Source organism: Microvirga splendida, assembly GCF_016427565.1.
Taxonomy (GTDB): domain Bacteria; phylum Pseudomonadota; class Alphaproteobacteria; order Rhizobiales; family Beijerinckiaceae; genus Microvirga; species Microvirga splendida.
In genome coordinates, this window is the sequence record NZ_JAELXT010000017.1 from 1 (window position 1) to 56,592 (window position 56,592).

The following is a 56,592-nucleotide window of genomic DNA, read 5'->3' on the forward strand; positions in this document are numbered from 1 at the left end:
GGCTGTCCGGCCGGCGCGTCCTTCGGCTTCTCATCAAAGCTCACGTCTGCGCTGGCCGGCACCGGCAGGTAATCCCGACCGTCCTCCGTCTTCTTCGGCACGGCGGAGTAGAAGGGTTTGCTGTCAGGGTCCCGATAATAGGCAATCGGGCCGGTCGCTGCGGGAGGAGAGCCGTTGCCTCCCAGGGAGAAGTCCAGCCAGTTCGGCAGCGCAATGCCGCCAGGCAGGGCGAAACTGCCTTGGCCCGCACGGAAGCCGAGCCACATGCCGGCTCCAAGGGCCAGCAGCACCAACGCAGCAACAAAAATGCGCCTGCGGCCCTGCCTGCCGTCTGCGGGTCTTTGCTCGTCCGGTCCAAGATCATGTAACTGCGTCATCTGATCCATCACGGCACCGCTTTGAGCACGAGTCGGTTTTGAACGGTGCCGACCTCACCCTGCACCTTCGCGGCCAGCGAGAGCTGCCATCCGCCTTCCATCGCGAGGTTGGTCTTGAACCGGTAGATCCCGGGCTCAGGCGACGGCATCGGCTCGATGGGTGCTGTCATCGTTGGCATGCCGTCGGGAGCCATATCGATCCGCCGCGCGAAAACCACCGCGTCCGGGACGGACGTTCCGGAGCGCTTGTTGACGAGGCGTACGTCCACCGTGGCTTCGCCCTGCTTCACCTCGTCTGGGACAAGCTCGAAGACATGATCCTTGAGCTCCGCGGTCGAGACGGGGGGTAGCGTGCCGGCGCTGGCGAGCCCAAACCGCGCCTTCGCCTCGGCCCAGGAAGTCGGGACCCAATCCGGGAGGATTAAACGATCAGGCAACGCCTGGATCACCGACCGGGGGATCCAGGCCGGCAAGGCCGACCGGTCCATCATCATGAGGCCGAGGACGGCGGTGCCAACAAGGGCAAGCCCCAGGAGCACGGCCGAAAGGGCGCGTCCTTTGGTGAGGAGAAACATCTGTCTGTAACCTAGTCATTCATGTTGAGGGCGTCGGAGGCGCTACGGAGGAACGCCTTTCAATGCGTGATCAAACCCCGTGATGCATCATCACGTGGCGACACCACCCGGCACGGGCGCCGGTGCGGTGGAGGACTAGGCTTTAGGAGGATGATCCGGAGGCGGTGCGGGCAGACTGTCGCCACGTTGCGCGAAATAAGGGGTGAGCTCCGCCGCGAGCGCAACGCGAACCACCACCCAGCCAGCCATCGGCATGCTCTGGGGACACTTCGCGATACAGAGCACCGCGAACGGGCAGGCTTTCATGTTGCTGCAATCAGGCGGCGACTGGTCGCAGCAGGACATGTCATCCGCCGTCGACGCAGTGGGTGCATCGAACCCAGCCCCAGCAGACGCGGCCGACGAACCACCAGCGACGACGAGGCTCACGACCGCCAGGATCGTCAGCAACCGGGAAAGGGCGACCCAAAGTGCCATGCCCAACACTTTCACATCAGGGCAGCTCAGGAAAGCCGCCTCGGATCACATGATTGATACCGCTTCGGGTTTCAAGGCCCATAATCACCTCCGCAGGGGACCGTCGCCTTGAGGCGACGGGGAAATGCGGCGGTGCCGCTTCCCTTGTCTTAGATAATTGACGGCTGTATAATCAACGGCATGTCGAGATACCGGCGCAACGCGGGCGCAACCTTCAGTCTCAAGTACCACTTGGTCTGGTGCCCAAAGTACCGCAGGCCCGTGCTTGTGCCGCCATGCGACACTCGCCTGAAGGAGATCATTGGGGAGGTGGCGGTGGAATCCGGGATGACGGTCCACACCCTCGAAGTCATGCCGGATCACGTCCACCTGTTCGTTGAGGCCGATCCGACGCTTGCCGTTGCTGAGATCGTCAATCGCTTCAAGGGACGGTCATCCCGCTTGATGCGACAGGAGTTCCCCGCCCTGCGGTCTCGCCTCCCGACCTTGTGGAGCCGTAGCTATTACGCTGGGAGCGTCGGGCACGTCAGCGCGGAGACTGTCCAAGCTTACATCGCCGCGCAGAAGGGTGTCTGAGCCGTGGCATTGCGATCCTACAAGTTCCGCATCCGCCCGAACCGGGCACAGAGCACCGCCTTGGCGGCAATGCTGCGGGACTTCTGTGGGCTCTACAATGCCTGTCTGCAACAGCGGATCGAAGCCTACCGCCGTCGCGGGATCAGCCTGCGCTACGTTCACCAAGCCTCCGAATTGAAGACTGTGCGGATGGTCGAACCCGATCTGGCGCGATGGTCTTTCTCCGCGTTGCAACAGGTCTTGCGCCGGGTCGATCAGACCTACGCCGCATTCTTCAAGCGCAAGCGCGGTTTCCCTCGCTTCCGCGCCAGTGCCCGCTATCACGCGGCAACGTTCCGCGTTGGCGACGGGCTGACGATCAAGAAGGACCGCCGCATCGGCATTGTCGGCGTGACTGGCGGGATTAAGGTCGTTTGGCACCGGAACCTGCCGGAAGACGCGGAACTCGGAAGCGCGATCCTCACGCGCCAGAACGGTCAGTGGTTCGTGGTATTCTCCATTGAGGCTGCGTTCGCGGAGACCTGCGGCACGGGATCAGTTGGGATTGACCTTGGGCTCAACAGCCTGATCGCGACAAGCGACGGTGAGACAATCCAGGCTCCGCGCTTCGCGCGCAAAGCGCAGGCCGCTCAACGCCGCCGTCAACGTGCCCTCGCCCGATGCAAGCGGGGATCGACGCGCAGGCTCAAGGCCAAGCACCGCCTCGCTGTCGGGTCAGCCAAGATCGCTGACCAGCGCCGTGACTTCGCCCACAAGCTGTCGCGGTCGCTCGTGACGCGCTACGGCGCGATTGCCTTTGAAGACCTCAACCTGACCGGGCTCAAGCGAGGGATGCTGGCCCGTTCCGTTCACGACGCCGCGTGGAGCCAACTCGTCCAATTCGTTCAGTACAAGGCTGCAAGTGCCGGTGCTGAAGTCGCTTTGGTCGATCCTCGTGGCACAAGTCAGACCTGTCCTGAGTGCGGGATGATCAAGGCCAAGGCCCTTTCCGAACGGGAGCATCGCTGCGAGTGCGGTGCTGTTCTCGACCGGGATGTTGCTGCGGCGGTGGTTGTGCATCTCAAGGCTTTTGGGCCGGGAACCGGCCTTCGGACGATAACCGGGCGGGTTGCCGCGTAGGTTGTCCGAGAAGCCGCTTCCTTTAAGGAGCGGAGTGTTCACTATGGGATGATGGCTAAGCCACTCGTTCCATGAGAGCTCACACTGGTCGTGCTGTCGGCTGCCTGACATGTTCGAGCGTGACTCTCTGGTCAACGAGCGCCGAACCTGAGAGCGTTGGGCCATGTTTGTCAGGCTGACGCCCGTGGCTGCAACGCCGTTTGAAAGCCTGCGACAGCACTATGGCTTTCGTCCCAACGGGACTGTCTGCTTCCGTCCAACGTCCACCTCCCCGGCCTTGGACAGCCTCGCTGCCCGTTTGACGGCCTCGGCCTTGCTTTGTGAACCGACGTTTGCAACCGAAAGGATGAACCGTTTGACAAGCTCACGCTGGAAATCTGCCTTGCGCTGCTCCTGTGCCGTTAAGCGAGGCTCGCGCTCCAAGGGAAGCGGCTGGGAGGATGCAACTTGCACCGATTGAGCTGGAAGTCCTACGGGATCTGCGGACCCTTGGTTGGCCAAGGGCGAGCCTATGGCGACAAGATGAACTCGGGCCCTCCGGCAATACTCGACCGAGCGGGGTGTCATCCGTTCCTCTCCGTGGCCAGCCCGGTACTTCATGAGCGCTCGGCACAGATCGCCACCTGTGAGCCGCCAGGCCTTGGCAAGGTACTCGACCCCGTAGCGAATATTGACCTGCGGATCGGCCAGGGCCTCCCCTGGGCCGGTGAAGCCAAGCATCGCTGCCGTGCCAGGACGGACCTGCATAAGTCCAAGCTCCCCGACCGTTCCGATGACGGATGGATTGTAGGAGCTTTCAACCATGACGACGGCATCCGCAACAGCTGTCGGCAACCCGCGGCGCTCGGCCTCCTGGGCGACCAGCGGCAGATAATAACCACGCCCTTTCGGTTGGACGGGCGGCAAGCCGACCAGAGTCTCCACCACATGCGGTTTTGGCAGCGAGAGAATAATCTTCTCAATGCGGTCGGCCTCGGACCGATCCTCGATCCGGTGGAGGGACGCGAGGGCGGGCTGTGCGGCAGCGGCCATCACCACGGCGGCAAGGCAGGCGGCAATGTGTAGCAGACGACCCACGGTATCCTCCGGCAGGGGTGTACGAGACGGTCATGCTGACCACGGAAGGCCGTGCTCGTCCAGGATGGCAACGCCTAGGCACGCTCATCCTCCGCAGGGAGCAGGTGTCGCACCGTCCAAGCCCGGTCCGGCGCACCGACACCACGCCGCACGCAACCTTCTGTGCAACGCATCTGTGATGGTCCGTCCGATTTTGCAAGACGGTGCGGAACACCACTCCTGCCGCACGGACGACATTGGCGTTCAGACTTCGTCCGCAGCAGCCACGAAGAAGTAGCAACCCTCGCGCTGGACGGCGGACCGCGCGGCTGTCACATTGAAGCCGCCTGGGCTGTTCCCGTGCTTGCCCAGCGTGCCGCGGAACCTCCAGCCTGCACCAATGAGGAAGTCTGGGATCGCGCCGCTCTTTGGAATCGCGCAGAACAGTCCGCGCGCAAAGCGGCATTCGAAGTAGATGTAGGCCTGGGCCGCGGTCGGACGTCTTGGCCTGTTGAGCATCCGGGGGCGCCCGGGGGGGCTGGCCAATCCAATCTTGTTACATCCATTACAGCCAGCCGCTGTCTTGGCGCGAGCGCGGGAGGCTGCCGGCTTATTTGTGCGGTGGTCATCGGTCTTGTCCGGCAATGCAGTGCTCCGGAGAACAGGCACGGTTCCATGGGCGAGGAACAATGCTCGTGATCTGGGTCCACCTAGACCCCGCGCTCCCGCCCTCAACGGTGAGGGCGGGTGGCGACAGCGCGTCAGCCCGGCTCAGGCGAACCGGAACGGCCCCAGGGCGGACAGCACGCTGACGGGTTGGGCGTGAACCCAGATCGCGAGCACGTCGTCGGGAGCGACACGGCCCGGACCGGTCGCACGATCAGACGATTCCGAAGGTTCGGGGAGGACGCTTCAGGCTGTCCGGATCGGCGCCGGAGCCCCATTGGCTCACCATGGCCAGCCTGGTGGCCGTGGCCGGAGCCGTCGCGGCGCCAGGACCAAAGGACGGCAGGGCCATGCCGCAAAAGGTGCCACAATGAGGGGGATCGTTGGGGCCGGCCCTGTCATGATCGGCTTCAAGGAGCGGGCAGGCGCAGATGTCCGATGCTCTGACACCGGCCGCGCCGTGGCCATTTCCGCCATCCGGCTGGGCCGACCCGTTGATGCGGGCGGCCGCCTCCCAGCTCTCAACGGAGGTGGCGCCATGGGCGTGCAGGCCTGCCATGACCCCGCCGTGCAGCACGAACGCGGTCACGGCTGTAAGCATGAGGCTTGCGACAAGACGGCGTAAGTGGCTCCACACAGGCTCCAGTGACTTGCTCCTATGACCGACCATCAACAGCATAAGGCTCCCGGCGGCCATCGCAAGCACCGTGACCAGGACCACACGGGGATTGGCGAACGGATCGAACCCCGAGCACCGCATCCCCTCGATCCGTGTGCTTTGCGACCGCTTGGAAGCGGGCTGGCCTGGCGCCGCGGTGCAGGGCATCGCCAGCCTGATCAGCCCTCGCCATCGATCAGCAGGTCGAGACCTGCCAGATCCAGCCGCAGCACCCCGCGGCCGACATCCTCGATCAAGTGGCGCCGACGCAGGTACCCGAACGCCCGGCTCACGGTTTCAATCTTGAGGCCCACGAAGTCGGCGATGTCGGATCTGGACATGGGCACAGTCACGATGTCACCCAGCCCAATATTCTGGTGCAGGAACCGCAGGAACAAGGCTAGGCGCTTCCGGGCGTCCTTTCGCCCAAGGAGGCCGACATGGTCGAGCGCCTCGCTTGCGCTGGCGCGCAGGACATTCGCCAGCTGGCGCCCGAGGAGCGGATTGCATTCGCCCAGACGCTGCAGCTTGCCGGCGTCGAATTCGAGCAGGACCACGGGCGAAACCGCCTCGGCCGTCAGGAACCGCTCGGCATGGGTAAGTCCGAAATAGGCCCCCGGAAACGCGAACCGGACGATCTGGCGGGCGCCGTCGGGGAAGAACGTGACGAGCCGCACCACACCCTCAAGGACGCGGAAGCAGCGGCTCTCAGTTGGACCACCCGCGAAGATGGCCTCATTCGGACCGACCGTCCGCCGGCCTCCCTGACGGATGAGGAAGGACCGGGACTCGTCCTCGGTCTCCAGGGTGCAGGGGAGATCCTCCAGGCGCCATGCCCTGGGATCCGGGCACAGGCACCCGACCGGTTCGGCCAGGGCGGTGTTGTTCAGTTCGGGACTCATAGCGGCGGCCCAGGACAGCGGAACGGCCGAAAGTGGCCAACTCCTCATGCATGAACCGAATTGGCCGCGATGGCATTGATCCGGATCAAGCGCCCGGCCGCCGTGCCGGCGGCTACTGCCTTGACCAGCCGACGTGGCGCATTTCGCCGTGGCCAAGCGCGGATGGGACCTGGTGATTGATCAGGATCAATGACGCCATACGGCTCAGCTGCGATGGTGCGACCGTAGCAGAGAGCCTCTGACGCCGCAGCGCGGCCATTTCATAGGAGAAACGATCATGCGCACTTCCTTCGCCCTCGCGGCCGCCGTGTCGGTGCTTGCTTTGGTGACCGTCCCACAGGTCGCGCACGCCGCCGAGCAGCGCGACCCCTCCCCGGCTCGTATCGTCGTTGCCATGGACAACATGGGCAATATGCAGCAGAGCCCGGCGGGAGGTGGCACGCCGGCCGGCCAAAGCTCTGGCGGCATGAGCATGTGCTGCGGCATGGGCGGAATGTCTGCGTCCGGGCAAGCCACGATGGCGCCAAGCGGCCAGGCAGGGTCTGGCGCAATGCCGTCAGGGCAGGCTGGTCAGATGGGCTCCGGCATGATGAACGACAACATGCGATCCATGCCGCAGGGCCAGATGGGCGGCATGCCACAGGGTGGGTCGGGGCAAGGCGGCGGCACGGGCATGATGGATGACAACATGATGCGCATGCAGCAAGGCCAGACCGGCATGGCTCCCATGGGTCAGGGCGGCATGATGATGGACAACATGCGCCGCATGCAGCCCAACCAGCAGGGCGGGATGGGCATGATGAACAACGACCCGATGCGCATGCCGCCGGCGCCGATGGGCGGTACGATGCCGGGGATGACCGCAGGCGGCGCGGACATGACGGACCGCATCGAGGGTCGGATTGCCTTTCTGAAGGCGGAGCTGAAGATCACTGACGCGCAAGCACCGGCCTGGAACCAGTTTGCCGAAGCCCTGCGCTCAAGCCGACAGCATCTGATCGAGGCCCGGCAGCTGCTGGCAGCCCCGGCAGCCGATGCGACCGCAGCCACGCGGCTGGAGCAGTACGAGCGCCATCTTGGCGCCCGGCTGGAGGCCCTCAAGGCAGCGCGGAGCTCCTTTGCCCAGCTCCATGCCGGACTTGACGAGCACCAGAAGCACGTGGCGGAAGAACTGGTCGTGCCGCTCCTGGCCACCTTCTGAGCGGCCTGTGTGGGTCCAGGCTTTGGTTCCCCGAGTTGAACCGGAGTGACGCGGCAGCGGCGGCGCCCCCTGGCGCCGCGGCGCTGTCGGTTTTGCTCCCGACCCAAATGCCCGCCGTGGCCAGCCGCGATGACTCCTCCGACGACCCGGGACAGCTCTCCGAAAGGACAATCAAGATCAGCTGGCAGTGACTTCATGGCACAGAGTTCTTCCTCCCACCACATGCACCAACGCCCCCTCACTGCACCTCTCGTCCTGATTGTCGCGGCAACCGCCTTCGTTGGCCTGTCCGCCCTTCAGGCGTCTGGCCAGTCGGCAGACGGCCATGCCGGGCACCACCCTGATGCTATGCCCGCCCCGAGCATGTCCGCCCCAGCCAGCCCGGCTGCCCCGCCGGGCAATCCGCCCACTGGCGTTCCGGGCAGCCCATCCGCCATGCCTGGAATGCCGTCCCAAGGCGGTGCCATGGGCGGGATGATGGGCGGCATGGGCGAGATGATGGGCGGGAGCCCGCAGAAGGAGTTCTATCCCTCCCTCATGGACCTGCCCACCCTGTCCCCCGAGCAGCGACACACCATCGAAGCTCAAGCGCGGGCACGGATAAGCGCAGGCACCGACGAGATCGCAATCGCCGGGAACGCCCTCCGCCATGCGAATGCCTCAGGAGATGCCGCCGGAGCGGAACAAGCCGCCCGGCGCCTGCGGGACGGCCTTAATCAAGTGGACAGCGGCACGGCGGCGCTCCGGGCGCTTATGGAGGGAAAGTCCCCGTCACAGATTGCCCAGGATTGGTTCAAAGGACAGCTTAATCTCTCCACCGCAATGCCTGTCCACGCGTCCGAGGGCCCCTTCGGCCTGTCCTGGCTCCACGTGATGACCATGGGCCTGGGATCGGCCTTTGCCATCGCCATGCTGGCGATCTATTTCGCGCGAATGCGCCGGGCGAACGCCCTCGTCGACCGCTTGTCGAGCGTCACCCTGGCTCCGATGATCCCTGCGACGCCTCCGTCCGCGGCGACCACCGCACCGCAGCCCTCCCTTCCCGGAGCAGCGCCAGCCGCAGTGGTCACATCGCCGGCGGCCACTCCCTCCGGTTCCTTGACCGCTGCGGCAGGACCGGTGCCTACGGGCACGCTAGGCCGTCCCGGACTGTGGAAAGGACAGCTTCGGGTGGCTGCCATCTTCGACGAGACACCGAACGTCAAGACGTTCCGGCTCAGGAGCCCGCAGGGCGGCCCCATTCCCTTCACCTTCGTCCCTGGCCATTTCCTCACCTACTCGGCTCAGATCGATGGCAAGCTCGTGAGGCGCTCTTATACCATCGCGTCTTCGGCCGCCCAGACGGCCTACGTCGAGACCACCATCAAGCGCGAGGAGCAGGGGCTCCTCTCACGATACATGCACGACAATGTCGCCGTCGGTGATCTGGTCGACGTAATGGGGCCATCGGGCGTGTTCACCTTCAGTGGGACGGAAGCCGAGAGCGTCGTGCTGATCGGGGGAGGGGTGGGCATCACGCCGCTCATGGCAGCGATCCGCTACCTCAACGACATCGCCTGGCCGGGCGAAATCTTCCTCGTCTATGGCGCGCGTTCGACGGCCGACTTCATCTTCCGTGATGAGCTTGAGCACCTTCAGCGCCGGCACCCCAATCTGCACGTGATCGCCACGATGGCACGCGCCGCCGGGACCTCATGGATGGGTCCGGAGGGGCCGATCACCAAGGAGCTCCTGGCGCAAGCGGTGCCCGAGATCGCCAAGCGGCGGGTTCATCTGTGCGGCCCCCCGGGCATGATGGAGGCTATGAAGAAGCTGCTGGCGGAGCTTGGGGTGCCCGGAGATCAGATCAAAACTGAAGCTTTCGGTCCTGCCAAAGGCGCCGTGCCCCCGCCCGGGGTGACGGTGACCGAGCCTATCCAACTGCAACCCGACGGGAGTGCCGGACCCGCCGCAGCGTTGCCGGCGGCGATTGGTCCGGCGACCGCCTCGATCCGCTTCGCCAAGTCGAACAAAGTCGTGCCGCTGCCGCCGGACCAGAGCGTCCTGGAGGTCGCGGAGGCCGCCGACGTGCCCATCGATTACTCCTGCCGGGTTGGAACTTGCGGCATCTGCAAGACCAGGCTCCTGGAGGGCCAGGTGACCATGGAAGTCGAGGAGGCCCTCACGCCTGAGGACAAGGCGCAGAACATCATTCTGGCGTGTCAGGCCAAGTCAATTGGCAACCTGGTGGTGGATGCCTGACATGAACGAGACCGAAAGGCTCACCGTCGGGGCCGGCCTCACATTGCTCCTGTTCCTGACGCCGGCATTCCTCCTTCACACCTCGCCACGGTTTCCGGGCAGTCTCGCCGGCAGCATACTTGGCATTGCAGCCGCCATCCTGATGCTGCTGCTGCTGGTCTATCCGCTTGCCAAGTACAGTACCTCGCTTAAGCCCCTCATCACGAAGATGGTGTCGGTGCGCTCGCTGTTGACCTTCCACGTCTATGCAGGGGTGCTTGGTGCGCTGCTTGGGATCCTGCACACCGGGCACAAGTACCAAAGCCCGCTTGGGATCGGGCTCGTCGTCACGATGCTGATCGTTGTCGTCACGGGCTTTATCGGCCGCTATTACCTGCCGCAGGTGTCAGCCGAGCTGCGGGAGCAGCAGTCCCGGCTGGCCACACTCCGCTCCGCCTTTGATCAGACCGCCGTTGCCCTCGCGGGCCGCCAGGCGGCATCAGAAGAGGCGCCGCCCCGCACGCCGGCGCTTCCCGGTGTGCCGATCCTCCAGCTCGTCGATGGCATCGCCGACCTTGAATATGCCATCGGTTCGCGTGGTGCGGTAAAGGCGGTCTTCATGCGGTGGATCGTGTTCCATGTCGTTAGCGCGGTTGTAATGTACGTGCTGCTGGCGCTCCATGTCGCCGGCCAGATTTACTATGGATTGCGGTGGCTCTCGTGAAGAAGCTCGGCCTGTTCTATACAGTTTTCATCACAGCATCGGTGCTGGTTGGCCTCGCTGCCACAGCGGCTCTCTACTATGCGGGATCGGCTGCTGTTCCGGGCTGGCGGAGTTTCTTCCAGCCTGGTCCTCTGTCGGGCAAGCACGCATTCCTGAGCAACCAGTGCGAGACGTGCCACACTCCCACCAAAGGTGTCGAGGCAGCCACGTGCATAACCTGCCACTCATCTGCCGCAGCAGATCTGGCCAAGCAGCCGACAGCGTTTCACGCCAATGTTCAGGAATGCCGCGGCTGCCATGTCGAACACCAAGGCGGCTCGCGCCCGACCAAGATGGACCATGGTGCTCTCTTGCGGAGCGGCTGGCACGCGACAGGAACCTTGCAAGGCCATTCCAGTCTGTCGCGCCAAATGATCGAAGACCTTGCAAGCTACCTTGGCATACCGGTGTTGGTACCTGCCGAGAAGGAGGGGCTCAACTGTGCCGCCTGCCACAGCAACCAGGATCCCCACCGAAAGCTCTTCGGGACCGAATGCGCTGATTGTCACGTAACATCGGCATGGCAGATTGCATCATTTCTGCACCCGTCGCCGACCTCGCGCGAATGTGCGCAGTGCCACCAGGCGCCGCCAAGCCATTACATGGAACACTTCAGCATGGTGTCGCAGAGAGTCGCCGGGCAGGAGCATGCCCAGGTGAGTCAATGCTACATGTGTCACAAGACAAATTCGTGGAACGACATCAAAGGTGCAGGCTGGTACAAGCACCATTGAGCCAGCTGCGCTGAACGGCCCGGGTGGGCCTGATCCAACGACTGGGCTCGGCTTGGAGGCAGAGTAGACCTATCATGCAACACGTTTGTCTGGCGTCAGGTACACCAACCTTCCACTCAGTAGAAAAAATCTTTTGGAGTCGAGGAGACGGAGCGTGAACCGTTGGTCCTGGCTGGCTGTTGGGGTCGCGCTGCTGGGCAGCCTTGCTGTCGCATGGAGTCTCATGAGGCGAGAGGTTCAGGAGCCGAGCCATATCGTGGAGCCAGCGACCCTCTCACCAGCCGCTACCGCTGGCAAGGTGGCGTACGAGGCCAACTGCGCCGGCTGCCATGGGCAAATCGGGGCCGGCACGGATCGGGGTCCGCCCCTCGTTCATGTCATCTATCATCCGGGCCACCACGCGAATGGGGCCTTCTATGTGGCTGTGAAATCAGGAGTTCGGCAGCACCACTGGCGCTTTGGCAACATGCCTCCGCAGCCGCAAGTCAGCGATCCACAGCTTCAGACCATTATTCGATACATTCGTGAGGTCCAGCAGGCCAACGGCATCACGGCCGAACGTCATGGGGGCTAAGCCTAGAGCAACCGTTGCTGGCAAGCCATACAGGGGCTGGCGAGCGGCTTCCACAAGGGCGGCTTTTTCGCGCGCCGGCGCCGGATGGTTGAACAAATCGGCTAGAGAGCCAATCGGTTTGGGAAGGCGTTGGAAGAACGCACAATCTGGACGGCAGAAACACGGACGTCAGCGCCACTTTGAAGACATGGGTCACGATACGCGAGGCGTGGATGGCGGATGCGGACCTTTTCATGGGGGAAGGCTTCTCGGTGTGCCGCCCGCGGAGCGGCCTGCGATCCCAGGTTTGTACTGTTTCGAACCAGAAGCGGGCCTGATGGCGAGCTAACTTTTTCAAACCTCCCCAGACCTGCGCTGGTGCCGGGCCTCATGGTAACGCCGCATCCTGTCGCGCCGACGCTGGACAAAAGGTTCGTCGGTTTCGCTCGGCAGCACGATCGGGACATTCAGGCACACGCTCTGGGCCGGCAGAACGTCGCTCCACGAGCGGATCAGGTCCTTGTAGGCGCGCCCCACGGCCCGCATGTTGCGATCCAGGTCGTAAAGCCCGAGCGGGTTGACATTGCCCCTGTCCTCGCGCAACGCCGTGTCCCAGTCCACCTGATCCGTCAACGAATACCAGGTGAAGCCGACGATAGGCACGCCGGTATTGCGCACCCGCAGCACATTGGCCCACTGCTTCCAGAGCCAGTGGACGGCCTCGTCCCCGTTCGGCCCCTCGTTCATGTTGGTCTCGGTATGCATCACCGGCAGCTTGTACCGCTCGAAGTATTGGCGGGTGATGTCGTCATAGCCGAACACATCGCCCGCAGCCCAACTCCTCCCGTCGGCGGCCACCCGGTGCTCGTTGGTGACATAATAGTCATTGCCCATGATGCAGTGATGGCGCAGGGGGGAGTGCCGCAGGAAGAAATGATATTCCTCACGCGTCATGCCATTATCCATCAGGTACTCGTACATCCCGGAACTCACAGGATGGCCGTAGTTCAAGTCGAGCGACAGGAACCGGCGCGCATTGCCCAGCTCCGCAGGCTTGATAGCCTTGGGGTCTTCGGCATGGAAGTACTCGGAGGACTCGCTCTGGACGAAGATGGCGTCCGGCCGAACGTCGAGGATCGCCGCCATGGCGAGCACATTCGCCCTGACGATGTGCTTGAGCGCCGTCACGAAGGCACGGTCACTGGCGAGTTGCTCGTTCCACCAGCCATAATAGGCCGAGAAGGTGGCGCAGATGAACATCTCGTTGACGGGGGTGTAGAGCTGGACCCACGGAAACCGGCTGGCAAAGGCGCGGGCATAGTCCGCGAAAAGCTCCGGAAAATCGGGGTTCTGGAAGTCGCCGATCCAATCCGGCACGCCGAAGTGGCACAAATCGACAATCGGGACAGTGTCGCAATGCTTCAGATGGCCGAAGGTGAGGTCGGAGAACTCCCAGTCGTAGCGCTCAGGCCCGAGCCAGGTTTTGTGGATGGGAGGCCCATAACGCAGGAACTGGATGTCGAGGTCCTGGAGCAGCTCGAAGTCCGTCCTCCAATGCGTGTAGTGGCCGCACTTCTCCATCTCGTCGATCCGGGTACGGCCGTTGTTGATGGTCGGGTAGCTGTTCTCAATCCCGGTCGCGAACATGAACCATGGCGCCGCCATCATGGTCTCTCCTTTGGATTCCTGGCGCTCACAGGAGGGAGCTTGCATTGCAGTGCGCTAACGCGGGCGTGGGACTTCCGTTGCAGCTTGCTTGCCCCCCTGGCGGCCTGCCAGATGCGTCTCGAAGAGGCTCGTCGGATAGAAGGACGGCGAACTGAGAGTTTGGCGTGAAGCTTGTGCGAGCAGACCAATGCGGTGACTTGGCGAAGTCTACTGCATCGGAGGCAGCCGACCGTCCCGTGAGCATTGCTCCACCCTTTTCTCCGTTCCATTCATCAGCTATTCGGGGGGCTGCCCCACAACGTCGTTTATAGCGAGCGGCCGTTATCGCGTTTTGCGGCAATGTCTTGATCAATGTGGACGACGTGGCATGGCTTACAAGTGGCGCACCCATCGCCTATCCACTCTCCTATCATGGCCACAGAAGTTAACGGCAAGCCGTCAGGCCCGGCATGTGGTCGCTGGGGAGCCACTTCGGCCACCTCTGGAGCAGGCGGTTCTGCGCTGGACACTGCGGCTACAGCTCAAGCTGGTCGCGATCTCATCCCTTGTGCTTCCGACGACTTATCTTGTTCTTGAACTTCCCAAGCACATCATCAACCACGCCCTCGCGGCTGGTGGCCCGCAGATGGATCTGTTCGAGCTCAAGCTGGATCAGGTCAGCCTCCTCATCCTGCTCTGCGCCGGGTACCTAGGCGCCATCGCCGTGAACGGCACCATCAAGTACTATGCCAACGTCGCCCAGGGCCGGATTTCCGAGCGGATTGTCAGACGTCTTCGGATTGCTGTCGTCCGAACCCAAGCGCGCTCCAAGGCTCGCGCCGATGATCCGGCCCTGACCGCCGTGGCGATCAGTGAATGCGAGCCCATCGGCTATTTCGGCGGCAGCATGTTGAGCGTGCCCATTCTTCAGGGTGGCACGCTGGTGGCAAGCCTGGCCTTCCTTCTCATGCAGGATGCTGTGATGGCACTGGCGGCGGTCGCGATGCTGCCGGTCCAACTTGCGATCCTGCCTCAGCTCCAATTGCGCATCAATGCGTCTGTGCGCAAACGGGTTCATGTGACCAGGAGCTTGAGCGCCGCCCTGTCCCGCGCCTCAGAACTCTCTGCGCCGTCATTGGCTATGACCAACCGGGCGCGGTTGCAGCAGATCACGGCGCTTGAGGCAATCAGGCTCCAGATCAATGAGCTGAAGGCGAGGCTCAAGAGCCTTTTCAACTTCACGTCCAATCTTACTCCGTTCTTCTTCTTCACAATTGGCGGCTATCTTGTCATCCACGACCGCTTGTCGGTCGGAGCGCTGGTTGCAGCGCTTGCCGCATACAAGGAGATCAACCCGTCCTTGCGCGAGCTGTTCGAGTTCGCGCAGGCCTGGTCGGATGCGCGGGCCCGCTTTGATGAAGTGAGTCGGGTGATCAGCCCGGGGGGCTGATAGAGGCGCGAGTGGAGTTCGGCCAAGTCAGCCTCGTCTCCGTATCCCTGAAGAGGCCGAGGTTCGGCAGGGCAACCGTCGGTGGCGGGTGTCGACCTAGGCGTGAACACGCTCGTCGCCGACACTGGCGGAGTGCCCTCGGTTGGCCATCTATGGCAGATGCAAAGCCGTTCAGGGCGTCATCTGTCAATCTTGGTGATGTGCGTCACCATCACGGCTCCCCGGCGCCGCGTGGCTTCAAATCTCACGTTGTCTCCCGCTTTGACCCCTCGCAGCACCTCTGACCGGCTGACGTGAAACACCATCGTCATGGACGGCATCCAGATGCTTTTGTCTGCGCTGCCAATCTCCGGGTGCAGGATGGTGACCGTGCCCGAACCGGGATCAACTGCCCGGACTGTTCCTTCGGCATGGACATGGTCCGCCATGGACCCTCGGCTGAGTTCGATCTGCTCCATGCGGCTGAGCCACTCGATGCTGGTCATTGCCGCAACACCGAGACCGGGAGCGATGACAAGGCCAGCCCCGAGGGAAAGCGCAAACTTGAGTTTCGATGTCCACATCATTCTTACCTCCACTCGGCCACAGGATCTGTGGCGCTGCCCTGCACAAGCGACGATGACTTGCAGCAGGCGGGTTGGACTGCCGCGCTCACGAACATAGCAGGCCGCGTGGCGGCCGCCTTGATCCGGATCAAACTGCAAGCAGAACGTCCTGCCAGGGATCAGGGAATTGAACTCCCCCTGTGCTGGCGTGCACCGGGTTAGACCACTTTCCACCCAGTGCGTCCGGGGGGTGAAACACCCAGGCGTCGAGTGGATGCGTCGCTGGTCATGGTCGCTCTCGAAATAGCCAAAAAGCCTGCTGCCGTGCCTCGGTGCGGGTGGCTCAGCGTCATCGGAACGGTACAGTTGTGGGTAGGTCAAACGGAGATGGTGGGCACAACGTGATGCGGCGGGATCGGCAGGACCGGTCCGTGACAAGCGCTCTCAAGTGCGCATCCGCGTTGGAGCCGACGCGCGGGCGCCATGAGGATTGCGTCATTTCCGTCGGATATTCGGATTGAATGGCGCCGCCGGAGATGGACGATGCTCCCTCTCAAATGTGTCCAAACTCGTTGAAACGGCAAATTCACCGGCGTATCACTGGATCGCTTGCAGGACGAGCCTGTGGTGGATCGGGTCGGCCTCCCCCGGAAGCTTGGCGGCGAGCGTGAGCGCCCATCCGCCGACCATCGAAAGGTCGGTCTCGAAACGGTAGTAGCCGGGCAGCGTGTCGGGCAGCGGCTCAAGCGGCGCCTCCATTGCGCCCATGCCGTGGGGCGACATGTCGAGGCGACTGATGAACAAGGTCGCGTCCGGCACCACCTTTCCGGTCCGTTCATCAACCAGCCGGACCAGGATGGTTGTGCCGGAACCGTGCTTCACTTCGCGATCCACAAGTTCGAAGGTGTAGTGGTCCAACGCATTGCGGCTTGGAGAAAAGGTCAGCGCCGCTCCGACACCAATGAAGCCGAGCACAATCCAGAAAACGCGCCACGCAGCAAAGTCAAACACTGGAAGAAATCCTATTATTCCAAATAAGTGGGACCGCTTTAACGGTCCGATGAAGACCGAGCCGCCGCGTAACGCTCTCCTCACAGTCCAGCTCAGCCAAGAAGCGTTCGAGGCTCGGGGCGCACAAGGATGTCGCGTCAAAGCGCCCGCAGTCCTTGATAGCGTGCAAAGGTTGCGGGCCCACGGGGTCCGAACAGCACAACCTCGTAGATGTCGGGTGCGGCGCCCTCGACCTCCATGCCGGGCGAGCCGATGGGCATGCCGGGGACGGCAAGCCCCGTCGCTTGAGGCTTCTCGGACAACAGCCGCTTGATGGCATCCGCCGGCACATGCCCCTCAACCACGTAGCCGCCCACTTCCGCAGTGTGGCAGGAGGCGAGTGCCTGAGGCAAGCCGAGCTTGACCTTGAGGCGATTGACCTCAGAGGTCTCCCTGATCTCGACGGGGAAGCCTGCCGCCCGGATATGGTCAGCCCAACCGGAACAGCATCCGCATGACGGATCCTTGGTCACAACGACTGTTGGCAAGGTTTGGGCGCGCAGGTGGTGGGGATAGCCGACGATGACCGAAGTTGTCAGCCCTGCGAGAATAGCGCGACGGGTGGAAAGCAAGGAACTCATGGGGCTTCTCTATCAGAAACGGTGACGGGGGAATGCCTGACGTCTGGGCGGGTGCGCCTACAGCGTCCAAGCATCCCGGCGAAGGGCGGACTTCCGTCCATGGAGCCCAGGCTGGATGGGGGGTGCGCCTGTGGCGCACCCGCGCTCCGATGGCCGGGGATTCGACTTTCACGCTTTGGGCTCACTCGGCTCCCTTCGCCTTGAGCCAAGCCCTCATCTCGCCGATTTCACGCTCCTGTTCGCGGATGACATCGGTGGCCCACTTCTTGGCCTGTTCGTCCTTGCCGTACTGCAGGACGACTTTGGCCATGTCGACGGCGCTCTGATGGTGCGGGATCATGCCTTTGACGAAGGCGACGTCCGGGTCAGGGCTCTGGATCGCCTGCGCCATCGGGGCGTGCATCTTATCCACCGCCGCCGCATAGGCCTTTGTCGCGTCGGACTGGGCGCCAGCCTGCGAGGGGGCCTGCGTTCCGTGACCTTGCATCATGCCGCCGCCGTGCATCATCTGCCCCGTCGGCATCTGACCTTGAGATTGCGCTGGAGCGGAAGGGGTCTGGGAGTGGGCCTGGGCCAGAGCCGGGCCTGCGAGGGCGATCAGGGCGACGGCTAGAATGGAGGTCTTCATGATGGTTCTCCTTGGTGAAGCGGGTGGGATCAGTTGCTGGCGAAGCGGGCCTGGACCGTGTGGCCGTCAGCCATGGTGGCAGACACCACCACACGGGCGCCCGCGCCCAGTGGCTGGGCGAGGGTGCCGACAAGCTTGTTGGGCTCGGCTGGCTGGAGTGGGACGGTTGCCGTCTTGCCGCCGTCCTGCACCACGGCGCGGGCGTTCCGGGCGCCTGCGGAGGCCAGCGGCTTGTCGGCACCCTCGGTGAGATAAAGGACGAGCTCGGAGCCCTTAGCCACCATCTCGACATGGTGGCCTGCGCTGTCGATAACAGGGCCTCCGTTCGGGCCCTTGGCGGCCTCGTGGGCCGACGCCGCCAAAGGCGCCACCGTGAGGGCCAGGACCAGCATCAGACGTTTCATGGGAGTTCTCCTTGTATAGGGATCAGAAGGCTTCTGCCGGGGTGAGTGTTCCCGACACTTGGGGCCGGCTGGCCTGGATGCGTTCCAGCGGCTTCTTGCCGAAGGTCAGGAACAGGACGGGGGTCAGGAAGGTGTCGAGCAGGGTCGCGCTGACGAGGCCGCCGAAGATCGTCACCGCCACCGGGTGCAGGATCTCGCGTCCGGGCTCGTCCGCCCCGATCAGCAGCGGGATGAGGGCAAGGCCGGCCGACAAGGCTGTCATCAGCACCGGAGTCAGCCGCTCCAAGCTGCCGCGGATGACGAGGTCCGCGCCGAACCGCTCACCCTCGTAGAGGGCGAGGTTGATATAGTGCGAGACCTTCAGGATTCCGTTGCGGGCCGAGATGCCGGCCAGCGTGATGAAGCCGATCATCGAGGCGACCGAGAGCGGCTGCCCGGCGATGTTGAGCGCGATCACGCTGCCGATGAGCGCCAGCGGGATGTTGCCCATGATGATCAGCGCCAGCGCCGGCGACTGATAGCGGCTGTAGAGCACCACGAACACCATCGCGAGCGACAGGAGCGACAGCGCCCCGATCCGGAGCGTGGCCTCCTCCTGTGCCTGGAAGGTGCCCTCCAGGCGGGTGACGTAGCCCTGCGGCCATTGCGTCTCGGCGGTGATGCGGCGGATGTCGGCGACGATGGCCGCCATGTCCCGCTTGCCATCGGTGTTGCCGAGGACCGCGATCCGACGCTGACCGTTCTCGCGCAGGACCTGGTTGGGGCCGTCCGTCTCCTCCACATGCGCCACCATGCGCAGCGGCACCGGACCGGTCGGCGTGGCGATCAGCAGGTCGCCGAGGCCCGTGGTGGAGCGGTCCTGGTCGGACAGGCGCATCACCACGTCGAAGCGGCGGTTGCCCTCGACGATCTGCGAGACCGTGCGCCCATTCGACATCGTCTCCAGGCCCTGGGTCACCGTCGCCGGGGTGAGGCCGTAGAGGGCGGCCTTCTCGTAGTCGACGTCGATGCGCAGCTGCGGGATGCGCACCTGCTTCTCGACCTGGAGGTCGACGAGACCTTCCACGCCTGAGAGCCGCTCGCGCAGGCCTTCCGCCAGGGTGCGCAGGGTGTCGACGTCCTCGCCGTAGATCTTGAGCGCGATCTCGGCGCGTACGCCCGAGAGCATGTGGTCGAGGCGATGCGAGATCGGCTGGCCGACATTGAGGGTCGCGGGCAGGACGGCCAGGCGGGCGCGGATGTCGCCCATCACCTCCTCCTTCGAGCGCTCCGACCGCTTCAGGTCGACGTCGATCTCCGAGGAGTGCACGCCCTCCGCATGCTCGTCGAGCTCGGCGCGGCCGGTGCGGCGTCCGACCGAGATCACCTCCGGCACCTCCTTGATCAGGTTCTCCGCGACCAGCCCGAGCCGGTGGCTCTCGGCCAGGGCGATGCCGGGATTGTAGGCGAGGCTGATCGTGAGCGTGCCTTCGTTGAACGGTGGCAGGAAGGCCCGCGGCAGCAGCGTCGCCCCGTAGGCCGCCAGGCCGACGCCCAGCAGGATGGTGGTGAACAGGAACCCACGGTGCCCGAAGGCCCAGCGCAGCAGGGCCGCGTTGCCGCGCTTGAGGTGTCGGACCACGAAGCTGTCGTGCTCGTGGCCCTTCACCCGCCCTGAAAGCAGGTAGTAGGCGAGTACCGGCGTCACGGTGATCGAGGTGACGAGCGAGGCTAGGATCGAGACGATGTAGGCGACGCCCAAGGGCGCGAAGAGGCGTCCCTCGATGCCGGACAGCGCGAAGAGCGGGATGAACACCAGGATGATGATCATCGTCGCGTAGACGATGCCTGAACGGACTTCCTGGGATGCGGCCGCGATCACCTCCAGCACCGGCCTCGGCTCGGGAAGTTCTCGGTTCTCCTTGAGCCGGCGCAGGATGTTCTCGACGTCGACCACCGCATCATCGACGAGCTCACCGATGGCGATGGCCAGCCCGCCGAGTGTCATCGTGTTGATGGTCAGCCCGAAGACCTGGAACACCACGACCGTCACCAGGATGGAGATTGGGATCGCGGAGAGCGAGATCACGGTCGCCCGGGCGTTCATCAGGAACAGGACGAGGATCACCGCCACGACGGCGGCCGCCTCGACCAGCACGCGCTTGACGTTGCCGATGGAGGTCTCGATGAACGTCGCCTGCCGGAATTGCAGATTCGTGGCCGACACGCCCTGCGGCAGCGTCTTCTGAATCTCCGCCAGCGCGGCCTCGATCTTGCCCGTGAGGTCGACCGTGTCAGACCCGGGTTGCTTCTGGATCGACACGATCACGGCGGGCTTGCCCTGGAAGCCGGCATCGCCGCGCTTCACCCGGGGGGCGAAGTCGACCTGCGCCACCTGGTGCAAGAAGATCGGCTGGCCGTCCCGGTGGACCACCACCGTGTTGCGCAGATCCTCCAGGCGCCGGGTCAGTCCGACGTTGCGGATCAGGTACTCGCGCCCGTGCTGGTCGACGAAGCCGCCACCGGTGTTGGTGCCGAAGCGGGTGACGGCGGCCTCGATCTGCTCGTGTGTGACGTCGAGCGCCTGGAGGGCCGCAATGTTGGGCACGATCCGGTACTGACGCACCTCGCCGCCGATGGGGATGACCTGGGCCACGCCCGCGATGGTGAGGAGCTGGGGCCGGATGATGAAGTCGGCGATCTCGCGCACCTCCATCGGCGAGACGGTGTCACCCGTCACGGCGATCAGCATGATCTCGCCCATGATCGAGGTGACTGGTCCCATCTGCGGGGTAACGCCGCGCGGGAGCTGCTCGCCCACGAGTGCCAGGCGCTCGGCGACGAGTTGGCGCGAGCGGTAGATGTCGGTACCCCAGTCGAACTCGACATAGACGATGGACAGGCCGACGCCTGATACCGAGCGGACGCGGGTCACGCCCGGCATGCCGTTCATGGAGGTTTCAAGCGGATAGGTGACGAGCTGCTCCACCTCCTGCGGCGCGAGGCCCTCGGCCTCGGTCATCAGGGTGACGGTGGGACGGTTGAGATCCGGAAAGACGTCGACCGGGATCTGAGGGAGGACAAAGCTGCCGTAGGCGATCAGCACCAGGGCGGTGGCCAGGACGAAGAGCCGGTTCTTGAGGCTGCTTGAGACAAGGAGATTGAACATCGGTGCCTCACCGGATCTGGTTGACGAGTTCGGAGCCGCGGATCACGATCCGCTCGCCCCCGGCCAAGCCGCCCCGGATGACGAGGCGGTGGGCATCGAAGGGTTCCGTCCGCACGGGACGTGCCTCGAAGCGCTCGGGATCCGTGTGACGCCACACGACCGCTTCGCCATTGCCGCTGCGCACCACCGCGTCGCGAGGCAGGACGATGCCGGTGACCGAGACCCCGCTCCTGGCGACGACCGTCAAAGGCTGGCCTACACTGAGGTTGGCCGGCGGGTTGTCGACCGCGAACTGCACCACGGTGGCCTGCTGCTGCAGGGCCTTGCTGAAGCCCTGGAACGCCAGCGTGAGCGGCGTGCCGTCGTTTGCCATCGCGCTGGCGCCGGTCACCTTTGCAGGGTTGACGTCGCCATAGACGAGCGCCTCGACCCACAGCCCCTTCGGGTCGACGATCTGGAAGACAATGTCCTCGGAGCCGACCACCTGGCCGGCGACGACCCGCACCGCGGCGATGGTGCCGTCGATGGGTGCGCGCAGGACCTCGGGCTCGATCCGGGTCTGCCGCACGATCTCGCGGCGGCGGCGGAGGCCCTCAAGCTCGATCTCGGCGTCAACCACCTGGCTCGGCGGCGCCACGTTGCGCTCGGCCAGCTGGCGCACGCGCTTGAGCTTGGTCTCGGCGACCGCGATCTCCTGCTCGATCTCGCCCACGCGCTCGGAGAGGGTCGTGCGATCCGCCTGGCCCACAGCCTGCTCGACGAGCGCGAGCACGTCGCCTTTCCTGACCGTCTGGCCAAGGCGCGGCAGCCCGCCCTCCGGGGCGGCCATCCGCCCGCCGTTGATGCTCTGCACGAGACCGGAGCGGTTCGGGTCGGCAATCACGCGGCCGACCAGGGTGATCGCCCTTTGCGCCTCCTCGGGCGTCGCGATGCTGGTCCGCACGTCCAGCAGGCGCTGGCTCGGCTTCGGCACGAACACCGTGCCGTCCGGCAGGCGTCGCGGCGTGTCGCCGGCAGGCAAGGCCGCCTTGACGTCTCCAGCGCCGTGATCCTCACCTTCGTGGCTGAAGGCGTACGCGGTGGTTGCCAGGACGGCGATGAGCGCAAGGCTGGTCACCGGAACCATCCGGCTGCGGCTCCGGGCGGCAAGGCCGAGCACGAATCCGAGTCCGATGACACCGGCTACAGTGTAGGGCTGCCCAACCTCGATGCCGCCGACACGCAGGCCGGGCGCCACCCGGAGGGCCAGCGCTGTCGTGGTGTCTGCGGGAAGGGATGCGGCGGCGGCTGCGGGCCTCACGGGAAGGACGAGGGTTCCAATCAGGAGATCATCCCCGGCCGGCGCGCTCACGGCAAAAACAAGCTCAAGCGGCCCCTCGCCGGTAAAGTCGGCCGACGTGACGGCGTAGGCGCCGTCCGACGCCTTCTCGGCCTCCACGTCCTGGCCGCCGACGGTGACGGTGATCCTGGCATCGGCCACCGGTTCGTTGGTGCCGAACCGGTCGAGGTAAAGCCCGAGCCGCTCGCCGCGCAGGATGCCGACCAGCTCGTAGGCGTCCGATTGCACAGCAATGCGCGGATTGGAGGTGGCCACCGCCGTTGGCGGCGGAGCACCATGGTCGTGTCCGCTGTGGGCCAGCGCTGCCGGAGCGAGAGCGAAGGTGGTCAGGAAGCCCAAGCCACACAGGACAGCCTGGAGGCGCGGCAGGGCGCCGGTGAAACGGGTAAGCATTGGAAGAACCCCAATATGAGCACGTCGTGGGAAGCGACACGGCTCATGCCGGTCGCTCGGTCAGGCGGCGTGGGGGGTTCGCGGGGGACGCTTCAGGCCATTCGGGTCGATGCCCGAGCCTTGCTGGCTTTCGGGCGTCAGGGTGATCATGGCCACGACCCGGACCGTAGCGAGGCCGAGGTTGACGGACGGCAAGGCAAAACCGCAGACACTGCCGCAATGTGGATTGTGGAGGCCCTGCGCACCGTCGTGATCGTGATCGGCGCCCATCAGGGCGCAGCCATCCTCTACCTCAACGCCAGCAGTTTCGCCACCGCATCCCGGGTGCTGTTGGAGTTCTTTCGCGATGGCGGCTTGAGTTCCGCTCCGGACGCTGTCCAAGCCATGGGCCTGCATGCCGGCCATGGCCCCGTTGTGGAGCACGAACACGGCCATGGCCACGAGCACAAGGCTCGCGATAAACCGGCGTAAGTGGGTCCACACAGCGCTCAACGAATCTCTCCTCCGTACAGGGAATGTACCCGACGACCAGTGGGCTGTATTTGCGATGGATCAAACGCCAAACATGTCTGGGCGGGTGATCTCCGCGCTGCAGCCGCCGGCTGACGCCCCAGGGGTGGCGGCCGTCCGGTAGGGTAGACCAGGGAGTGGGACCGTGGACTGGACCGTCGGAACCAAGTTGAATGGGGTGCCGTTGGGACTATGATCCCGCAATGGACGACACCGTGCCCCACCTGCTTCGCCTTATGCTGAGCCACCTCATGATCGCGATGATGGCCATCGCGATCATGAGCACGTCCTGGCACGGCGTCGCCCAGGCGGGCAGCCCGGAACCTGCCGTGCATGTCCACGGCGCGAACGGCGTGCACAAGCGAGCGGTTCACAGCCGGGCCGAGCACACGCCCTCCGCTCCGGTCAAAGCCCATGCGGCGGGCCAAGGCTGCTGCCACCCCGCCTGCACCGTGGCTGTCATCCCCTTGCCTGCCGGTGTCGCCGATGCCCTGCCGCTCTCGGCTCCCCTCCACATGAGCCACGACCTCGTACCGGCGCCGACCACCCCCTCCGCCCTCGACCGTCCGCCCAAGTTCGCCTGAGCCTACGCACACCTGCACCCACGGCATCGCGGTGCGCGCCTGCGCCCGACCGGTGGCCCGGTGTGAACACTGTTGGAGAGCGGCATGGCAGCGACACGCCCGGAGAAGGGCCATCGGTGTCTCTGTCACCGCCGCCACGGACTGAAAGGACGCTCATGAGCAACTGGCTTTTGCAGCTGGCCGGTGGCAGCCTCGTGGCCGCAGCCGCGGCCGACGTGTTCCTGACCGTGCTTTACGCACGCGGTGGAGTGGGCCTTATCAGCCCTTTCCTGAGCCGCGGCCTGTGGTGGCTGTTCAGGAGCGTGGCGCAGCTGCTGCCCCGAGACCACAGGGGCGGCCTCCTGGCATTCGCCGGGCCTAGCCTGCTGGTGGTGACAGTTGTGACGTGGGCCTGCCTGCTGGCGTCAGGCTTTGCCCTGATCGTCTGGCCGGGACTCGGCACCGGGGTGCAGGCCAGCCAGGGGCCGACCCCCACCGACTTTTGGACCGCGTTCTACTACAGCGGCTACAGCCTCACCACCCTGGGTGTTGGTGACTTGGTGCCCAAGACCAGCTTCTATCGTGTCCTGACTGTGCTTGAGGCCGGCATCGGCTTCTCCGTGTTTACCCTCGCGCTGACGTATTTCATGTCCGTGTACAGCGCCCTCATCCGGCGCAACACGTTGGCCCTCCTGCTGCACCAGATGTCCAACCGCAGCGGCGATGCCGCCGAGCTTCTTGCACGGCTCGGACCTGGCGGGGACTTCGCCCCGGCGCGGCCGGAGATCACGACCATCGCAACCGAGGTGCTGTCGCTCCTGGAAGCCCACCACTCCTACCCCGTGCTGCACTACTTCCGCAGGGAGGAGCCAACCTTCGCCATGGCGCGGATCACTCTCATGGTGTTGGACAGCGCCAGCCTGGCCCGAACCGCCTTGGACGGGGAGCACCACCGGTCGTTTGTGCGCTCAGGGTCCATTGAGGCGCTCTGGGGCAGCGGCTTGCGCCTTCTGGCCGGCACACGGGGCTTTGTTCCCCGGCACGGCCACCGACGCGGTCATCCGGACGGAGAGGCTCCGGATGCTGACGACGAGTGCCGCTGGCGCGCGCGCTTTGCTGCCGCGGTTCAACGCCTTCAGGAGGACGGTGTCCTCACGAGGGGCGCGGCTCGGGACGGCAGCGACGAATACGTGGCGCTTCGGCGGCTGTGGGACAGCGAGGTCTGGGGGCTTGCCCGTCACATGGCCTACGGCGTCACAGAGATCGCCCCGCATGAGACAAACCTGGCATCCACGGGCGCGCGACAGCAGGTGCGGCCCGCCGAACCGGAGAAGACCGGCCGCACGGGCCTCGCAGAGCCAGGCAGAGCAGCAGCCGACGGCAGTCGCCCCTGCGGCACCGAGAATGGAGAGTAACCCATGGAGCGGAACAAGGACGTTGTTGTTCTAACAGGTGCAACCGGCTTCATCGGCCGTGCCCTGATCAAGCGGCTGGCCGACAGCCACACGGTGGTCGCCCTCGACCGCGCCGGCCCTCCGGACCCGCCGCCCCCGGCGCACGCCGTCGACTTCGATCTGGGCTCAGACGAAAAGATCGCGGCCGCACTCGACGAGATCCGTCGCCGCTTTGGCAACCGGATCGTGTCGGTGGTGCATCTGGCCGCCTATTACGACGTCTCGGGCGAGGCGAACCCGCTCTATGACAAGATCACGGTTCAGGGCACGCGCCGGCTGATCGACGGGCTCCAAGGGTTCGAGGTGGAGCAGTTCGTGTTCGCCAGCACGATGCTGGTCCACAAGCCGACGGACCGGCCGGACGAGACCATCAACGAAAACTCGCCCGTAGACCCATCCTGGGCCTATCCGGAATCGAAGGTGCGCACCGAAGCGATGCTGCGCGAGCGTCACGGCCGCGCCCCGGTGGTGATGCTGCGCATCGCCGGGGTTTACGACGACTTCGGCCACTCGCCGTTCATCGCCGAGCAGGTGGCGCGGATTTACGAGCACCGTCTCATTGCGCATTTCTACCCTGGTATGCTCTGTGCGGGGCAATCGTTCATTCACCTCGACGACCTCACCGAGGCCATCGTCCGGGTGATCGAGCGCCGGCGGGACCTCCCGCCTGAATTGCCGCTCCTGGTGGGCGAGCCCGAGGCGCTCGGCTACGCCGAGGTGCAGAATATCATCGGCGAGGCCATGCACGGCGAGGACTGGAGGACGGTCCGGATCCCAAAGTCCCTGGCCATGGCGGGCACGTGGGTCCAGAGCGAGGTGCTGGGCAGCGACGAGTTCATCAAACCCTGGATGGTCGAGCAGTCGAGCGACCACTACGTGCTCGACATCACGCGGGCACGCCGGCTCCTGGACTGGGAACCGAGGCATTCGCTGCGGGACACCCTGCCGAAAATGGTGGCGGCACTCAAGCGTGACCCCACCGGCTGGTACAAGGCGAACAAGCTCAATCCGGCGCTCGTCGCCTGGTACGGGCAGCGGCCGTCACACACCATGGCGGCGGACAGCGGCACTGGCGGGGGAGCACACGCCGCGGACAAGGCTCATGCCATGCATGATCACGCCACAATGGGGCACGGCAACGCTTCAGCGATGGAGCCCCCGCCGACGAGCAAGAGCGACCATGCTGGCCATGCGGATCATACCGGCCATAGCGGGATGACAGCTCCGGGCGGCCATGGCCACATGGCGATGATGGAGGAAGATGCCCGTCGCACCCGCTGGGCGCATTTCGTCAACATCGGGCTGGGCTTGTGGCTCGCGGCCAGTCCCCTCGTTTACGATTCGGTGACGAGCGAGACCGTGAGCGCCGCCGTGCGGGCGATCACGGCCGAGCGCGGGTTGCCGTCGGTCGAATGGCGGGCCGGCGCCCTGATGGCGAGCGATGTCGTCAGCGGCCTGTTGATCGCGCTGTTCGGCGCCCTGTCGCTATCCAAGCGTACGGCGTGGTTCGCGCAGTGGGCGAACGCGTTCATCGGGATCTGGCTCCTGTTCGCGCCGCTGCTGTTCTGGAGTCCGAGCGCCGCCCAGTACCAGAACGACCTTCTCGTCGGCTCGCTCGTGATCGCATTCGCGGTGCTCGTGCCGATGATGCCCGGCATGAGCATGGCAGGCATGATGGATCCCAAGATCGTACCGCCGGGGTGGACCTATTGTCCTTCAACCGGCGCGCAGCGGCTTCCCATCGCCGCGATGGGGCTTATCGGACTACTGATCTCGCGCATGCTCACCGCCTACCAGCTCGGGCACGTGGATTATGCCTGGGAGCCGTTCTTCCTGGGCAACCCGGCCAATCCCCGCAACGGCACCGAGGAGATCATCACGTCCGACGTATCAAGAGCCTGGCCGATCCCGGACGCAGGCCTCGGCGCAGTGAGCTACATGCTTGAGATCCTGATGGCGATCATGGGCACCCGCGATCGTTGGCGGACCATGCCGTGGATGGTGACCTTCTTCGGCATCCTTGTCATCCCGCTCGGGGTGGTGAGCGTCTACTTCATCATCATCCAGCCCATCATGATCGGCACCTGGAGCACACCGGCGCTGATTGCCGCGTTGGCGATGCTGGTCATGATCCCGTTCGCCCTCGACGAGGTGATCGCGATGGGGCAGTTCCTCTACTGGGCCCACCGGCAGGGCAAGCCGCTGCTGCGCACCTTCTTCCAGGGCGATGCCGTGGACGGAGGCCGGGAGGACCGGTCCGACAACCTAGCCAGCCCGGCCAAGTTCTGGACGGACACATCGCGTGGCATCACCCTGCCATGGACGCTCGGGCTCACGATCCTGATCGGAGCCTTTCTGATGCTGACGCGGGTGTTCCTCGGCACGACGGGAGCGATGGCCAACAGCGACCACGTCATCGGAGCCTTGGCCATCACGGTCGCGGTCATCGCGACGGCGGAGGTCGCCCGGGCGCTTCGTTTCATCAACGTGCCGCTCGGCGCTTGGCTAGTGATCGCGCCTTGGCTTCTCGACGGAGGATCCGGGATTGCCGCTGTCGTTGGCGTGATCCTGGGGCTCGCGCTGATCGGGCTCAGCCTGCCACGCGGACGCCGGACGGCCGAGCACTACGCCAGCTGGGACCGCTACATCATCTGAGGAGTGCCCCATGACCATTGATGCCCACCTTCCTCTTCGAGGCCAAAAGGCCCTTGTCACCGGCGCCAGTTCCGGCATTGGCGCCGCTATCGCAACTGCTTTCGGCGCGGCCGGAGCTGCCGTCGGCGTCAACTACCGTTCGCATCCCGAGGAGGCCGAGTGGATCGTGGAGGCGATCCGCGGCGCGGGCGGCGAGGCCATGGCGCTCAAGGCCGACGTGTCGAGCGAGGACGAGGTGCGCACCATGTTCGATGCCTTCGGCGAAGCGTTCGGTCGCGTCGACGTCCTGGTCGCGAACTCCGGCATCCAGCGGGACGCCGCCTTTGCCGAGATGACGCTGGACCAGTGGCGCCGGGTCCTCGACGTCAACCTCACCGGCCAGTTCCTGTGCGCCCGCGAGGCGGTGCGCCGGTTCCTAGCCCAAGGTCCGGACCCGTCGGTCTCGCGGGCGACGGGCAAGATCATCTGCATGTCGTCGGTGCACGAGGTCATCCCATGGGCGGGGCATGTCAATTACGCCGCCTCGAAGGGCGGGGTGATGCTGATGATGAAAAGCCTCGCGCAGGAGGTCGCCCAGGCCGGCATCCGCGTGAACGGCATTGCGCCGGGCGCCATCAAGACCCCGATCAACCGGGAGGCCTGGGAGACGCCCGAGGCGGAGCGCAAGCTGCTCGAACTGATCCCTTATGGCCGGGTCGGGGAGCCGGAGGACATCGCCAGGGCGGCCGTGTGGCTGGCATCCGACGCCTCCGATTACGTCGTCGGCACCACCCTCTTCGTCGATGGCGGAATGACGCTCTATCCGGGCTTCCGAGAGAATGGTTAGTCAGGAGGACTGCGGATGCCTTCCCGCATCGAGGACTACGCCCTGATCGGCGACTGCGAGACGGCGGCCCTGGTCGCGCGTGACGGCTCCATCGACTGGCTGTGCTGGCCCCGTTTCGATTCGAGCGCCTGCTTTGCGGCCCTGCTCGGGACCCCTGAGCACGGACGCTGGCTTCTTACCCCGTATGAGCCGGCGCCGCGCGTGAGCCGGCGCTACCGGGATGGGACGCTCGTCCTGGAAACCGACTACGAGACGGCCGACGGTGCCGCCACAGTCATGGACTTCATGCCGCCCCGCGGCACCGCCTCCGACCTGGTGCGGATCGTGTTTGGGCGCCGGGGGCAGGTTGCCATGCACACGGAGCTGGTGCTTCGGTTCGACTACGGCTCCGCTGTACCCTGGGTCAGCCGGACCGAGGACGGAGCAGCGCTCCAGGCTGTCGCCGGGCCCGACCTGGTCATCTTGCGCACGCCTGTCCCTGTGCATGGCGAGGACCTTCGGACTGTTGGCAAGTTCACGGTCTCTGAGGGCGAGGTGGTCCCCTTCATCCTCTCCTACGGCCCGTCCCATCTTCCGCCCCCTGAGGCGATAGACCCGTTGGCTGCCTTGCGCGACACGGAGGCGTTCTGGCAGGAATGGTCGAGCCGTTGCCAGCACACGGGTCAGTGGCGCGACGCCGTGCTGCGCTCGCACATCACCCTCAAGGCCCTCACCTACCGGCCCACCGGCGGGATTGTGGCGGCGCCCACAACCTCTTTGCCGGAGCAGCTCGGCGGTCCCCGCAACTGGGACTACCGCTTTTGTTGGTTGCGCGACGCCACCCTGACCCTCCTGTCCCTGATGGACGCCGGGTACAGGGACGAGGCCGAGGCTTGGCGGGCCTGGCTGCTGCGGGCTGTCGCGGGCAGTCCGCGGCAGATGCAGATCATGTACGGGATCGCGGGCGAGCGTCGCCTCGACGAGTGGGAGGCGTCCTGGCTCCCAGGCTACGAGGCCTCCGGGCCGGTCCGCATCGGCAACGCTGCTTACGGCCAGCGCCAGATCGACGTGTTCGGCGAGGTGATGGACGCCCTGTACCAAGGCCGGCGTGGTGGGCTTCCGGCCCTTGAGGCTGGATGGGCATTGCAGCGCGGACTGGCCAGCCACCTGGCGGCAATCTGGGAGCAGCCGGACGAGGGCATCTGGGAGGTTCGGGGCGGACAGCGGCACTTCACGCACTCCAGGGTCATGGCTTGGGTTGCATTCGACCGCATGATCCGCAGCGCCGAGGAGTTCGGGTTGGAAGGCCCCGTCGACCATTGGCGCCAGCTCCGGCAGCGGATCCATGATGATGTGTGCCGCAAAGGCTTCGATCCAGACCTTGGAAGCTTCGTTCAATCCTATGGGGCCAAGCACCTAGACGCGAGCCTGCTTTTGCTTCCACTGGTTGGCTTCCTGCCGCCAAGCGACCCGAGGATCCAGGGAACCGTCAGGGCTGTCGAGCAGCGCCTGCTCATCGATGGCACGTTCGTTCTTCGTTACGACACGGCAGAGGCCGCGGACGGCCTGCCGGCCGGCGAGGGAGCGTTTCTGGCCTGCAGCTTCTGGCTGGTCGACAACTTGATTCTGCAGGGCCGCCGCGACGAGGCTGGTCGGATGTTTGAACGTCTGCTGGCCCTGCGCAACGACGTCGGGCTGCTGGCGGAAGAGTACGATCCCGTTGAGGGCCGTCAGGTCGGGAACTTTCCGCAGGCGTTCAGCCACCTGGCTCTCGCCAACAGCGCCCGCAATCTTGCTTTGGGCGATAAGCACGCTGCGCACCGCACCTGAATCCCAAGCAGGCGAGAGCAATGACTGGCTGCCGCTGCACAAAATTTGAGCCGACCGCACGGGGCTGCGTCAAGCGCGGCCGTGGAACTAATCAAAGGCGCTGCCGTTTGAGCCACAACCCTGCAATGGACGGTGCCTTGGCCAACCTGCTTCGCCTCATGCTGACCCGCCTCCTGATCGCGATGATCGCCATCGCGCCCGTGAGCGCGGCATGGCATCGGACCGCCCAGGCCGCGGCCCAAGCTCCCGCCGCACAAGCTCATGCTGTGCAGGGCGGACACAAGCACGTCGTGCATCGCCAGGTGGACCACAAGCATTCCGCTCCGACCAAGGCACATGGGACCTGGCAGGTTTGTTGCCATCCTGCCTGCACGATGGCCGTCGTCCCATCCCCCGCCGTTCCAGCGCAGGGCTTCCCGCTCTCGGTTCCGCTGCGCAGTGTGGCTGATCGCATCCCCCTGCCCAGATCTCCGTCCGGTCTCGACCGCCCTCCAAAGCTCGTTTGATATCCCGCGCCTCAGCACCTGCGGTGTGACCGCGCGCCTGCGTCCAACCGGCTCTTCTGCCCTGTAGCCCTGTTGACCAGGACCTTTCTCAGCGAGCGGCTCGGCACACGGTCCCGCGTCCCCCCAGCCATGCCGCAACTCACGCGGACGCCCCGTCCAACCTTGGAGACGGACATGCACCGGATGTCCCCTGAGATGCAGTCTTGCATCGATGAATGCCTGCGTTGTTACCAGTCCTGCTACGGCATGGCCATGACCCACTGCCTGGAGCAGGGCGGCAAGCATGTTGAGCCCGAGCACTTCCGGCTCATGATGGCCTGCGCCGAGATCTGCAAGGCCTCCGCCAACTTCATGTTGATGAACTCGCCACACCACAAGCACACCTGCCGGGAATGTGCCGAGATCTGCGAGGAGTGCGCCCGCTCCTGCGAGCAGGTCGGCGACATGCAGGACTGCGTTGATGCCTGCCGACGCTGCGCCGAGAGCTGCCGCAGGATGGCTGCGTAACGCGCTACCACGACGAGCTGGCGGCCGTGTCGCCGGCTGTGCCCCTCACTCACCTCAACCGGGACACTTCGGAACCCTGATGTCTCGGTCCTAAACAGGACTTGGAACCATGACGAGCAAGCGCAAGCATCACACATTTGAGAACACGTACTCTCGCGGTGCAACAAGCGAGACGTTCGGAGACGTCAAGCTCTACATCGGCAAAGGACACCTTGACTGGTTCGCTGGGACGGGGCGGCAGGACTTGGCCTTCGGCAGGGCTGGGAGCGACGCCCTGTTCGGTCGCGGCATGGATGACGACCTGATGGGCGGGAAGGGCAACGACTACCTCCGGGGCGGAGCCGGAATGGACCATCTCGATGGGGGCGACGGCAGAGACGCCCTAATTGGCGGTCTCGGCGCCGACGGTCTTCGTGGTGCCGCCGGCGCCGACTACCTCGACGAGGGCGTCGGCCACGGCGATCTCGAAGGAGGTGAGGGCAATGACACTTTGGTCGGCGGCCCGGGTGGCGATGCCTTCGTGATCTCCCCGGACAGCGGACATGACATCGTCAAAGACTTCGACGCAGGCCCCGGCATGCTCGATCACTTGGCCATCCGTGACATCGAGCCTGAAGACCTTCGCTTCGAGGATACCGAAAATGGCGTTCTGATCAGTTGGAACGATGGTGAGGGGTCCGTGCTGCTCGAAGGCGTCAAAAAGACGGAGCTCGCCCAGGACGACTTCATGTTCGCCGACGACCGCAAGGTCATCCAACCGACAGGCGCCGACGCTGACCGTGTCACGGCGGAGGAGTTCATCAAGAACGAAGGCGAGGCGCTCACCCCTCCGCCCCTTGGGGCGGACGAGCGTCCGGATGCCTGGTTCCGCTTCGACGACTTCAACATCGAGTTCGGGGGAGCGCACGACGATACGCTCCTCGGCACGTCCAAGCGCGACTACTTGGTTGGGTTGGAGGGCCGCGACCAGCTCTCCGGCAACGAGGGCGACGACGACCTGCGCGGCGGCGCAGGCGGCGATACCCTCGTCGGCGGCGACGGCATGGATCACCTGAAAGGTGAAGACGGTGACGACCAGCTTTTCGGCGGTGCGATGGCTGACTCCCTCATGGGAGAGAGGGGAAATGATGTCCTTGCCGCGGGAGCGGGTCACGACATGCTGGAGGGCGGCACGGGTGACGACATCCTCGATGGCGGTGACGGAGCCGACGCGTTCATTGTCGCTCCTGACAGCGGAAACGATGTCGCGGTCGGCGGTTTCGATGCTGGCCCGGGCGCGTTCGATCACATCGCTTTCCGCGACATCACACCTGACCAGGTGGCGGTGGCGGACACCACGGTGAGTGGAAAGAAGGGTGTGCTCGTCAGCTGGAGCACTGACCAGGACGCTGCATCTGAAGGGTCGATCTTCCTGGTCGGGTTGTCGAAGAGCCAAATGGCCCAGGACGACTTTATGTTCAATGCAGGGGATGCCCGTGAAGGAGGCTTCATCAGGGACGATGCTGTTACGCATGACGGGTCCCTGCTGATCTTCCAGGACAACACCGTCTCCGCGACTGCTGCTGGCTACGACCTCCTGTAGCCGGATCCCTTTTGAAGCAGCCGAGGGGCGGATCCGCCCCTCGGCACACCCCCGCTCGGTCGGCATAGCCGAAGCCAGAAATCGGCAAGAGGGTGCCGTCCGAGAGTTGCCGCAGGATTGCGGCTTAACCCCGCCACCTAACCTTGAAGGAGAACTGTCATGAAGACCCGTATGATTCTCATCCTGGGCACCGTCGCCTCCGTCGTTGCTTCGGCCGCCCTCGCTCAGCAGAGCCAGAGCAGCACGACGTCGGGCCAGTCGCAGCAGACCGAAATCCAGCTCCCGGAGGCATGTCGCACCGCCGCGCAGGCCAGTACCCTGGGGGATACCATGAAGAAGATGCAGGACATGCAGGCCAGCATGTCCCAGAGCATGCAAAGCGGCATGCAGGGCATGATGGGTCAAATGAATGAGACCCAAAAGGGCTTGCATGAGGCCATGATGAAGATGAACAACCCGATGATGACGGGCATGATGGCAAAGGACGCAGACGTCGCATGGATCTGTTCCATGATCCCCCATCACCAGGGCGCCATCGCCATGGCCCGAGCTGGCCTGAAGGGCGCAGACAACGCCGAGTCGAAGCAACTCGCTGAAAAGAACATCATGGAGAACGAGAAGAGCATGAAGGAGCTTGTCGCTTGGGTGGAGAAGCATGCCCAAAGCGAGAACAAGAACGAGACGACCGGCTCCACGAAGTAACAAAGGCCCCGCCTTCAGGCAGGATGCAGGCTGCTCCTGACTGCTGAGGCCAAGAGCGGTCCGCAACTCTCATGCCCTATTCGAGGGGCCCACATTGGCGCCCCTCGGATGGAGGTGGGCGGTGCCTCAACGATGAAGGATTTGACAATGTCCAAGTACACGCGCTTCGGTGCGATGATCGCAACCTCGACAATCGCGATGTTCGGACTGATGTACCTGAACGTCTACAGCTTCGACCATGCCTACTGGAGCGAGACAAGAGCCTACATGGCCCTGGTCATGGGCGCAGTGATGGCGATCATCATGCTAGGCTTCATGCTCAGTATGCTCTCCAACAAGAAGGTGAACCTGAGCATTCTTTTAGGAGGCTTGGCGGTGTTTGCGGTGGCCCTGTACTTCGTCCGCAGTCAGGACACGGTCGAGGATGTGGCCTGGATGAAGGCCATGATCCCGCATCACTCCATCGCTATCCTGACAAGCGAGCGGGCGAACATCTCCGACCCGCGGGTCAAGGCGCTGGCGGACCAGATCATCAGCTCGCAGCGCAAGGAAATCGACGAAATGCGATCCCTCATTCAGGAGTTGGAAAGCACCGGGCAAAAGCAGTCCACTGATGCCTCCTGAAGGCTGGCGATAAGGAGCCAGTCACAACGGAGCAATGTGATCCGAGACAGCCCCAACTGTCGAAGACGGACGCTCCTACACGTTCTTGAGTGATGGTTGCGGGCTGCCGGAGCCCGCCGCATTCCAACCTGAGCTAACGCAGCCGACTGTGTGGACGACGAGGTTAGCACGGCGGGGCCTGAGCTAATCGGCCGCCGCCGCGCCCTGCGATCAGCAGAACATCAACGCTAGACCTTTGGGTCTGGGAACGCAGGGGCAACGGAGCAAGCTGTTGTCCCCTGCTGGGCCCTCAGGTCAGACGTAGGCACTCTCTCCCGGGGTGTACCCGGCCCTGGAGATAATGTCCCGGACAGTATCAGTGTCTGTGGTGCCGCGAATCGAGACGATCTTCGTTGCTGGATCCGCATGAACTTGGGTTCCAGGCAGGTCCGCTTCGATGGCCTGCGAGATGGTGCCTGCGCAGTGGCCACAGGTCATGTCATCCACCGGCACGGTCAAGGAACCAGAAGCTGGCTGACGGGTACCAGCAGCCTTGTGAGACTGATGGTTTGAACATCCGCACATAGTCGCGCTCTCCATTCAATGTTGCTAGTTTGGAAAGCCTGCACCTTCCCACAGTAGCAAGGTCAAGAGGTGCTTTATTTCGGCGATAAGCGCCGACACGTGGGGCTCCGCTCAAGATCAAGATGTCTTCTGGATCTGCTGCGGCGAGACGGCACATGGGCGAGAACCCGATCTTCAAGGGCGCAGCGGTCGGTCCGGATTGAAGCAGTATGCTGCCGCAAGACCCGTCGTTGTGTAGCCCCGGCATTGTGGCACGCTGCACATGGCGATACGGCACCAACAGCGCGGAGGCAGCCCGTCAGCCTCGTCCTATGCGAGCGCCTTAAACATCCGAAGTCGCCCCCACCGTTAGTCTTTGACTTCTTCCACCTTGTAGCCGGCGCCATCAATGGCGAAGACCACCATCTGCGGATCGGCCGAGGCGTCGACGCGAACCTCGCCTGTCTTGGAATCGGCCTCGACTGTCGTGTCGTCCCCAAGTTGCTTCTTGATGGCCCGCGTGACTGACTTCTCGCAACCGCCGCAGGTCATCCCAGTTACCTTGTAGGTTCTCATGAAACACACCTCCTTCGGAGCTCAGGGCGCGCCCTTGAGCGCAAGCCTCGCCAGCTCGGTTGCAGCTCTGCGGACTTCGTCGTCAGCGTAATCGCTCGCGCTTGTCCGGGCGGGCGAGGTAGTTGGCTCTGCGACTTGGTCCCCATTGATGGGGAAAGTGTAGGATCGGCCATCGGGCGTGAAGGTCACGATGATGGTTCCGTCAACTCGCTCAAGGCGAAAGTCGTCCGTCCTGGGAGACTGCACGTCCTCTCCTCCTGTTGCCGCACAATGGGGGTGGGCGGCGGCCTGGTAGCCGAAGCCGCCGCCCTCGGATGTAGTCTTACTCAGCCGCCGCCGGGGGCACTGGTGCTGGCGGCGTGCCGTAAGTGCGCGGATCGACCGGGTTGAGCAGGCCTTCGTCCTCCGTGAAGGCAGGAGGACGGTCGACATAGGTGAAGGTGCCCTTGCCGTCCGGCGCCGGCCCTTGAGCCCAGCGGCCCTGCTCGCTCTCCGTGCCTTCCGAATGGTTGAGGAACTGGTAGGCGACCTCGCTCTTCTCCAGGTTCTGCGGGAAGTTCGACGGGCACGGCGTCATCTCAAGGCCATCCTCCTCCAGTTCCTTGATCGCTGCGAGCCACTGGTTCTGGTGCATGGTGTCGCGCGCAAGGAGATAGGACAGCATGTCCCGCACTCCGGTATCGTTCGTCATGTTGTAGAGACGGGCCACCTGGAGACGCCCCTGACTCTCGGCAGTCACGTTGAAACGGAAGTCGGCGAGCAGATTGCCGCTCGCAATGGTGTAGGCCGATGTCCACGGATTGCCGATACTGTCTGACGGCCGAGAGCCAAGCCCGGCCACGATGTAGTGCTGAGGGTTCATGCCGGCCACGATGGCATCCTCGACCCGGGCTCCGCCCATCACAGCTCCGATCACGGAATTCCTGGCCATGTCCTCCTGCTGCTCCACCGGCGAGGTTTCGAGCAGGCGGGCGATCATGGTGGCGAGCATCTCGACATGGCCGATCTCCTCGGTGCCGATGTCCATGATCATGTCCTTGTACTTCTCCGGCCCACGGCAATTCCACCCCTGGAAAAGGTACGTCATCATGACGCTCATCTCGCCCCACTGCCCGCCGAGCACCTCTTGGAGCTGCTTGGCGAAAATCGGATCGGGCCTCTCGGGCTTGGCATGGTAGGCCATCTGCTTCTGGCGGAAGAACATCGGCTGCTCCTGAGTTTGCGGCGTATCGTCGTGCTTGCGCAACTGCGGGTGGACCAGCCTCAAGCCAGCCCACCCGCAGCTTCTGCGTGGGGATTAGTGGGCGATGCTTTGAAGGGCCTCCTGGCAGGCCTGCTCGCAACGGCGGCAGGACTCGGCGCAGATGCGGCAATGTTCATGGTGGCCAGCGTGTCGCTCGCACTCCTCAGCGCACAGGCGGCAGGCTGTCGCGCAAGCCTCCAGCATGCGGCGGATGACCTCCTCGTTCGAACCCGTTCGGCGGGTCGCCACGGATCCGGTGGCGGCGCACACGTCGGCACAATCGAGGTTCAGCCGGATGCACTGGGTGAGTTGAGCCACCATGTCCTCGCCCAGGCATGCATCAGCACAGGAGGTGCAAATCTGTGCACAGGAATAACACTCCTCGATGCAGCGGATGAGAACATCGTTGGTGTTCCCTTTCACATGCGGGTGTGTGCTGATCATCTGTTGAGCATGCATGGTCAGTCTCCTTGGGTTGAGAGGTTTCCGCTCACGGTTGAGGGGCTGCCGGGACCCGTAGGCTAGCTGTTTGCGGCTGCCCCAAATGGCCACCGCAGCGGCTCCGGCGAGCGCACCGGCAAGAGCTCCGAGGAGCACCCTCGTCGAAAGGCCACTGCGCATCGGCAGGAGGGACGTTGAACGGTGCCAGGTCGTGTTCATCGCTGCGCTCCTGGGGACTGCTCCCCTGAAGTTCGGTGGGACTGGCTTTACTAGGTGTTCGGTGGCACCGAATGCGATGCAACCTCCTAGCCAACATACGGGTGGGGGGTATAGTTCCAACCTAATCGACCTCTCGGGCGTTAACGGCTAAAGAGGTGGCAGCGAATGTCAGGTTCGGAAGAATGGCACGGAGGCATAGCTGTCGATCATATGCGGCAGATCCCTCGTCTGCGCCGCATTGAGGGCCAGGTGCGAGGTCTTCAGCAGATGATCCAGGACGGGCGCTACTGTGGCGACGTGGTGGACCAGATCAATGCGGCCGTTGCCGCACTGCGGCGGGTACAGGTCAACATGCTGCAGGATCATATCCAGGCTTGTGTCGAGGCGAGCATGTCCGGCGGGATCACGGAAGGCGAACGCCAGCGCCTTGCCAATGAGATTGCTCGGCTGATGGCAAGCCTAGGGCGCGACCGCTGAGGCGGTGCACCGATGGTGGATGCCTGGCTTTCAGGCCCGACAGCTTCCAGGGCCCGCCTGGAGTCTCCTGAATGGCCGGCAGCTGACGCGGGAAACGTGCAGCGGCGGTCGTTGCGTCGGGCGATGGCGAAAGGTCCGGATCCATGTCAGCCTCCGCCATGACAGGGAGCGCGACAAGCCCGACGTGCCCCGCTGGAACCATCGGCGCCTTGGGGACTAACGCAACATGCTGGACACGATCCCGCAGGACGTCGGCGGTCGCGGTCTTGTGCAGGAGCCGCTTTGTGCGGTGGTGGTTCTCCCCAAAGCAAGGCAGGCAGCCGAGATCCCTCTTGACCTTGCTACGATGGGAAGGTTTAGGGGAAGTGCCTGATGGTTCTCCAAGGAGACGAAAATGGTTAATCAGACCCAGGTGAAGCAGCAGGGCGCACCCGGAACGGCAATCGATGTCGCCGTGCAGGGGATGACCTGCGCCTCGTGCGTCGGACGGGTTGAGAAGGCGATCCGCGCAGTCAATGGTGTCGAGGCCGCCAACGTCAACCTAGCCACCGAGCGGGCCCACATCATCCTGCGGCCTGGCGCTACGGATACCGGCGCGCTGGCTGAGGCAATCCGCGACGTAGGTTACGAGCCCGTCGAGGATACTATCGACCTGAAGATCTCCGGAATGACCTGTGCCTCGTGCGTCGGACGCGTCGAAAAGGCCTTGCGAGCCGTTCCAGGCGTGCTTGGAGCCACCGTGAACCTCGCAACCGAGCGAGCCTCGGTCCGCACCTTGGGTGGCTCGGACGTGACACCGGCGCTTATCACCGCGGTTGAGCAAACCGGCTACGAGGCGGAGCCCGTTCGCAGCGGTGTGGAACAGACCGACCGCGAGCGTGCAGCCCGCGAGGCTGAGTCGGCTGCCCTGCGCCGGTCGGTGATCCTGGCCGCCCTTGCGACGGCGCCGCTGCTGGTCTTCGAGATGGGATCGCACCTGTTCGAGGGCGTCCACCACTTCCTGGCCGGGACGCTCGGAGACGGCACGGTCCGGATCCTGTCCTTCCTGCTGGCGACCCTGATCCAGTTCGGACCGGGTCTGCGCTTCTACGCCAAGGGCTGGCCGGCGCTTCTGCGCGGCGCCCCGGACATGAACTCGCTCGTCATGATCGGCACCACAGCTGCTTACGGCTACTCGGTGGTGTCGACGTTCGCGCCCGGGCTCCTTCCAGAGGGCACGGCTTACACCTACTACGAGGCCGGCGCCGTCATCATCACTCTGATCCTGCTCGGGCGCTGGTTCGAGGCCCGGGCAAAGGGACGTACCAGCGAGGCCATCCGCCGCCTGATGACCCTGCAGGCCAAGACCGCCCGGGTCATGCGCGACGGGCAGGAGGTTGAGATCGGCATCGAGCTTGTGCGCCCCGGTGACATCGTGGTCGTCCGGCCGGGTGACAAGGTGCCGGTCGATGGCGAGGTGGTCGAGGGCGCCTCGTACGTGGACGAGTCCATGATCACCGGTGAGCCGGTGCCGGCCCAGAAGGGTGTGGGCGCGCCAGTCGTCGGCGGCACGATCAACAAGACCGGAGCATTCCGCTTCCGCGCCACCAAGGTTGGTGCCGACACCCTGCTCGCCCAGATTGTCCGCACGGTCGAGGAGGCCCAGGGGTCCAAGCTGCCGATCCAAGCTCTCGTCGACAAGGTCACGACCTGGTTCGTGCCGGTGGTGATCGGCGTGGCGGCTTTGACGTTTCTGGCGTGGCTTGTCTTTGGGCCCGCGCCAGCGCTGACTTACGCGCTGATCAACGCAGTCGCCGTGCTGATCATCGCCTGCCCGTGCGCAATGGGGCTGGCGACGCCGACCTCGATCATGGTGGGAACCGGCAAGGCTGCCGAGATGGGCGTCCTGTTCCGTCGCGGCGAGGCGCTTCAGGCGCTCAAGGAAGTTGGCGTCGTCGCGCTCGATAAGACGGGCACTCTGACCAAGGGACGCCCCGAACTCACCGACATCGCCGCCGCGGCGAGCTTTGCCGAGACCGATGTGCTGCGTTTGGTGGCGGCGGTTGAGACGCGCTCCGAGCACCCGGTCGCCGAGGCCATTGTGGCAGCGGCCAAGCGGCGTGGGCTTGACCTGCCGGCACCCCAGTCGTTCGAGGCCGTCCCCGGTTTTGGCGCGAGGGCCGAGGTCGAGGGGTGCCAGGTGGTGGTTGGGGCCGACCGCCTGATGCGCCAGATGGGGCTGGATGTCGCTGTGTTCGCTGACGCAGCCGCGCGCCTTGCCGACGAAGGCAAGACACCGCTTTACGCAGCCATCGACGGCCGCCTCGCTGCCGTGATCGCCGTCGCCGACCCGGTCAAGGACACCACGCCGACGGCGGTTGAGGCCCTGCACGAGCTGGGGCTGAAGGTCGTGATGATCACCGGCGACAACCGCCGCACCGCCGAGGCCATTGCCAAGCAATTGGGCATCGACGACGTGGTTGCGGAAGTCCTGCCAACGGACAAGGCCGAGGTGGTGCGGCGGCTGCAGGGTGGCGGAGCGGCGCGAGTGGCCTTCGTGGGTGACGGCATCAACGACGCTCCGGCGCTGGCGCAGGCCGACGTCGGCCTTGCCATCGGCACAGGCACCGACATCGCCATCGAGAGCGCCGATGTCGTGCTCATGTCCGGAGACCTGCGCAACGTGCCGAACGCCATCGCGCTGAGCGTCGCGACCATCCGCAACATTCAGCAGAACCTGGTCTGGGCCTTCGGTTACAACGTCGTGCTGATCCCAGTGGCGGCGGGAGCGCTTTATCCGTTTTTCGGCATCCTGATGTCGCCGATGTTCGCCGGACTGGCCATGGCTTTCTCCAGCGTGAGCGTGCTCACGAACGCGTTGCGCCTGCGTGGCTTCGCGCCGCCCCTGCCGGCGAGCGGCACGGACGCGCCGGCAGCCCGTGGCCGGCTGGCTCCAGCGGAGTAGAGGGAGGAAATCCATGAACATCGGTGCCGCATCCAAGGCCTCCGGCGTCTCGGCGAAGATGATCCGCTACTATGAGGGCATCGGGCTGCTCGCCAAGGCGGCCCGGCGCGAAAACAGCTATCGGGACTTCGACGAGCGCGACGTTCACGATCTCCGCTTCATCAAGCGGGCGCGGACCCTCGGGTTCTCGGTCGAGGAGATCTCCCGCCTGCTCGGGCTCTGGCGCGATGCAGGGCGCCCGAGCCGGGAGGTGAAACAGATCACCGCTTCCCACATCGCGGGCCTGGAGGTCCGCATCGCGGAGATGCAGGGCATGGTGGCAGCCCTCAAGCACTTGGCCGCTCACTGCCATGGCGATGATCGCCCGGAATGCCCGATCCTGGAGGATCTCGGGGGATTGGAGAGCATCCCGGCCCCGCCGCAAGGCAGCAGAAAACGGCTCGGCAGCTCGCGTGAGACGGCTCTCTAAGGGACGTTCGATCAGCGGGGCTGGTCCGTGACAGCCGCGCTGGGCCAAGTACTTGGAAGGCTCGCCGAGCCAGCAGGCTCGACAAGGCTCATGCCTTGGCAGAACCAACCCAGCCGCCGGGCCGCGGCGCCACCGTTCACAATGCATGCGTGAACCGGCGGCTCCGCAAACGCGGCCGTCAAAGCTCCGGCAGAGTGCCTGGGCAAGGCAATGTCCCGGAAGGATCGTTCGGGACCGCGGATGTCACACGGTGTGCCCACCGCCTTTCCTCGCGGTTTGGTTCGGCAGCCCCAAGCAACAGGTTGGGCGGGAAAGCCTGCCCGTGGGCGAGGAATGCGCACGGGTCTCAACGTGATCCCAAGCGCCGCGCCTCCCAGAAGAACCCAGCAGGTCCGGTAAGCGACGGGTGCCCACCAAGCGGCTGGAGCCCCGGCCTGACGCACGGGGTGGTGCTTGTCAAACATGCCGCAGGCGACAACCAACGTACCGGCAAGCACGAGCAAGGCCAAGGCCGCCGAGGCGTTCGCCGGCGAGGGCTCCGATCCCGGGAACGAGCGCGCCGACGCCGGACGTGAGTTCGGCGAGGCGCACCTGTTCATTCACGGCCGCCATGGCGATGACCATGCCCGCCATGCATGAATAGGTGCATCAAGGGACAGGCCAGCAGGAGGAGGTAGGGCAGAGCGGCCAAGACATGGCCCGTGTGGGCCATGAATAGGTAAACCCCGAGGGCTGCCAGCGCGAGCGTAATGACCCAGCCCAACGGCGTGCCGACCAGGAGGGTGCGCCAAGTCTTCTGCGGCACCGGGGACGCATTTGGTGTGGTGTTCATGTCGAGGTCTCCTGATCCGGACTGTCTTGGCTGTAGGGCTTTCGTGCAGAGTGTGCGCTGATCCCGCTCAAGGCGAGGATCGTGATCGGGCGTCTGTGGAGACCGGACAAGCCTGTGACTTGGCTTGCCCGGTCTGCCGCCTGTTTCCCTCATTCACGAGGTCTAGCGGGCCGCAATGCCATTCGGTGCTTTTCCGGTCGGGCGGGCTGTTCCGGCGGTGAGGCTCGCGAGATCGATGGGGGACATGGTGTTCGCGTAGGTACTGGTGACGTAGGCGGTACGGCCGTCAGGAGCGATGACAACACCGTGGGCGCCTTTGCCAACGGTCACGTTTTTCACCAGCTTGCCGGTCTCCAGGGCAACCACCGACACCCGGTCGTCCGGCTTCGCCGCCGAGCCCTGGTTCGCGACGAGGGCGGTCTTGCCGTCCGGCGTGACGAAGACCTGCACCGGCCCGCGCCCGACGGAGGCCTTCTGCAGCACCTTGCCGGAGGCGACGTCGACGATGGCGACCTTGTCCTCGCCGTTGAGGGAGACCACGAGGACGCGGCCGCTCGGGTCGAACGCGACCTGGACCGGACGCTCGCCGACGGGGACATGCTCGACCTTCTCCAGGTTGCGCGAATCGACCAGCGAGACCGTGCCGCTCTTCATGTTCGCGACGGCGAGCAGGCTGCCGTCCGGTGACAGGCGCAGGCCGTGCGGGTAGTTCTGCACGGGAATGCGCTCCGCCACCTTGCGGGCGGCGATGTCGACCACCACCACCGAGTTGGTCTTGGCGTCGGTCAGGTAGGCAAGGCGTCCCTGGGCATCCGGGACCACATGGGCGGGGTGCCCTCCCACCGGCACGACCGTCGGTGCGGCCGGTGCGCCGTCCGACACGTCCATGAGAACGAGCTGCCCGCCGCCCGGCGCGCCGTGGGCGGCATGGCCGCCGGAGCCGCCGGCCGCCATGCCTGTCGCCAGCAGAAGCCGGCCATCCCGGGTGATGTCGACGTTGTGCGGCGAGATCGGGATCGGGACCGTGACGGTCTTGGAGGTCTCCGTGTCGATGATGGAGACGCTCTGCCCGTTCTCGTTGGCGACGAAGACCGTGTCGGCCCGGGCGCCGGTGCCGAGGCAGACCGAGAGGGCGAGTGCAACCTGAAAGTTGCGTGCAGACATCGCGTTGTCCTTCTGAAGTTCGGTTGAAGCGGCCCTTGGTCTCCGCTGCGGGCTACTCCGCAGGGAACGTCCGGAAACCCAAGGATTCAGGGGTGTCACGCGATGGGCTTGGGCGGTCTGAGCTGTGCATCCGGATGCAGCCCGGACAGCATCAGGTCATCCCTGGGCCGGATGCAGAGCGTTCCGGCCTCCCGTTGGGCAAAGCTACCGGCATGGGAGGCAAACGGCGCCGGACCGCAGCTCGAAGAGCCGACCGGGCAGGCCGCATTGCACGGCAGGCCGCCCGTCATGTCGGCCGCATCGGCCCCCTCCAACGGTGCGCTTTCATGGTGACGATCAGCGGCAGGGCCGGTGTCGTCATGGCCCACGGGGAATGACGACAGATGCGCAGCGTGCGCCCGAAACGAGGGGTCCGGGGCGGCAGCCTGGCTGGTGGCCAGAACAATCGTGGTGGCCGCCAGCAGGAGCATGGCCGCCAGCGCAAGCCAAGATTTGTTCCGGATCCGGTTCATGCCGAGAATCCTAGCAGGCGGAGCGCCGGGCACATTGCGCCAAGTCAAATTTCGGGGCGAGCCGGGCGGATCGTGAGCGAGCCCGCCCGGCCGGGCCATCACAGCCGCACTGCGCGGAGACGGATCGCGTTGCCGATCACGCTGACGGACGACAGGGCCATCGCGGCGGCCGCAATGATCGGCGAGAGCAGGATGCCGAAGAACGGGTACAGCACGCCCGCCGCGACGGGCACGCCCAGCGCGTTGTAGATGAAGGCGAAGAACAGGTTCTGGCGGATGTTGCGCATCGTCGCCTGGGAGAGCCGCCGCGCGCGGACGATGCCGGTGAGATCTCCCTTGAGCAGGGTCACGCCCGCGCTCTCCATGGCCACGTCGGTTCCGGTGCCCATGGCGATGCCGACGTCGGCCGCCGCCAGAGCCGGAGCATCGTTGACGCCGTCGCCCGCCATGGCCACCACGCGTCCCGCGCGCTTGAACTTGTCGACTACGGCGCTCTTCTGGTCGGGCAGGACCTCGGCCTCGACCTCGTCGATCCCGAGCCGGCGCGCCACAGCCTTCGCGGTCGTCCAGTTGTCGCCCGTCAGCATCACGACCCGGATGCCCTCCTCCTTCAGGCCGGCCAGCGCCTCGGGCGTCGAGGCCTTCACCGGGTCAGCGATGGCGATGGCGCCCGCCACCTTCCCGTCGATGCCCGCAAAGATCGCCGTCGCGCCGTCCTCGCGAAGCCGGTCGGCCTGCTCGGCGAGAGGGCTGACGTCGATGCCGTGTTCCGCCAGGAACTTGGCGCTGCCGAGGACGATGCGCCGGCCCTCCACTGTGCCCAGCGCACCCTTGCCCGTGGGAGAGTCGAAGTCCGAGACCGGGGCCGTCGCGATGCCCCGCTTGTCGGCTGCCTCGACGATGGCCAGGGCGAGCGGGTGCTCGCTTGGGCGCTCGGCGCTAGCCGACAGGCGCAGGACCTCGGCCTCGGTGAAGCCCTGCGCCGGCACGATGGCCGTCACGGCGGGCCTGCCCTCGGTCAGGGTTCCGGTCTTGTCGACTACGAGCGTGTCGACCTTCTCCATGTGCTCCAGGGCTTCCGCATTCTTGATCAGCACGCCTGCGCCGGCGCCCCGCCCGACGCCGACCATGATCGACATCGGCGTGGCCAAGCCAAGGGCGCACGGGCAGGCGATGATCAGCACTGCCACGGCGGCCACGAGGCCATAGGAGAACTGCGGCTCAGGTCCCCAGATCGCCCAGGCGATGAAAGCCAGGACCGCCACGCCGATCACGGCCGGCACGAAGTAGCCCGAGACCTGGTCCGCTAGACGCTGGATCGGCGCTCGGCTGCGCTGGGCCTCCGCCACGAGCTGCACGATCTGCGACAGCATCGTGTCACGGCCCACCTTCTGCGCCTCGATGACGAGGCCGCCGGACTGGTTCATGGTCCCGCCGATCACCTTTGCGCCGACCTCCTTGGTCACCGGCATCGACTCGCCGGTCACCATCGATTCGTCGACGGAGCTACGCCCCTCCAGGACGGCACCGTCTACCGGGACCTTCTCGCCCGGGCGCACACGCAGGCGATCACCCGCCTGCACGGTGTCGAGCTGGACCTCCTGCTCCGTGCCGTCGGGCAGGATCTTGCGGGCCGTCTTCGGCGCGAGGTTGAGCAGGGCGCGGATGGCCCCGCTCGTCGTTTCACGCGCGCGCAGCTCCAGCACTTGGCCGAGCAGGACGAGCACCGTGATGACGGACGCCGCCTCGAAATACACCGCAACCGAGCCGTCGTGGCCGCGGAAGGCCGCAGGGAACACATCCGGGGCGAGCGTGGCCACCATGCTGTAGATCCACGCCACCCCCGTGCCCATGGCGATCAGGGTGAACATGTTCAGGTTGCGCGTGACGACCGACTGCCAACCGCGCACGAAGAACGGCCAGCCGGCCCACAGCACGACTGGGGTCGCGAGCAGCATCTGGATCCAGTTCGAGGTCTGCTGGCTGATGTAATGGCCGAGGCCGGTCAGGTGGCCACCCATCTCCAACGCCACCACGGGCAGCGACAGGGCAAGGCCGATCCAGAAGCGGCGCGTCATGTCGACGAGCTCGTGGCTGGGTCCCGTCTCCGCGGTGGCGAGGACGGGTTCGAGCGCCATGCCGCAGATCGGGCAGGAGCCGGGACCGGCCTGGCGGATCTGGGGATGCATCGGGCATGTGTAGATCGTACCCTCAGGCACGGCCTCCGCCTTCCGGGCTGTTGCCGGCTCAACGTACTTGGCGGGCTCAGCCATGAACTTCGACTGGCAGCCCGAGGAGCAGAAGTGATACGGCTTACCCTCGTACTGCGCCCGGTGTGTGGTCTGGTGCGGGTCGACCATCATCCCGCAGACCGGATCCTTCACCTTCCCGGCATCCGCCGTGGGCTCATGGTGGTGATGGTGGTGTACTGTAGGGGCCCCATGATCGTGGTGGGAATGGCCCTGATGGCTGTGCTCTTTGGTGGTCGGGCTGGGGGTCATGGCGGTTCTCCGCTGATGCCTTTATGGGAACGGGAAGCTTAAGGCTTCCCACTGTGGGAAGGTCAAGCGTCCTGGTCAGAGTGCCTGCTGGTCGGCGCCGGGGAGGAGGGCCCTCCGCCGAACCCGGTTTCAAACAGACGCTCCGCCCAAGCGTCCCGGATCCTCCGACTGGCCTCGATCATGCGGGTCACGTCGCCAATCCAGGCCGCCTCGGCCGCCTTGAACGGGTTCTCCGGTGGGAGCGCCGCATGTTCCTGTCCCATCGCCGCGAGCATGTGGACGCCGCGCATCCACGGGCTGAAGGCCTCGGAAAACATCGTGCGACTCACGCGCATGGGATGCAGCGCCTCAGCCATGGCCGCGGACCAAGGCGTCACAGCGGCCTCGATCCAGGGACTCACGAAGGTCCGGTAGGCCGCCTCGTTCACCTCCGAGATCTCCCGCACGCGCTCGAACGAGCGGCGCGGATATTCGAAGTCGAGATCCTCGACGCGCCGCTCCTCAAAGGTAACCTCGCGGGGGACCTGTTGTTCGGTACCTGCTGTGGAAGATCGGATCCGCATCTCGTAAAGACCTGGCTCCAGCTCCCCGACCCGGGGGAGGCTCTCCAGGATCGCGCGGTGCTCCAGGTTGGCTACCTTGGCGGAGACGAAGATCCCGAGATGCCCGATGTGCGGGTTGGTGAGATAGACGATCCTCTGCCCGGCCCGCTTCAGGTCCTCAGTGCTGGTATATACCGCTGGTATCCAGCCCAGCGCCTGGTGCGGCGGGGTGATGTTGTCCCCGTAGGAGGCAAAGATCACCAGAGGGTTCCTGATCTGCCGCAGGTCGACATGGCAGCCGTCGCAGACCTGCACGAGCCCATCCTCCAGCCGGTTGCCAACAAAGAGGTTCTCGACGATGGCGACGATCTCCTCCCGGCTCAGGAAGTAGAATCCGTTCCACCAGCGCTCGAATTCCAGGAATCGCGCGCGCTCGGTCTCGATACGGGCGAACAGGTTTGCGTATTTCTCCCAAACTGCCTCTGGCTTGAGGCTCTCGAAGTTCTGGACGAGCCAAGCGCCGTCGAACCGACCCTGGCCGAGGTCGCCCAGCAGATGCGCGAGCCAGGTGCCCCCGACGAAGGCGCCAGCGATCCGCATTGGGTTGATGCCGGCCTCACCGGCCCAGTAGGACAGGGGCGAGCCGTTCAGGATTGCTGGACCGACCAGGCCCGCGCAGTCGGCGGCCAGGATCGTGATCGCCCAACCGGCCTGGCAGTTGCCGTACAGGATGGGCGCTCGGCCCGGATGACGGTTGGCGACCTCCTCCACGAAGCGCCGGAGCGTGTGCAGGGCACTGAGCAGGGTCTGGCCCGGAACAGGTTCTGGCCCGAACGCCACGAAGTACACCGGGTGCCCGGCCCGGAGCGCCAGGCCCACCTCTGAGTCGCGCTTGAAGCCGCCGATCCCGGGCCCATGTCCAGCGCGGGGGTCGAAGACCACAACCGGAGGCTTCTCCGTGTCGAGGCAGTCGGCCAGGCAATCCGCGCCGACCCGGGTGATACGCAGGAGCGAATAGTTTGTTGGAGGCTTGAAGTGGCCGGCGTCGAGTATGATCTCGTAGTCGAAATCGAGAAGCGGCGGCTTGCCGGCACGGTCGTGGGACAGCATGTTGTCGGCCCGCTGCCGGAGCGTATCCAGGAACAGGATTGACCGCTCACCGACGTCTTTCATGTAAATCCAGAAATCACGCTGCGCCATTTGCACGCCAACCGGCTGAAGGTTCAGTGTGGGTTCCTGCTGGTGGCTCGCTTGTTGTGTCGAGAACCGAAGGTCGCGTGACCCGGCTGTCCGTTTGTCGACGGCCTGGAGCGGGAACTCAGCAGGCGCCACCTTAAATTTGTTCAGTGCCATAGCCCTCACTCTTCTTGTTCGGGATCGCAGTAGAACAGGTCGCATGCTGGGAAGCCTTGATCTGGCGCAACTAGAGACGATCTCGCAAGATCATTTGAGCTGCATTCAACCAATCTGGTCAGGGTCTTTCACCCTCACGAGGGTCCCAGCGGAGCGAAGAAGAAATGATGCGCTTGTCCGGGAGCTCACAGAGGTGGTACAGGCTGTCGGGCGAGAGCCTCGCCGTACCTCTTGCCACGGTCCGGCCGTCCCACAGCTGCCATCCTCCAGGTGTTTCAAGGACTGTCTCACCCTTGGCTTCTTCCAGATGCCTACAGTCCCTCTAGCTGCAGCAGGCGACCGGGCATCAGTCGTGTGCCATCGCCCCGGAGAGGCCTAAGGTGATCACTGACGAAACAAGCCTGAGGATTGCACGATGTGACATGAGGGCTTCCCGGTGATTGGCTGACGCACTTGAACCGAGGCCCGGATCGGGCCTACTCCTCGCCCGATCCGGTCTGTAACTTTGCCGTTCGATATGAAAGTCGATTGAGGCTACTGAGCGACCTTTTTTCCACTCGCATCGAACTGCTTGAGATAGGCGATCAAATCATTGACCCTCTGCTCGTCCTTCAGGCCTGCATAGATCATTTTGGTGCCTGGTACCTTGGCGCGAGGATCTTTGATGTAATTCCGGAAGGTGGCTTCATCCCAGGTCAGGCCTGAATTCTTGTTAGCAGGGGAGTAGTTGTAGCCCTCGACCGAACCCGAATGACGCCCGATAAGCCCGTTCAGCACGGGCCCCACGGCGTTTTTTGCGCTTTCTCCGATCTGGTGGCAGGCTCTGCATTGCGCAAACACCTTCTCGCCGGCGGCAGCATCCTGAGCCTGGGCATGGCTGAGCCCGACGAGCAGCAGGGCAACGGACATAGCAATAGAGCGCATGAACTTCTCCTTCGTTGAAGAGGCGTGGCTAAATTTTGCTCTTGGCCGCCACACGCCGGAGGCCGCCGAGAGCAAGTCGGACAACAGGGCGTACGGGATCTCAATCACTGCCCACAGTCGCCTGGTGCCAATCAGTTCGCGTTTGTTATGCGGTTGTATTCCCGTTTCACCGTCTCTGCTTGCTCGTGCGGCATGCACCATCTCAGAACCAGCCGAACGTCATGGCTGCCACAGCGAAATATCGGGCTGTCTTGGCGACAGCCACGATGGCGACGAAGATCAGGAATGGCTCGCGCAACACGCCAGCCACAATTGTGAGGGGATCACCGACAAAGGGAAGCCAGCTCAGGAGCAGGGACCAGCGTCCATAGCGATGGTACCACCCTTCGGCCCGCGCAATCGTCTCGCGCTTGACTGGGAACCACGGGCGGCTCTCAAATTGGGACAACAGGCGTCCCAAGAGCCAGTTCACGGCCGAACCAAGGGTGTTCCCGACACTGGCCACCAGGATCAGAAGCCACCACTGGTAATGCTCCGTGATAAGGAGCCCGAACAACACGACTTCGGATTGGAATGGCAGAACCGTCGCCGACAGGAACGCTGCGAGAAGAAGACCGCCATATTCCAAGACGTGGTTCAACCCGATGTTCCCCGATGAACCCCAATACCTGGGTGCATGAAGCGCACTGACAGAATGTCGGGCAATTGTTCGTCTCCTGGACGTCTTTCTACCGGTCGAGCGTCAATCCTGCCCTGAGCGGCTGGTGGCAGAAGGCGCAAGAACCGTTTGGACACGACCACACCGAGATTGGCTTCTTTGGACCGCCGCTCCATGCGTGGCAGCGCGTTCATTGCCGGCCCCAGCACTGTAAACTCAGCGCGCCTGCCGTCATCGAAAACACCAGCAAGAACAGAGCCGCAGTGCAGCGTCGCAATGACGTGAACACCTGCTGGAGCATGCGCGTGGCTCTTCCATGTGTCCAACGGGCGCAGGATCTCGCATGCTGCCTCAAACGCATGAGCAGCTTGCTGTTCAGGCGTTCCATGGAGGAAGACGGCAAGCACGCCGTCACCGAGATATTTGTCGACAATGCCGTTATGGCGAGAAACGGCTCCATGGACAAAACGTCTGAATGCCATGAGATCGCTGATGACCTCCTGGCTTGGTCGACTTTGGGTCAACGCGGAGAAACCACGGATATCAACCAGCAGCAAACAGGCATGACGCTCAGCTATTTCCGCCGCCTCATCGCCTGTGACCACCTCGGTCGCCACCCCTTCAGGCAGGAAACGTGACAGGAGCATTTGGTCCCATTGAGCCCGCAGAATGGTGGACCAGGCCATCCGCATTCGGCGCACGGCATAAAAAACAAACCCAGCCGCTGCTGCAAACGAGATGAATGCAAGTGCCTGCCGCGCGGCTAACGCGCTTGGGCTTCTTGGGGCTGGCAGGGCCTCGGGTCCGACGAGCAGCGTAAACGATACGATCCATCCAAGGAGAACAATGCCAGCGAATGCGGCCACAAGGTCACGCCGCAACCGCAGGCCTGTTTGGATGAGAAGCAGGAAGGCGGGAAACAGACTGACAGCGTCGGTCGCAAGCAGCATGTCATGCGCATCGCGGGGCAGATGATCAGCGATCACGTAGACCGCCAGTCCTGCATCCGTCACCGTGGCAACCCACGGCAACCACGCCCAACTGGCGGTGAAACGTGACGATAGCGCCAGTGCGATTGTCGTCAGCCAGTAGATTGCCAGGACAATCCAATGACCTTCCCGGTGGCCATGGCCATACTCCAGCAACGCCGCCGCGCCGAGGATCGCCAGAACCAGAAACCGCGGCACGAGAGCCTGCCGGTCGAAGTCATTCTCCAAATACTCCGGCAGGTCGTCGGATCGCCGTTGATCCGGGATCGCTTGGCTGGCTCCAGTCGCCAACCAAGCCCCCGGTACGTGCGAGCCGACGAGGCGAGACAGGATCAGCATCCAACGCGGCGATCTGAAATCGTTGCAGGAGTTTCGGCAGCCCTCACCATGCTCGGAGTGTTAGCTTTGGCAGTCGAGCCTGTGGCCACCGGCCCAACGTGGAGCGACAGCGGGCCCTCAAAGGTGTCGAGAACGAGCCGCGCGTTGATAGTGGAATCCGGCTCAAGATCCTGGGTCAGTGGGCCGACCTCGATCCAGATCCTTCTGCCATCCAATTGCTCAGTTGCGCCGGGCCTGACCGGCAACGATCCGATGTCACCGCTATGGGCTTGTCCAAAAGATCCCATGATCCGCGCCGGCTCGCCACCTGGCATCTGCAGTCCGTTGATGAGGATGCGGTCGCTCCCTGCGTTTTCAATCGAGAAGGTGATGATGGTTGTTTCACCGGCGCGGGCCGGGGTGGCCGCGATATTGGAAAGCGCCACTTCGCCGAGGACGGCCCCCTCGTCGTCAGCAACCGCGGAGCAAGGCAGGAAAATGGAATAGATCGAGACTGCAGCGGTGGCCGCAACACCAACGATGAAATTACGCAATTTTTGCACTGAAAATATCCTGTATTTTTACTGTTGTTTGTCACCGGCCACTGCGGTGGTTCCATGAACGCAGTGGCCGGCGACCCGCCTGATATGAGCAGGCGGAACAAGGTGGCTAGCGGCCTTTCCGGATGCTGATCACGGAGATCTGGCCGTTGACGCGGTCAGCCTGGAACTGAACTTTGTCGCCGGCCTTCACGCCCTTCAGGAGGGCTGGATCCTGGACGCGAAACACCATCGTCATGGCATCCATGTTGAGGTTGGGGATCGCACCATGATCAAGCGTGATCTTGTTCTGGGCTGTGTCGACCTTTTCGACCGTTCCGGAAACCATCGGGGCTTGGCTTGCGGCTGGCGCGGGTTGCGCCGGTGCGGCTGCGGGTGCCGGTGCAATTGGAGCCGGAGTGGCCTGCGCCGTTTGGGTCCCGCGCTGATCCAGTGGTCCGGATCCATGAGGCGGCTGGTCCAGGCGGGCGCGATAGTCCGCCTGCCGATTGCGGACCTGCCATTCCTTCAGTTCGGAAATCTGCTTTTGCTCCTCATCGAGGATCTTCTGTGCGACCCGGCGGAGCTGCTCGTCCGCGCCGTGCTCTAGCTGGGTCCGGGCGAGGAAGATCAAGTCTTCATGGTGGGCAATGAGAATCGCGGCGAAATCCTTATCGGGATCGCCGGTGAGCTTCATGTCCTTGAACCGGTCGTTCATGACCTCACGGACGCGTTCATAGGCGGCCGGCGCCCCTTTGGCAGGCTGGGCCTGCGCAGAAAGGATTGGGCCGACAAAAACCAATGCAGTGGCCGTGAGGGTGGCGATCATGCGTTTCATCGCAGTTCTCCTAAAGCGGGTGAGCCGCCCCGCACCGATGGGTCTCGAACACCGGTGGCGGGGCGGCCGGGGCCTTATTTGCCCTTCTTGATCGAGGTGACGGAGATCTGGCCGTTCACGCGGTCGGCGGTGAACTGGATCTTGTCTCCGGCCTTCACATCCTTGAGCAGGGCCGAGTCTTGGGCCCGGAACACCATCGTCATGGCATCCATGTTGAGGTTCGGGATGGCGCCGTGGTCGATGGTGATCTTGCCCTGTGCGGTGTCCACCTTCTCGACGGTGCCGGAGACCGTCGGCAGGCTTTGGGCAAGGGCGGCACCCGTCAGGGCGAGAGAGGCAATGAGGCTGATGGCAATACGCTTCATGTCGAACTCCTATGTCGGATTCGGGTGGGAGATGGCGCCGTCACTTCACGACGACGGTGGCTTTCATGCCGGACTCGTAGTGGCCCGGGATCAGGCAGGCGTACTCGAACGTGCCAGCCTTGGTAAAGCGCCAGACGATCTCGGACATTCCCGCCGGCGCCAGACGGCGGCCGTTCGGGTCATCGTGCTCCATGTCCGGGTTCTGCTCCATCGCGACCTTGTGCTTGGCATTGTTCTGGACACTGTCGAGCATGAACTCGTGATCGACCTTCCCGGTGTTCTTGAGCACGAACTTCACCTGCTCGCCGCGCTTGATCTCAACCCGGTCGGGCTCAAAGAGCATCTTCGCGTCCTCGGTTTCCTTCATGGTGACCTCGATGGTGCGGGCGATAGGCTTCTTGGGATCGCCCGGTTCGCCGGCCGCAAACGACTTGTGGCTGTGGCCGGCCTCGCCAGGCCCGGCGAACGCGAGCGTGGATGAGAGGGCGAGCGCGCTCAGCGCGCTCGCGAGGGTGAGTGTACGAGTTATCATTGTTGGTCCTTCAGTGTTGGTTCTTGTTGGGATCAGTGATTGCCGTGGCCACCAGGCTTGGCAGAACTGACGCGGCGCTTGCGGCGGTCGATGGCGCGGAACTCCGCTGCCTTGACGCCGCTGTCGGGTGAGGTCGCGCGGGCGGGCTCGGCGAGCTTCTCGCCGGTCCACTCATAGGCAACGGTTCCCTCCGGGTGCTTGTACCAGCCCGGATCCTTGTAATCGTCCGCTGCCAAACCGGGGCGGACCTTCACGACCGAGAACATGCCGCCCATCTCGACGGGACCGAATTGCGCGAAGCCCGTCATCATCGGCAGCGTGTTGTCGGGCAGCGGCATCTCCATCGAGCCCATCTCGCCCATGCCCGCCCCGCCCATCGGCATGTAGCCCGGCGCGATCTTCTTGATGGCAGGGGCCGTCTTGTTCATGTTGACGCCGATGTAGGTCTTCACGTCGTGGCCCATGGCGTTCATGGTGTGGTGCGACTTGTGGCAATGGATCGCCCAGTCGCCCGGCGCGTCGGCCACGAACTCGAACGCGCGCATCTGCCCGACGGCGACGTCGATGGAGACCTCGGGCCACGCCGCTCCTTCCGGCACCCATCCGCCGTCCGTGCCGGTGACCTTGAAGTCGTAGCCGTGCATGTGGATCGGGTGGTTGGTCATCGTGAGGTTGCCGAACCGGACGCGGACCTTGTCGCCTTGGCGCACCACGAGCGGGTCGATGCCCGGGAACACGCGCGAGTTCCAGCACCAGAGATTGAAGTCGAGCATCGTGTTGACCTTCGGCACGTAGCTTCCGGCCTCGATGTCGAACGCGTTGAGCAGGAACACGAAGTCGCGGTCGACGCGGCGCTCGGCGGGATCGCGCGGATGCACCACGAAGAAGCCCATCATGCCCATGGCCATCTGGACCATCTCGTCCGAGTGCGGGTGGTACATGAAGGTGCCGGACTTTTGCAGGACGAACTCGTAGACGAACGTCTTGCCCGGCGGGATGTGCGGCTGGGTCAGGCCGCCGACGCCATCCATGCCGCTGGGCAGGAGCTGGCCGTGCCAATGCACCGCCGTGTTCTCCGGCAGCTTGTTGGTCACAAAAATGCGGACCTTGTCGCCCTGCACCGCCTCGATGGTCGGTCCCGGCGACTGGCCGTTGTAGCCCCAGAGGTGGGCCTTCATGCCGGGAGCGAGCTCGCGCACGACAGGTTCGGCGACGAGATGGAACTCCTTCCAGTCCCCGTTCTGGCGCCATGGCAGCGTCCAGCCGTTGAGCGTCACGACGGGCTGGTAGTCCGGTCCGCTCTTCGGGTAGAGCGGCGGCTGCATGGTGGCCTCGGTCATGGTGGGCGCCTCAGGCAGGCTCGCGGCCTGTGTGCGTCCGCTGATCATGGAGGCGCCGGCGAGGGCCAGTCCCCCTGCGCCGAGAAAACCTCTTCGCGATACGGTCATGGATCTCTCCTCAAGGGTTTCAGTGTGCGGCGCCGGCGCCACCGCCGGCGGCCGCTGTGGTGGCTTCTCCGCCGCCTTCGCCACCGCCAACCCCGCCACCGATCAGGGCGGCCTTGAGGTCGGTCGCGGCGATCCAGAAGTCGCGGCGGGCGTTGATGGCATCCACGTTGCTCAGGATGCGGGTGCGGGCGTCCAGGATGAGCTGGCTGACGTCGACGAGCATGCCGCTGTATTGCAGCAGCGCCTCGTCCTGGATGGTCTTCTGGAGGGGCAGGACACGGCCCTGGTAGTGCCGGGCCAGGTCGTAGTTGCCGCGGTAGCGCAGGTAGGCCTCGCGAGCCTCCGAGCGCACATTCACAGCCCGCTCGGCCAGGCGATTGGCCGCCGCCATATAGGTTTCCTGCGCATTACGCACGGCGGTACCGCCAAAGTCGAAAATTGGGATTTGGAACTCGATTTCCAAGCCCCGCCTTTTGACGACCTCACGCTCGACCTCGGTTTCGCCCTCCTCGTTTGTGGTGAAGGATTTCGCGCGCTCGTAGCTGGAGATACCGGCGAGCTCGATGTCGGTCACGAAACGGGTGGCACTGGTCAGTCCGAACTCGCTCGCGACGCCGGTGAGATCATTGCGCAAGGCTTGGAGGTCGACACGTTTCTCCAGCGCCTGACGCTCGATGTCTTTGGCAGAGGCGATGCGGGCCGGCTGTCCGTTGTCAGAGTTTTTGAGACAACGGGCGGTCTGATCTAAGGGAGGCTCCGGCTCATCTGGGTTGCGGATTAAGCTGCCTGCATCTGGTGCTGCAAGCGGCGGGTTTGGATGGTCTGTCGCTTGATCCTTTCCCTCTCCTTCAGAATGGCCTCGCCGCGTCCAAAGTAGACATCGGCGGGCGTGAGATTGTCGAGGCTTTCGTGGTAGCGCTGGTGATTGTAGTGCGCCACAAACGCTTCAATCTGCGCCTCCAGATCTCCCGGCAGGAAGTAGTTTTCCAGCAGAATGCGGTTCTTGAGCGTCTGATGCCAACGCTCGATCTTGCCCTGGGTCATGGGATGGTACGGCGCTCCACGCACATGCGTCATGCCCTTGCCTTCCAGCCAAGTAGCCAGATCCGACGAGATATAGCTCGAGCCGTTATCCGACAGCAGTCGGGGTCTGTGCGCCACTTCCACCTGTTCCAAACCTGAAGCTTGGAGGGCCAGCTCCAAGGTAGCGGTGACGTCTTCTGCCTTCATCGTGGTGCATAGCTTCCAGGCGAGGATGTAGCGCGAGAAGTCGTCGAGCACGGTTGAGAGATAAAACCAGCCCCAGCCGATCACCTTGAGATACGTGAAGTCGGTCTGCCAGAGCTGGTTGGGTGCGGAGGTCTT

General features: G+C 64.5%; 55 protein-coding genes and 1 pseudogene (1 of these 56 only partly in view). 21 read left to right on the plus strand and 35 right to left on the minus strand.

Annotation, left to right across the window (positions count from 1 at the left end; all coding sequences use genetic code 11):
• From JAO75_RS15540 to JAO75_RS15550, 3 genes and pseudogenes are all read right to left on the minus strand, one after another.
• Nucleotides 1-377: pseudogene (locus JAO75_RS15540) on the minus strand (efflux RND transporter periplasmic adaptor subunit); the annotation flags it as partial.
• A gap of 8 nt (nt 378-385) precedes the next feature.
• Nucleotides 386-952: a FixH family protein gene (locus JAO75_RS25370; RefSeq protein WP_343234627.1), complete on the minus strand. Its 567-nt coding sequence runs from the start codon at nt 950-952 to the stop codon at nt 386-388.
• Nucleotides 953-1,087: 135 nt separating this feature from the next.
• A complete protein-coding gene (locus JAO75_RS15550; protein ID WP_199050053.1) occupies nt 1,088-1,429 on the minus strand; it encodes a hypothetical protein in 342 nt (113 codons plus the stop codon).
• A 180-nt stretch (nt 1,430-1,609) separates the two neighbouring features.
• Between JAO75_RS15550 and tnpA the strand changes: the two genes are divergently transcribed.
• Nucleotides 1,610-2,005, plus strand: coding sequence for an IS200/IS605 family transposase (gene tnpA, locus JAO75_RS15555; RefSeq protein ID WP_199050054.1), 396 nt, complete (start codon nt 1,610-1,612; stop codon nt 2,003-2,005).
• Nucleotides 2,006-2,008: 3 nt separating this feature from the next.
• Complete coding sequence (locus JAO75_RS15560; protein WP_199050055.1) at nt 2,009-3,124, plus strand: RNA-guided endonuclease TnpB family protein; 1,116 nt, start codon at nt 2,009-2,011, stop codon at nt 3,122-3,124.
• Between the two features lie 219 nt (nt 3,125-3,343).
• On the opposite strand, the gene JAO75_RS15565 is transcribed toward JAO75_RS15560, so the two are convergent.
• From JAO75_RS15565 to JAO75_RS15580, 4 genes are all read right to left on the minus strand, one after another.
• On the minus strand, nt 3,344-4,156 hold the full coding sequence (locus JAO75_RS15565) for a lytic transglycosylase domain-containing protein (protein WP_199050056.1): 813 nt from the start codon (nt 4,154-4,156) through the stop codon (nt 3,344-3,346).
• 288 nt (nt 4,157-4,444) lie between these two features.
• Nucleotides 4,445-4,699 carry a hypothetical protein gene (locus JAO75_RS15570; protein ID WP_199050057.1) on the minus strand — a complete coding sequence of 85 codons (255 nt, stop codon included), beginning with the start codon at nt 4,697-4,699 and terminating at the stop codon, nt 4,445-4,447.
• Between the two features lie 361 nt (nt 4,700-5,060).
• Nucleotides 5,061-5,447, minus strand: a complete 387-nt coding sequence (locus JAO75_RS15575; RefSeq protein ID WP_199050058.1) for a hypothetical protein — start codon at nt 5,445-5,447, stop codon at nt 5,061-5,063.
• 236 nt (nt 5,448-5,683) lie between these two features.
• Nucleotides 5,684-6,406, minus strand: a complete 723-nt coding sequence (locus JAO75_RS15580) for a Crp/Fnr family transcriptional regulator (protein ID WP_199050059.1) — start codon at nt 6,404-6,406, stop codon at nt 5,684-5,686.
• Nucleotides 6,407-6,683: 277 nt separating this feature from the next.
• Between JAO75_RS15580 and JAO75_RS15585 the strand changes: the two genes are divergently transcribed.
• The 5 genes from JAO75_RS15585 to JAO75_RS15605 all read left to right on the plus strand — a co-directional run bounded on the left by JAO75_RS15585 (nt 6,684) and on the right by JAO75_RS15605 (nt 11,898).
• A complete protein-coding gene (locus JAO75_RS15585) occupies nt 6,684-7,607 on the plus strand; it encodes a Spy/CpxP family protein refolding chaperone (protein WP_199050060.1) in 924 nt (307 codons plus the stop codon).
• A gap of 444 nt (nt 7,608-8,051) precedes the next feature.
• On the plus strand, nt 8,052-9,848 hold the full coding sequence (locus JAO75_RS15590) for a 2Fe-2S iron-sulfur cluster-binding protein (protein ID WP_246742529.1): 1,797 nt from the start codon (nt 8,052-8,054) through the stop codon (nt 9,846-9,848).
• 1 nt (nt 9,849) lies between these two features.
• Nucleotides 9,850-10,551, plus strand: a complete 702-nt coding sequence (locus tag JAO75_RS15595; RefSeq protein WP_199050061.1) for an iron reductase — start codon at nt 9,850-9,852, stop codon at nt 10,549-10,551.
• Entirely contained in the window at nt 10,548-11,324 is a 777-nt protein-coding gene (locus JAO75_RS15600) for a multiheme c-type cytochrome (RefSeq protein ID WP_199050062.1), read from the plus strand. The genes JAO75_RS15595 and JAO75_RS15600 overlap by 4 nt, the downstream gene beginning before the upstream one ends.
• 154 nt (nt 11,325-11,478) lie before the next feature.
• Nucleotides 11,479-11,898 (plus strand): c-type cytochrome, encoded by a 420-nt coding sequence (locus JAO75_RS15605; RefSeq protein WP_343234628.1) that lies wholly within the window; start codon nt 11,479-11,481, stop codon nt 11,896-11,898.
• Nucleotides 11,899-12,231: 333 nt separating this feature from the next.
• Here the strand turns inward: JAO75_RS15605 and JAO75_RS15610 are convergent, their stop codons facing one another.
• Nucleotides 12,232-13,542 (minus strand): family 1 glycosylhydrolase, encoded by a 1,311-nt coding sequence (locus JAO75_RS15610; protein WP_199050135.1) that lies wholly within the window; start codon nt 13,540-13,542, stop codon nt 12,232-12,234.
• A 706-nt stretch (nt 13,543-14,248) separates the two neighbouring features.
• On the opposite strand from JAO75_RS15610, the gene JAO75_RS15615 reads away from it, so the two are divergent.
• Nucleotides 14,249-14,974, plus strand: a complete 726-nt coding sequence (locus JAO75_RS15615; RefSeq protein WP_210340288.1) for a hypothetical protein — start codon at nt 14,249-14,251, stop codon at nt 14,972-14,974.
• 179 nt (nt 14,975-15,153) lie between these two features.
• Here JAO75_RS15615 and JAO75_RS15620 read toward each other — a convergent pair whose 3' ends face one another.
• The 8 genes from JAO75_RS15620 to JAO75_RS15655 all read right to left on the minus strand — a co-directional run bounded on the left by JAO75_RS15620 (nt 15,154) and on the right by JAO75_RS15655 (nt 23,554).
• Entirely contained in the window at nt 15,154-15,540 is a 387-nt protein-coding gene (locus JAO75_RS15620; protein WP_246742530.1) for a copper-binding protein, read from the minus strand.
• A gap of 576 nt (nt 15,541-16,116) precedes the next feature.
• A complete protein-coding gene (locus JAO75_RS15625) occupies nt 16,117-16,530 on the minus strand; it encodes a FixH family protein (protein WP_199050064.1) in 414 nt (137 codons plus the stop codon).
• A 137-nt stretch (nt 16,531-16,667) separates the two neighbouring features.
• Nucleotides 16,668-17,150, minus strand: coding sequence for a DUF411 domain-containing protein (locus tag JAO75_RS15630; RefSeq protein WP_199050065.1), 483 nt, complete (start codon nt 17,148-17,150; stop codon nt 16,668-16,670).
• Between the two features lie 181 nt (nt 17,151-17,331).
• Nucleotides 17,332-17,778, minus strand: a complete 447-nt coding sequence (copM, locus tag JAO75_RS15635; protein WP_199050066.1) for a CopM family metallochaperone — start codon at nt 17,776-17,778, stop codon at nt 17,332-17,334.
• Nucleotides 17,779-17,807: 29 nt separating this feature from the next.
• Nucleotides 17,808-18,182, minus strand: a complete 375-nt coding sequence (locus JAO75_RS15640) for a hypothetical protein (protein WP_199050067.1) — start codon at nt 18,180-18,182, stop codon at nt 17,808-17,810.
• A gap of 22 nt (nt 18,183-18,204) precedes the next feature.
• Nucleotides 18,205-21,330, minus strand: a complete 3,126-nt coding sequence (locus JAO75_RS15645) for an efflux RND transporter permease subunit (RefSeq protein ID WP_199050068.1) — start codon at nt 21,328-21,330, stop codon at nt 18,205-18,207.
• Nucleotides 21,331-21,337: 7 nt separating this feature from the next.
• Nucleotides 21,338-23,062, minus strand: a complete 1,725-nt coding sequence (locus JAO75_RS15650; RefSeq protein WP_199050069.1) for an efflux RND transporter periplasmic adaptor subunit — start codon at nt 23,060-23,062, stop codon at nt 21,338-21,340.
• A 60-nt stretch (nt 23,063-23,122) separates the two neighbouring features.
• The gene (locus JAO75_RS15655; RefSeq protein ID WP_199050070.1) at nt 23,123-23,554 is read right to left on the minus strand and encodes a hypothetical protein; all 432 of its coding nucleotides are present in this window, start codon (nt 23,552-23,554) and stop codon (nt 23,123-23,125) included.
• Nucleotides 23,555-23,775: 221 nt separating this feature from the next.
• Here JAO75_RS15655 and JAO75_RS15660 point away from each other — a divergent pair, with 221 nt between their 5' ends.
• The 10 genes from JAO75_RS15660 (at nt 23,776) to JAO75_RS15705 (ending at nt 34,800) form a co-directional block, all read left to right on the plus strand.
• Entirely contained in the window at nt 23,776-24,156 is a 381-nt protein-coding gene (locus tag JAO75_RS15660; protein WP_199050071.1) for a hypothetical protein, read from the plus strand.
• A 155-nt stretch (nt 24,157-24,311) separates the two neighbouring features.
• Nucleotides 24,312-25,550 carry a potassium channel family protein gene (locus JAO75_RS15665; protein WP_199050072.1) on the plus strand — a complete coding sequence of 413 codons (1,239 nt, stop codon included), beginning with the start codon at nt 24,312-24,314 and terminating at the stop codon, nt 25,548-25,550.
• A gap of 3 nt (nt 25,551-25,553) precedes the next feature.
• The gene (locus tag JAO75_RS15670; protein ID WP_199050073.1) at nt 25,554-28,244 is read left to right on the plus strand and encodes an NAD-dependent epimerase/dehydratase family protein; all 2,691 of its coding nucleotides are present in this window, start codon (nt 25,554-25,556) and stop codon (nt 28,242-28,244) included.
• A 10-nt stretch (nt 28,245-28,254) separates the two neighbouring features.
• Complete coding sequence (locus JAO75_RS15675) at nt 28,255-29,070, plus strand: SDR family oxidoreductase (RefSeq protein ID WP_199050074.1); 816 nt, start codon at nt 28,255-28,257, stop codon at nt 29,068-29,070.
• A 15-nt stretch (nt 29,071-29,085) separates the two neighbouring features.
• The gene (locus tag JAO75_RS15680) at nt 29,086-30,879 is read left to right on the plus strand and encodes a glycoside hydrolase family 15 protein (protein WP_199050075.1); all 1,794 of its coding nucleotides are present in this window, start codon (nt 29,086-29,088) and stop codon (nt 30,877-30,879) included.
• A 137-nt stretch (nt 30,880-31,016) separates the two neighbouring features.
• On the plus strand, nt 31,017-31,385 hold the full coding sequence (locus JAO75_RS15685; RefSeq protein ID WP_199050076.1) for a hypothetical protein: 369 nt from the start codon (nt 31,017-31,019) through the stop codon (nt 31,383-31,385).
• A gap of 174 nt (nt 31,386-31,559) precedes the next feature.
• Nucleotides 31,560-31,892: a four-helix bundle copper-binding protein gene (locus JAO75_RS15690; protein ID WP_199050077.1), complete on the plus strand. Its 333-nt coding sequence runs from the start codon at nt 31,560-31,562 to the stop codon at nt 31,890-31,892.
• A gap of 109 nt (nt 31,893-32,001) precedes the next feature.
• Nucleotides 32,002-33,474 (plus strand): calcium-binding protein, encoded by a 1,473-nt coding sequence (locus JAO75_RS15695; protein ID WP_199050078.1) that lies wholly within the window; start codon nt 32,002-32,004, stop codon nt 33,472-33,474.
• Nucleotides 33,475-33,633: 159 nt separating this feature from the next.
• Complete coding sequence (locus JAO75_RS15700) at nt 33,634-34,176, plus strand: DUF305 domain-containing protein (RefSeq protein ID WP_246742531.1); 543 nt, start codon at nt 33,634-33,636, stop codon at nt 34,174-34,176.
• Between the two features lie 147 nt (nt 34,177-34,323).
• Nucleotides 34,324-34,800: a DUF305 domain-containing protein gene (locus JAO75_RS15705; protein ID WP_199050079.1), complete on the plus strand. Its 477-nt coding sequence runs from the start codon at nt 34,324-34,326 to the stop codon at nt 34,798-34,800.
• 294 nt (nt 34,801-35,094) lie between these two features.
• Here JAO75_RS15705 and JAO75_RS15710 read toward each other — a convergent pair whose 3' ends face one another.
• The 4 genes from JAO75_RS15710 to JAO75_RS15725 form a co-directional block, all read right to left on the minus strand.
• Nucleotides 35,095-35,379, minus strand: a complete 285-nt coding sequence (locus JAO75_RS15710; protein ID WP_343234629.1) for a heavy-metal-associated domain-containing protein — start codon at nt 35,377-35,379, stop codon at nt 35,095-35,097.
• 333 nt (nt 35,380-35,712) lie between these two features.
• Nucleotides 35,713-35,919 carry a heavy-metal-associated domain-containing protein gene (locus JAO75_RS15715; protein WP_199050080.1) on the minus strand — a complete coding sequence of 69 codons (207 nt, stop codon included), beginning with the start codon at nt 35,917-35,919 and terminating at the stop codon, nt 35,713-35,715.
• A 322-nt stretch (nt 35,920-36,241) separates the two neighbouring features.
• Nucleotides 36,242-37,186, minus strand: a complete 945-nt coding sequence (locus JAO75_RS15720) for a manganese catalase (protein ID WP_246742532.1) — start codon at nt 37,184-37,186, stop codon at nt 36,242-36,244.
• Nucleotides 37,187-37,216: 30 nt separating this feature from the next.
• Nucleotides 37,217-37,621 carry a four-helix bundle copper-binding protein gene (locus JAO75_RS15725; RefSeq protein WP_199050140.1) on the minus strand — a complete coding sequence of 135 codons (405 nt, stop codon included), beginning with the start codon at nt 37,619-37,621 and terminating at the stop codon, nt 37,217-37,219.
• A 366-nt stretch (nt 37,622-37,987) separates the two neighbouring features.
• On the opposite strand from JAO75_RS15725, the gene JAO75_RS15730 reads away from it, so the two are divergent.
• From JAO75_RS15730 to cueR, 3 genes are all read left to right on the plus strand, one after another.
• Entirely contained in the window at nt 37,988-38,299 is a 312-nt protein-coding gene (locus tag JAO75_RS15730) for a metal-sensitive transcriptional regulator (protein WP_199050081.1), read from the plus strand.
• Between the two features lie 394 nt (nt 38,300-38,693).
• The gene (locus JAO75_RS15735) at nt 38,694-41,243 is read left to right on the plus strand and encodes a heavy metal translocating P-type ATPase (RefSeq protein WP_199050082.1); all 2,550 of its coding nucleotides are present in this window, start codon (nt 38,694-38,696) and stop codon (nt 41,241-41,243) included.
• 13 nt (nt 41,244-41,256) lie between these two features.
• Nucleotides 41,257-41,712 carry a Cu(I)-responsive transcriptional regulator gene (cueR, locus tag JAO75_RS15740; RefSeq protein ID WP_199050083.1) on the plus strand — a complete coding sequence of 152 codons (456 nt, stop codon included), beginning with the start codon at nt 41,257-41,259 and terminating at the stop codon, nt 41,710-41,712.
• Nucleotides 41,713-42,307: 595 nt separating this feature from the next.
• Here cueR and JAO75_RS15745 read toward each other — a convergent pair.
• The 15 genes from JAO75_RS15745 to JAO75_RS15815 all read right to left on the minus strand — a co-directional run.
• Nucleotides 42,308-42,544, minus strand: a complete 237-nt coding sequence (locus JAO75_RS15745; RefSeq protein ID WP_199050084.1) for a DUF2933 domain-containing protein — start codon at nt 42,542-42,544, stop codon at nt 42,308-42,310.
• Between the two features lie 162 nt (nt 42,545-42,706).
• Nucleotides 42,707-43,708, minus strand: coding sequence for a YVTN family beta-propeller repeat protein (locus JAO75_RS15750; protein ID WP_199050085.1), 1,002 nt, complete (start codon nt 43,706-43,708; stop codon nt 42,707-42,709).
• Nucleotides 43,709-43,803: 95 nt separating this feature from the next.
• A complete protein-coding gene (locus JAO75_RS15755) occupies nt 43,804-44,220 on the minus strand; it encodes a hypothetical protein (RefSeq protein WP_199050086.1) in 417 nt (138 codons plus the stop codon).
• Nucleotides 44,221-44,318: 98 nt separating this feature from the next.
• Nucleotides 44,319-46,721, minus strand: a complete 2,403-nt coding sequence (locus JAO75_RS15760) for a heavy metal translocating P-type ATPase (RefSeq protein WP_199050087.1) — start codon at nt 46,719-46,721, stop codon at nt 44,319-44,321.
• Nucleotides 46,722-46,783: 62 nt separating this feature from the next.
• Complete coding sequence (locus JAO75_RS15765) at nt 46,784-48,436, minus strand: DUF3141 domain-containing protein (RefSeq protein ID WP_343234630.1); 1,653 nt, start codon at nt 48,434-48,436, stop codon at nt 46,784-46,786.
• Nucleotides 48,437-49,150: 714 nt separating this feature from the next.
• Nucleotides 49,151-49,540: a c-type cytochrome gene (locus tag JAO75_RS15770; protein WP_199050089.1), complete on the minus strand. Its 390-nt coding sequence runs from the start codon at nt 49,538-49,540 to the stop codon at nt 49,151-49,153.
• Between the two features lie 202 nt (nt 49,541-49,742).
• Nucleotides 49,743-50,180 carry a YqaA family protein gene (locus tag JAO75_RS15775; protein ID WP_199050090.1) on the minus strand — a complete coding sequence of 146 codons (438 nt, stop codon included), beginning with the start codon at nt 50,178-50,180 and terminating at the stop codon, nt 49,743-49,745.
• Complete coding sequence (locus tag JAO75_RS15780; RefSeq protein ID WP_199050091.1) at nt 50,177-51,526, minus strand: adenylate/guanylate cyclase domain-containing protein; 1,350 nt, start codon at nt 51,524-51,526, stop codon at nt 50,177-50,179. Before JAO75_RS15780 ends, JAO75_RS15775 begins: the two co-directional genes overlap by 4 nt.
• Nucleotides 51,520-52,068, minus strand: coding sequence for a hypothetical protein (locus JAO75_RS15785; protein ID WP_199050092.1), 549 nt, complete (start codon nt 52,066-52,068; stop codon nt 51,520-51,522). Before JAO75_RS15785 ends, JAO75_RS15780 begins: the two co-directional genes overlap by 7 nt.
• Nucleotides 52,069-52,174: 106 nt before the next feature.
• Nucleotides 52,175-52,882 (minus strand): copper-binding protein, encoded by a 708-nt coding sequence (locus JAO75_RS15790; protein ID WP_199050093.1) that lies wholly within the window; start codon nt 52,880-52,882, stop codon nt 52,175-52,177.
• A gap of 74 nt (nt 52,883-52,956) precedes the next feature.
• Nucleotides 52,957-53,247: a copper-binding protein gene (locus JAO75_RS15795; RefSeq protein ID WP_199050094.1), complete on the minus strand. Its 291-nt coding sequence runs from the start codon at nt 53,245-53,247 to the stop codon at nt 52,957-52,959.
• A 40-nt stretch (nt 53,248-53,287) separates the two neighbouring features.
• Complete coding sequence (locus tag JAO75_RS15800; protein ID WP_199050095.1) at nt 53,288-53,779, minus strand: cupredoxin domain-containing protein; 492 nt, start codon at nt 53,777-53,779, stop codon at nt 53,288-53,290.
• Nucleotides 53,780-53,811: 32 nt separating this feature from the next.
• Entirely contained in the window at nt 53,812-55,227 is a 1,416-nt protein-coding gene (locus JAO75_RS15805) for a multicopper oxidase family protein (protein ID WP_199050096.1), read from the minus strand.
• Between the two features lie 19 nt (nt 55,228-55,246).
• Complete coding sequence (locus tag JAO75_RS15810; RefSeq protein WP_246742534.1) at nt 55,247-55,861, minus strand: TolC family protein; 615 nt, start codon at nt 55,859-55,861, stop codon at nt 55,247-55,249.
• A 143-nt stretch (nt 55,862-56,004) separates the two neighbouring features.
• Nucleotides 56,005-56,592 (minus strand): IS3 family transposase gene (locus JAO75_RS15815; protein WP_199050097.1); it runs 764 nt beyond the window's last position. Within the gene, nt 56,005-56,592 belong to an annotated coding region that runs on past the window's edge; the region does not span the whole gene.

What these genes read in the sequence shown, in the direction of transcription:
- JAO75_RS15725 (WP_199050140.1), bottom strand. Translation starts at nt 37,621, where the DNA reads ATGCATGCTCAACAGATGATCAGCACACACCCGCATGTGAAAGGGAAC.
- JAO75_RS15585 (WP_199050060.1), top strand. Translation starts at nt 6,684, where the DNA reads ATGCGCACTTCCTTCGCCCTCGCGGCCGCCGTGTCGGTGCTTGCTTTG.
- JAO75_RS15735 (WP_199050082.1), top strand. Translation starts at nt 38,694, where the DNA reads ATGGTTAATCAGACCCAGGTGAAGCAGCAGGGCGCACCCGGAACGGCA.
- JAO75_RS15575 (WP_199050058.1), bottom strand. Translation starts at nt 5,447, where the DNA reads ATGCTTACAGCCGTGACCGCGTTCGTGCTGCACGGCGGGGTCATGGCA.
- JAO75_RS15705 (WP_199050079.1), top strand. Translation starts at nt 34,324, where the DNA reads ATGTCCAAGTACACGCGCTTCGGTGCGATGATCGCAACCTCGACAATC.
- tnpA (WP_199050054.1), top strand. Translation starts at nt 1,610, where the DNA reads ATGTCGAGATACCGGCGCAACGCGGGCGCAACCTTCAGTCTCAAGTAC.
- JAO75_RS15670 (WP_199050073.1), top strand. Translation starts at nt 25,554, where the DNA reads ATGGAGCGGAACAAGGACGTTGTTGTTCTAACAGGTGCAACCGGCTTC.
- JAO75_RS15565 (WP_199050056.1), bottom strand. Translation starts at nt 4,156, where the DNA reads ATGGCCGCTGCCGCACAGCCCGCCCTCGCGTCCCTCCACCGGATCGAG.
- JAO75_RS15770 (WP_199050089.1), bottom strand. Translation starts at nt 49,540, where the DNA reads ATGCGCTCTATTGCTATGTCCGTTGCCCTGCTGCTCGTCGGGCTCAGC.
- JAO75_RS15755 (WP_199050086.1), bottom strand. Translation starts at nt 44,220, where the DNA reads ATGAACCGGATCCGGAACAAATCTTGGCTTGCGCTGGCGGCCATGCTC.
- JAO75_RS15665 (WP_199050072.1), top strand. Translation starts at nt 24,312, where the DNA reads ATGAGCAACTGGCTTTTGCAGCTGGCCGGTGGCAGCCTCGTGGCCGCA.
- JAO75_RS15700 (WP_246742531.1), top strand. Translation starts at nt 33,634, where the DNA reads ATGAAGACCCGTATGATTCTCATCCTGGGCACCGTCGCCTCCGTCGTT.
- JAO75_RS15760 (WP_199050087.1), bottom strand. Translation starts at nt 46,721, where the DNA reads ATGACCCCCAGCCCGACCACCAAAGAGCACAGCCATCAGGGCCATTCC.
- JAO75_RS15695 (WP_199050078.1), top strand. Translation starts at nt 32,002, where the DNA reads ATGACGAGCAAGCGCAAGCATCACACATTTGAGAACACGTACTCTCGC.
- JAO75_RS15765 (WP_343234630.1), bottom strand. Translation starts at nt 48,436, where the DNA reads ATGAAAGACGTCGGTGAGCGGTCAATCCTGTTCCTGGATACGCTCCGG.
- JAO75_RS15570 (WP_199050057.1), bottom strand. Translation starts at nt 4,699, where the DNA reads ATGCTCAACAGGCCAAGACGTCCGACCGCGGCCCAGGCCTACATCTAC.
- JAO75_RS15580 (WP_199050059.1), bottom strand. Translation starts at nt 6,406, where the DNA reads ATGAGTCCCGAACTGAACAACACCGCCCTGGCCGAACCGGTCGGGTGC.
- JAO75_RS15790 (WP_199050093.1), bottom strand. Translation starts at nt 52,882, where the DNA reads ATGAAACGCATGATCGCCACCCTCACGGCCACTGCATTGGTTTTTGTC.
- JAO75_RS15550 (WP_199050053.1), bottom strand. Translation starts at nt 1,429, where the DNA reads ATGGCACTTTGGGTCGCCCTTTCCCGGTTGCTGACGATCCTGGCGGTC.
- JAO75_RS15745 (WP_199050084.1), bottom strand. Translation starts at nt 42,544, where the DNA reads ATGAACACCACACCAAATGCGTCCCCGGTGCCGCAGAAGACTTGGCGC.
- JAO75_RS15630 (WP_199050065.1), bottom strand. Translation starts at nt 17,150, where the DNA reads ATGAGTTCCTTGCTTTCCACCCGTCGCGCTATTCTCGCAGGGCTGACA.
- JAO75_RS15620 (WP_246742530.1), bottom strand. Translation starts at nt 15,540, where the DNA reads ATGATGTGGACATCGAAACTCAAGTTTGCGCTTTCCCTCGGGGCTGGC.
- JAO75_RS15750 (WP_199050085.1), bottom strand. Translation starts at nt 43,708, where the DNA reads ATGTCTGCACGCAACTTTCAGGTTGCACTCGCCCTCTCGGTCTGCCTC.
- JAO75_RS15710 (WP_343234629.1), bottom strand. Translation starts at nt 35,379, where the DNA reads ATGGAGAGCGCGACTATGTGCGGATGTTCAAACCATCAGTCTCACAAG.
- JAO75_RS15610 (WP_199050135.1), bottom strand. Translation starts at nt 13,542, where the DNA reads ATGGCGGCGCCATGGTTCATGTTCGCGACCGGGATTGAGAACAGCTAC.
- JAO75_RS15805 (WP_199050096.1), bottom strand. Translation starts at nt 55,227, where the DNA reads ATGACCGTATCGCGAAGAGGTTTTCTCGGCGCAGGGGGACTGGCCCTC.
- cueR (WP_199050083.1), top strand. Translation starts at nt 41,257, where the DNA reads ATGAACATCGGTGCCGCATCCAAGGCCTCCGGCGTCTCGGCGAAGATG.
- JAO75_RS15780 (WP_199050091.1), bottom strand. Translation starts at nt 51,526, where the DNA reads ATGCTGATCCTGTCTCGCCTCGTCGGCTCGCACGTACCGGGGGCTTGG.
- JAO75_RS15650 (WP_199050069.1), bottom strand. Translation starts at nt 23,062, where the DNA reads ATGCTTACCCGTTTCACCGGCGCCCTGCCGCGCCTCCAGGCTGTCCTG.
- JAO75_RS15675 (WP_199050074.1), top strand. Translation starts at nt 28,255, where the DNA reads ATGACCATTGATGCCCACCTTCCTCTTCGAGGCCAAAAGGCCCTTGTC.
- JAO75_RS15800 (WP_199050095.1), bottom strand. Translation starts at nt 53,779, where the DNA reads ATGATAACTCGTACACTCACCCTCGCGAGCGCGCTGAGCGCGCTCGCC.
- JAO75_RS15645 (WP_199050068.1), bottom strand. Translation starts at nt 21,330, where the DNA reads ATGTTCAATCTCCTTGTCTCAAGCAGCCTCAAGAACCGGCTCTTCGTC.
- JAO75_RS15795 (WP_199050094.1), bottom strand. Translation starts at nt 53,247, where the DNA reads ATGAAGCGTATTGCCATCAGCCTCATTGCCTCTCTCGCCCTGACGGGT.
- JAO75_RS15690 (WP_199050077.1), top strand. Translation starts at nt 31,560, where the DNA reads ATGCACCGGATGTCCCCTGAGATGCAGTCTTGCATCGATGAATGCCTG.
- JAO75_RS15715 (WP_199050080.1), bottom strand. Translation starts at nt 35,919, where the DNA reads ATGAGAACCTACAAGGTAACTGGGATGACCTGCGGCGGTTGCGAGAAG.
- JAO75_RS15590 (WP_246742529.1), top strand. Translation starts at nt 8,052, where the DNA reads ATGCCGTCCCAAGGCGGTGCCATGGGCGGGATGATGGGCGGCATGGGC.
- JAO75_RS15730 (WP_199050081.1), top strand. Translation starts at nt 37,988, where the DNA reads ATGTCAGGTTCGGAAGAATGGCACGGAGGCATAGCTGTCGATCATATG.
- JAO75_RS25370 (WP_343234627.1), bottom strand. Translation starts at nt 952, where the DNA reads ATGTTTCTCCTCACCAAAGGACGCGCCCTTTCGGCCGTGCTCCTGGGG.
- copM (WP_199050066.1), bottom strand. Translation starts at nt 17,778, where the DNA reads ATGAAGACCTCCATTCTAGCCGTCGCCCTGATCGCCCTCGCAGGCCCG.
- JAO75_RS15680 (WP_199050075.1), top strand. Translation starts at nt 29,086, where the DNA reads ATGCCTTCCCGCATCGAGGACTACGCCCTGATCGGCGACTGCGAGACG.
- JAO75_RS15640 (WP_199050067.1), bottom strand. Translation starts at nt 18,182, where the DNA reads ATGAAACGTCTGATGCTGGTCCTGGCCCTCACGGTGGCGCCTTTGGCG.
- JAO75_RS15595 (WP_199050061.1), top strand. Translation starts at nt 9,850, where the DNA reads ATGAACGAGACCGAAAGGCTCACCGTCGGGGCCGGCCTCACATTGCTC.
- JAO75_RS15660 (WP_199050071.1), top strand. Translation starts at nt 23,776, where the DNA reads ATGGACGACACCGTGCCCCACCTGCTTCGCCTTATGCTGAGCCACCTC.